The 57671-nt window shown below is 54.3% G+C and carries 58 protein-coding genes and 1 tRNA gene (2 of these 59 cut by a window edge); 19 read left to right on the top strand and 40 right to left on the bottom strand.

Annotation, left to right across the window (positions count from 1 at the left end):
- From G512_RS20145 to G512_RS0105465, 3 genes are all read right to left on the bottom strand, one after another.
- On the bottom strand, positions 1 to 110 hold the start of the coding sequence (locus tag G512_RS20145) for a glycosyltransferase family 2 protein (protein ID WP_178378254.1). 679 nt of this gene lie to the left of the window's left edge; only the first 110 of its 789 coding nucleotides appear in the window; it begins with the start codon at positions 108 to 110; its stop codon lies off the left edge, out of view.
- Between the two features lie 56 nt (positions 111 to 166).
- A complete protein-coding gene (locus tag G512_RS20140; RefSeq protein ID WP_178378255.1) occupies positions 167 to 949 on the bottom strand; it encodes a phosphatase PAP2 family protein in 783 nt (260 codons plus the stop codon).
- A gap of 187 nt (positions 950 to 1136) precedes the next feature.
- Complete coding sequence (locus G512_RS0105465; RefSeq protein WP_028480836.1) at positions 1137 to 2861, bottom strand: ArnT family glycosyltransferase; 1725 nt, start codon at positions 2859 to 2861, stop codon at positions 1137 to 1139.
- Positions 2862 to 3142: 281 nt separating this feature from the next.
- Here G512_RS0105465 and G512_RS20135 point away from each other — a divergent pair, with 281 nt between their 5' ends.
- Both G512_RS20135 and G512_RS0105455 read left to right on the top strand, forming a co-directional pair.
- A complete protein-coding gene (locus tag G512_RS20135; protein ID WP_208974952.1) occupies positions 3143 to 3712 on the top strand; it encodes a CAP domain-containing protein in 570 nt (189 codons plus the stop codon).
- Positions 3713 to 3821: 109 nt separating this feature from the next.
- Positions 3822 to 5885: a M3 family metallopeptidase gene (locus tag G512_RS0105455; protein ID WP_028480835.1), complete on the top strand. Its 2064-nt coding sequence runs from the start codon at positions 3822 to 3824 to the stop codon at positions 5883 to 5885.
- Between the two features lie 110 nt (positions 5886 to 5995).
- Here the strand turns inward: G512_RS0105455 and G512_RS0105450 are convergent, their stop codons facing one another.
- The 6 genes from G512_RS0105450 to G512_RS0105425 form a co-directional block, all read right to left on the bottom strand.
- Positions 5996 to 6406 carry a DUF423 domain-containing protein gene (locus G512_RS0105450; RefSeq protein WP_102867809.1) on the bottom strand — a complete coding sequence of 137 codons (411 nt, stop codon included), beginning with the start codon at positions 6404 to 6406 and terminating at the stop codon, positions 5996 to 5998.
- Between the two features lie 177 nt (positions 6407 to 6583).
- Positions 6584 to 8422, bottom strand: coding sequence for a single-stranded-DNA-specific exonuclease RecJ (recJ, locus tag G512_RS0105445; RefSeq protein WP_028480833.1), 1839 nt, complete (start codon positions 8420 to 8422; stop codon positions 6584 to 6586).
- A gap of 92 nt (positions 8423 to 8514) precedes the next feature.
- Entirely contained in the window at positions 8515 to 9510 is a 996-nt protein-coding gene (gene glpX, locus G512_RS0105440; protein ID WP_028480832.1) for a class II fructose-bisphosphatase, read from the bottom strand.
- 44 nt (positions 9511 to 9554) lie between these two features.
- Entirely contained in the window at positions 9555 to 10880 is a 1326-nt protein-coding gene (locus G512_RS0105435) for a homoserine dehydrogenase (protein ID WP_028480831.1), read from the bottom strand.
- 29 nt (positions 10881 to 10909) lie between these two features.
- Entirely contained in the window at positions 10910 to 12127 is a 1218-nt protein-coding gene (locus G512_RS0105430) for an LL-diaminopimelate aminotransferase (RefSeq protein WP_028480830.1), read from the bottom strand.
- A gap of 222 nt (positions 12128 to 12349) precedes the next feature.
- Positions 12350 to 12577: a hypothetical protein gene (locus tag G512_RS0105425; protein ID WP_143181413.1), complete on the bottom strand. Its 228-nt coding sequence runs from the start codon at positions 12575 to 12577 to the stop codon at positions 12350 to 12352.
- Between the two features lie 539 nt (positions 12578 to 13116).
- Here G512_RS0105425 and G512_RS0105420 point away from each other — a divergent pair.
- The gene (locus tag G512_RS0105420) at positions 13117 to 14925 is read left to right on the top strand and encodes a PHA/PHB synthase family protein (RefSeq protein ID WP_028480828.1); all 1809 of its coding nucleotides are present in this window, start codon (positions 13117 to 13119) and stop codon (positions 14923 to 14925) included.
- A 73-nt stretch (positions 14926 to 14998) separates the two neighbouring features.
- Complete coding sequence (locus tag G512_RS20130; protein WP_208974951.1) at positions 14999 to 15604, top strand: DUF6653 family protein; 606 nt, start codon at positions 14999 to 15001, stop codon at positions 15602 to 15604.
- Positions 15605 to 15631: 27 nt separating this feature from the next.
- On the opposite strand, the gene G512_RS20125 is transcribed toward G512_RS20130, so the two are convergent.
- Positions 15632 to 16474 carry an FkbM family methyltransferase gene (locus tag G512_RS20125; RefSeq protein ID WP_143181414.1) on the bottom strand — a complete coding sequence of 281 codons (843 nt, stop codon included), beginning with the start codon at positions 16472 to 16474 and terminating at the stop codon, positions 15632 to 15634.
- A 230-nt stretch (positions 16475 to 16704) separates the two neighbouring features.
- Between G512_RS20125 and G512_RS20120 the strand changes: the two genes are divergently transcribed.
- Positions 16705 to 17640 carry an alpha/beta hydrolase family protein gene (locus tag G512_RS20120; RefSeq protein ID WP_051268977.1) on the top strand — a complete coding sequence of 312 codons (936 nt, stop codon included), beginning with the start codon at positions 16705 to 16707 and terminating at the stop codon, positions 17638 to 17640.
- A gap of 60 nt (positions 17641 to 17700) precedes the next feature.
- On the opposite strand, the gene rpsI is transcribed toward G512_RS20120, so the two are convergent.
- Both rpsI and rplM read right to left on the bottom strand, forming a co-directional pair.
- Entirely contained in the window at positions 17701 to 18177 is a 477-nt protein-coding gene (gene rpsI / locus G512_RS0105400) for a 30S ribosomal protein S9 (RefSeq protein ID WP_036488666.1), read from the bottom strand.
- Between the two features lie 3 nt (positions 18178 to 18180).
- Positions 18181 to 18645: a 50S ribosomal protein L13 gene (gene rplM, locus G512_RS0105395; protein WP_028480826.1), complete on the bottom strand. Its 465-nt coding sequence runs from the start codon at positions 18643 to 18645 to the stop codon at positions 18181 to 18183.
- 300 nt (positions 18646 to 18945) lie between these two features.
- On the opposite strand from rplM, the gene G512_RS20115 reads away from it, so the two are divergent.
- A complete protein-coding gene (locus G512_RS20115; RefSeq protein WP_073833250.1) occupies positions 18946 to 19251 on the top strand; it encodes a hypothetical protein in 306 nt (101 codons plus the stop codon).
- Here the strand turns inward: G512_RS20115 and G512_RS20110 are convergent.
- Both G512_RS20110 and G512_RS0105380 read right to left on the bottom strand, forming a co-directional pair.
- Positions 19244 to 19720, bottom strand: a complete 477-nt coding sequence (locus tag G512_RS20110; RefSeq protein WP_051268973.1) for a hypothetical protein — start codon at positions 19718 to 19720, stop codon at positions 19244 to 19246. The genes G512_RS20115 and G512_RS20110 overlap by 8 nt on opposite strands.
- 168 nt (positions 19721 to 19888) lie before the next feature.
- Positions 19889 to 20317 (bottom strand): PaaI family thioesterase, encoded by a 429-nt coding sequence (locus G512_RS0105380; protein WP_028480825.1) that lies wholly within the window; start codon positions 20315 to 20317, stop codon positions 19889 to 19891.
- Positions 20318 to 20496: 179 nt separating this feature from the next.
- On the opposite strand from G512_RS0105380, the gene G512_RS0105375 reads away from it, so the two are divergent.
- From G512_RS0105375 to G512_RS0105365, 3 genes are all read left to right on the top strand, one after another.
- Positions 20497 to 21324 (top strand): enoyl-CoA hydratase, encoded by an 828-nt coding sequence (locus G512_RS0105375; RefSeq protein ID WP_028480824.1) that lies wholly within the window; start codon positions 20497 to 20499, stop codon positions 21322 to 21324.
- A gap of 36 nt (positions 21325 to 21360) precedes the next feature.
- Positions 21361 to 21792 carry a CoA-binding protein gene (locus G512_RS0105370; RefSeq protein WP_028480823.1) on the top strand — a complete coding sequence of 144 codons (432 nt, stop codon included), beginning with the start codon at positions 21361 to 21363 and terminating at the stop codon, positions 21790 to 21792.
- Positions 21793 to 22052: 260 nt separating this feature from the next.
- The gene (locus tag G512_RS0105365) at positions 22053 to 23333 is read left to right on the top strand and encodes an O-acetylhomoserine aminocarboxypropyltransferase (RefSeq protein WP_028480822.1); all 1281 of its coding nucleotides are present in this window, start codon (positions 22053 to 22055) and stop codon (positions 23331 to 23333) included.
- Between the two features lie 106 nt (positions 23334 to 23439).
- On the opposite strand, the gene G512_RS20105 is transcribed toward G512_RS0105365, so the two are convergent.
- The gene (locus G512_RS20105; protein ID WP_051268971.1) at positions 23440 to 24555 is read right to left on the bottom strand and encodes a COX15/CtaA family protein; all 1116 of its coding nucleotides are present in this window, start codon (positions 24553 to 24555) and stop codon (positions 23440 to 23442) included.
- A 156-nt stretch (positions 24556 to 24711) separates the two neighbouring features.
- Here G512_RS20105 and G512_RS0105355 point away from each other — a divergent pair, with 156 nt between their 5' ends.
- On the top strand, positions 24712 to 24936 hold the full coding sequence (locus G512_RS0105355; protein WP_322782951.1) for a DUF2842 domain-containing protein: 225 nt from the start codon (positions 24712 to 24714) through the stop codon (positions 24934 to 24936).
- Positions 24937 to 24968: 32 nt separating this feature from the next.
- Here the strand turns inward: G512_RS0105355 and bktB are convergent, their stop codons facing one another.
- Both bktB and G512_RS20100 read right to left on the bottom strand, forming a co-directional pair.
- A complete protein-coding gene (gene bktB / locus G512_RS0105350) occupies positions 24969 to 26159 on the bottom strand; it encodes a beta-ketothiolase BktB (RefSeq protein ID WP_028480820.1) in 1191 nt (396 codons plus the stop codon).
- Between the two features lie 90 nt (positions 26160 to 26249).
- Positions 26250 to 27320 (bottom strand): polysaccharide deacetylase family protein, encoded by a 1071-nt coding sequence (locus G512_RS20100; protein ID WP_073833253.1) that lies wholly within the window; start codon positions 27318 to 27320, stop codon positions 26250 to 26252.
- Positions 27321 to 27430: 110 nt separating this feature from the next.
- On the opposite strand from G512_RS20100, the gene G512_RS0105340 reads away from it, so the two are divergent.
- On the top strand, positions 27431 to 28642 hold the full coding sequence (locus G512_RS0105340; protein WP_028480819.1) for a GNAT family N-acetyltransferase: 1212 nt from the start codon (positions 27431 to 27433) through the stop codon (positions 28640 to 28642).
- Positions 28643 to 28712: 70 nt separating this feature from the next.
- Here the strand turns inward: G512_RS0105340 and G512_RS0105335 are convergent, their stop codons facing one another.
- Positions 28713 to 30929 (bottom strand): GumC family protein, encoded by a 2217-nt coding sequence (locus tag G512_RS0105335; RefSeq protein WP_028480818.1) that lies wholly within the window; start codon positions 30927 to 30929, stop codon positions 28713 to 28715.
- Positions 30930 to 31142: 213 nt separating this feature from the next.
- Here G512_RS0105335 and G512_RS0105325 point away from each other — a divergent pair, with 213 nt between their 5' ends.
- From G512_RS0105325 to G512_RS22020, 7 genes are all read left to right on the top strand, one after another.
- Positions 31143 to 31700: a polysaccharide biosynthesis/export family protein gene (locus G512_RS0105325; protein WP_028480817.1), complete on the top strand. Its 558-nt coding sequence runs from the start codon at positions 31143 to 31145 to the stop codon at positions 31698 to 31700.
- Between the two features lie 162 nt (positions 31701 to 31862).
- Positions 31863 to 33059, top strand: a complete 1197-nt coding sequence (locus tag G512_RS20095; protein ID WP_051268967.1) for a glycosyltransferase — start codon at positions 31863 to 31865, stop codon at positions 33057 to 33059.
- A gap of 11 nt (positions 33060 to 33070) precedes the next feature.
- The gene (locus G512_RS0105315; protein WP_051268964.1) at positions 33071 to 34597 is read left to right on the top strand and encodes an undecaprenyl-phosphate glucose phosphotransferase; all 1527 of its coding nucleotides are present in this window, start codon (positions 33071 to 33073) and stop codon (positions 34595 to 34597) included.
- A 17-nt stretch (positions 34598 to 34614) separates the two neighbouring features.
- A complete protein-coding gene (locus tag G512_RS20090; RefSeq protein WP_051268962.1) occupies positions 34615 to 35901 on the top strand; it encodes an O-antigen ligase family protein in 1287 nt (428 codons plus the stop codon).
- A 67-nt stretch (positions 35902 to 35968) separates the two neighbouring features.
- A tRNA-Pro gene (locus G512_RS0105305) sits at positions 35969 to 36045 on the top strand.
- 170 nt (positions 36046 to 36215) lie between these two features.
- Positions 36216 to 36362 carry a DUF2256 domain-containing protein gene (locus G512_RS22350; protein ID WP_073833256.1) on the top strand — a complete coding sequence of 49 codons (147 nt, stop codon included), beginning with the start codon at positions 36216 to 36218 and terminating at the stop codon, positions 36360 to 36362.
- Positions 36293 to 36802: a DUF3429 domain-containing protein gene (locus G512_RS22020; protein WP_073833259.1), complete on the top strand. Its 510-nt coding sequence runs from the start codon at positions 36293 to 36295 to the stop codon at positions 36800 to 36802. The genes G512_RS22350 and G512_RS22020 overlap by 70 nt, the downstream gene beginning before the upstream one ends.
- 6 nt (positions 36803 to 36808) lie before the next feature.
- Here G512_RS22020 and G512_RS0105295 read toward each other — a convergent pair whose 3' ends face one another.
- The 6 genes from G512_RS0105295 to G512_RS0105265 form a co-directional block, all read right to left on the bottom strand.
- Positions 36809 to 37525, bottom strand: coding sequence for a MerR family transcriptional regulator (locus G512_RS0105295; RefSeq protein WP_028480815.1), 717 nt, complete (start codon positions 37523 to 37525; stop codon positions 36809 to 36811).
- A gap of 44 nt (positions 37526 to 37569) precedes the next feature.
- Positions 37570 to 37878: an integration host factor subunit alpha gene (locus G512_RS0105290; protein WP_028480814.1), complete on the bottom strand. Its 309-nt coding sequence runs from the start codon at positions 37876 to 37878 to the stop codon at positions 37570 to 37572.
- 133 nt (positions 37879 to 38011) lie between these two features.
- Entirely contained in the window at positions 38012 to 38989 is a 978-nt protein-coding gene (locus tag G512_RS0105285) for a beta-ketoacyl-ACP synthase III (RefSeq protein WP_028480813.1), read from the bottom strand.
- Between the two features lie 2 nt (positions 38990 to 38991).
- Positions 38992 to 40050, bottom strand: a complete 1059-nt coding sequence (gene plsX / locus G512_RS0105280; RefSeq protein WP_028480812.1) for a phosphate acyltransferase PlsX — start codon at positions 40048 to 40050, stop codon at positions 38992 to 38994.
- Between the two features lie 153 nt (positions 40051 to 40203).
- Positions 40204 to 40779 carry a YceD family protein gene (locus G512_RS0105270; protein WP_028480811.1) on the bottom strand — a complete coding sequence of 192 codons (576 nt, stop codon included), beginning with the start codon at positions 40777 to 40779 and terminating at the stop codon, positions 40204 to 40206.
- Between the two features lie 3 nt (positions 40780 to 40782).
- The gene (locus tag G512_RS0105265; RefSeq protein ID WP_028480810.1) at positions 40783 to 41331 is read right to left on the bottom strand and encodes a ubiquinol-cytochrome C chaperone family protein; all 549 of its coding nucleotides are present in this window, start codon (positions 41329 to 41331) and stop codon (positions 40783 to 40785) included.
- A 126-nt stretch (positions 41332 to 41457) separates the two neighbouring features.
- On the opposite strand from G512_RS0105265, the gene G512_RS0105260 reads away from it, so the two are divergent.
- The gene (locus G512_RS0105260) at positions 41458 to 41895 is read left to right on the top strand and encodes an outer membrane protein assembly factor BamE (protein ID WP_028480809.1); all 438 of its coding nucleotides are present in this window, start codon (positions 41458 to 41460) and stop codon (positions 41893 to 41895) included.
- Positions 41896 to 42218: 323 nt separating this feature from the next.
- Here G512_RS0105260 and G512_RS0105255 read toward each other — a convergent pair whose 3' ends face one another.
- The 16 genes from G512_RS0105255 to G512_RS0105180 all read right to left on the bottom strand — a co-directional run.
- Positions 42219 to 44351, bottom strand: a complete 2133-nt coding sequence (locus G512_RS0105255) for a sodium-translocating pyrophosphatase (protein WP_028480808.1) — start codon at positions 44349 to 44351, stop codon at positions 42219 to 42221.
- A gap of 184 nt (positions 44352 to 44535) precedes the next feature.
- Complete coding sequence (locus tag G512_RS0105250; protein WP_028480807.1) at positions 44536 to 45762, bottom strand: MFS transporter; 1227 nt, start codon at positions 45760 to 45762, stop codon at positions 44536 to 44538.
- Positions 45763 to 45850: 88 nt separating this feature from the next.
- Complete coding sequence (gene thiL / locus G512_RS0105245) at positions 45851 to 46858, bottom strand: thiamine-phosphate kinase (protein WP_036488662.1); 1008 nt, start codon at positions 46856 to 46858, stop codon at positions 45851 to 45853.
- A gap of 3 nt (positions 46859 to 46861) precedes the next feature.
- A complete protein-coding gene (nusB, locus tag G512_RS0105240) occupies positions 46862 to 47371 on the bottom strand; it encodes a transcription antitermination factor NusB (protein WP_028480805.1) in 510 nt (169 codons plus the stop codon).
- An 11-nt stretch (positions 47372 to 47382) separates the two neighbouring features.
- A complete protein-coding gene (ribH, locus tag G512_RS0105235; protein ID WP_028480804.1) occupies positions 47383 to 47832 on the bottom strand; it encodes a 6,7-dimethyl-8-ribityllumazine synthase in 450 nt (149 codons plus the stop codon).
- A 96-nt stretch (positions 47833 to 47928) separates the two neighbouring features.
- Positions 47929 to 48534 carry a riboflavin synthase gene (locus tag G512_RS0105230; protein WP_028480803.1) on the bottom strand — a complete coding sequence of 202 codons (606 nt, stop codon included), beginning with the start codon at positions 48532 to 48534 and terminating at the stop codon, positions 47929 to 47931.
- Complete coding sequence (gene ribD / locus G512_RS20080; RefSeq protein ID WP_208974950.1) at positions 48535 to 49704, bottom strand: bifunctional diaminohydroxyphosphoribosylaminopyrimidine deaminase/5-amino-6-(5-phosphoribosylamino)uracil reductase RibD; 1170 nt, start codon at positions 49702 to 49704, stop codon at positions 48535 to 48537.
- 41 nt (positions 49705 to 49745) lie between these two features.
- Entirely contained in the window at positions 49746 to 50231 is a 486-nt protein-coding gene (nrdR, locus tag G512_RS0105220; protein WP_028480802.1) for a transcriptional regulator NrdR, read from the bottom strand.
- Positions 50232 to 50270: 39 nt separating this feature from the next.
- Positions 50271 to 51584, bottom strand: a complete 1314-nt coding sequence (gene glyA / locus G512_RS0105215) for a serine hydroxymethyltransferase (RefSeq protein WP_028480801.1) — start codon at positions 51582 to 51584, stop codon at positions 50271 to 50273.
- 180 nt (positions 51585 to 51764) lie between these two features.
- Positions 51765 to 51953 carry a DUF6898 family protein gene (locus G512_RS0105210; protein ID WP_208974949.1) on the bottom strand — a complete coding sequence of 63 codons (189 nt, stop codon included), beginning with the start codon at positions 51951 to 51953 and terminating at the stop codon, positions 51765 to 51767.
- A 48-nt stretch (positions 51954 to 52001) separates the two neighbouring features.
- Positions 52002 to 53333 (bottom strand): L,D-transpeptidase family protein, encoded by a 1332-nt coding sequence (locus tag G512_RS0105205; RefSeq protein ID WP_028480799.1) that lies wholly within the window; start codon positions 53331 to 53333, stop codon positions 52002 to 52004.
- A 340-nt stretch (positions 53334 to 53673) separates the two neighbouring features.
- A complete protein-coding gene (gene ldtR / locus G512_RS0105200) occupies positions 53674 to 54186 on the bottom strand; it encodes a transcriptional regulator LdtR (RefSeq protein WP_028480798.1) in 513 nt (170 codons plus the stop codon).
- A 156-nt stretch (positions 54187 to 54342) separates the two neighbouring features.
- Positions 54343 to 55245: a 3-hydroxyisobutyrate dehydrogenase gene (mmsB, locus tag G512_RS0105195; protein WP_028480797.1), complete on the bottom strand. Its 903-nt coding sequence runs from the start codon at positions 55243 to 55245 to the stop codon at positions 54343 to 54345.
- Positions 55246 to 55360: 115 nt separating this feature from the next.
- The gene (locus tag G512_RS0105190; protein ID WP_028480796.1) at positions 55361 to 55786 is read right to left on the bottom strand and encodes a DUF6163 family protein; all 426 of its coding nucleotides are present in this window, start codon (positions 55784 to 55786) and stop codon (positions 55361 to 55363) included.
- Between the two features lie 42 nt (positions 55787 to 55828).
- Positions 55829 to 56881 (bottom strand): enoyl-CoA hydratase/isomerase family protein, encoded by a 1053-nt coding sequence (locus tag G512_RS0105185; RefSeq protein WP_036488657.1) that lies wholly within the window; start codon positions 56879 to 56881, stop codon positions 55829 to 55831.
- A gap of 37 nt (positions 56882 to 56918) precedes the next feature.
- Positions 56919 to 57671, bottom strand: partial view of an acyl-CoA dehydrogenase family protein gene (locus G512_RS0105180; RefSeq protein WP_028480794.1) — the 3' portion only. It continues 396 nt past the right edge of the window; 753 of the gene's 1149 nt are visible here — the last part of the coding sequence; its start codon lies off the right edge, out of view; the stop codon is at positions 56919 to 56921.

Below are 57671 nucleotides of genomic sequence, written 5' to 3'. Positions count from 1 at the left end.
GAGAGCGCCGCAGCGATTTCATCGAGTAGAAATGGCAGATTGTCTCTCTCATCCTTCGCGGGGACCACTACAGTAATTTCAGGCGTGCTCACAGCATAACCGCCACTCATGACATGTATTCCTATTTCGCACTCAGGAAGACCAACCCGAAGAAGTGCATGAATGACTATGCAACTTTGGTCTTCACAGGTATTGAAGTGGCGCTCCTGACGAATCCCCACAGGGATCTACACGCTTTAACAGAGGAGTTACCATAAAACGCAGGAATAATATTCCCGTTTTGAGTATATTTAAAGCCAATCCCCCGCCGGGCCATCCAGCGCGCGACCATATAAGAGACCGTACCGCCGAATAGCACGCCAGCAATCACATCGCTTGGATAGTGTGCTCCGACCATGATGCGACTGACCGCGATCCAAAACCCAACTACGAGAATAAACCGGCGATAGCTGGGCATCAACAACGCCAACGCCACGGCACAAGCGGCAACGGATGTGGAATGCCCGCTTGGAAAGCTGGTGAACTTACCATGGAAAATAAAGGGGTCGAAATGAACAGGCCCCATGGTTTCAACAAGCTTCGGTCGGGCACGCCCGATGCACCATTTTAGTATCACCACAAGAATCCCACTGGTCGCCACGCTGACGAACACAAAAGCGGCACCCGTCATGACAATATGCAGACCTAGCCGCGCGCGATACGAAACGGTCTCATGGTTCAACGCCAGCAAGCTCAAAAACACAAGACCCGACACTGCCAGCATCCAGTCTGACTTGCCGAAATCCGTGACCCAGCCGAAAAAGGAGCTGTAGCCACCCGGCACAACATCAAGCCACTCATGAAGGTGCGCATCCAGCAACACCATTGACAGCCCACAAAACAACAAGAGGATAGCCGCAAGATCTTGCGGGCGATGACCTTCAGGTAACGGATGGCGAAGTCGCTCCACTCGGCTATCCCGCCCTCGAAAAAGAGCAATGCCGCTTTTGAACTGGTGCTGCATGCGGCGCGCCAACACATTCAAGGTCGTGCGTATCCGAGCGCGCAAACCACGGGATTGCCCCGAGCTTTCAAGGCGCCCTGCCCCATGGCGCCGATAGGAAAGATGCTGGCTTTCTGTTTCTACAGTAATGGCCTTACCCCCCGTTGAGATATACCCCTATGACCTGCTCATCTCCGCCGTTGATGTTGATGCCTGAAACCGACCCAATTTGTTTCAAGGTTACACCGGCTTCCCTTGCCGCATTCTCGAATGCTTCAGCATGGGCCGTCTCAACCGTCGCTACCTTGCAGGGATCGGCCGGCGTCGTACTCAAAAACGATGCAGCACTCTCAGCATTCCCCAAGGTAACCCTCGAGGTCAAAAGGAAAACATAGCTGGGTTCATTAAACCCAACTGTTATCACTGAGGGGTTTTCACAGGAGGTCCCTGCCTCAATGACGTCAACCAGCCGTGGGGACAACCAGATCGGCGTAAGGGATGGTGCCACGAAGGCCCAGAACGCCAATAGCAGCGTAATGGATGTGCCAGCTACCGGCCACAGTGCATTCAGGATCGCCCGCTGCTTGACACGAACTGCAGCCATAATGCCTAACACAGCCCCCACAAATGCAATCAGCACACCAGGGGGAGACGGCCAGCTCTGCAAGTAGATCGGCAAAGCCAAACTTGAAGCGAAAATCAGCAGGGGAATTGCAACAAGCAACCCCGCAGCAAGCCAATACAGTACGGCACGCTTTGGCCAGGACCCACGCTCCACCAGAACATAGCCCATCATCAGTGCCAGCGCCGGCAGCAACGGCATGGTGTAATGCGGCAGCTTTGTCGATACGAACTCGAACACGATCCATGACGGCACCAGCCAACACAAGGCAAACACCACACAGTCCGCACTTCGCTGCCGCCATACGCCGGGGATGGCAAGCACCACAAAGGCCGAAAGCGGCCAGAAGACAACAATGCCGGCCAGCAGGTGTGTCAACGGTGGCGCGCCATGACTTTCCTGCCCTTCACCGACCTTGGCCAAAAGATCCCGCCCGATTGAATCCAGAAAGAAACCGCCATTGGTTTCCCGATAGATCGCCACATACCAAGGCAGCACCAGCACCAGAAAGAGAATGAAACCGCTCAAGGGACGCAGCCGAGCCAACCAACGGACCTCATGCTTCCAAAGGCACAAAGACACAATGGTCAAACCTGAAATCATGAGCCCAATCGGCCCCTTGAGCAAAGTACCAACGGCCAGCCCAACCCAAAACAGGGCGGCCAACAGCCAGCTGCTTCCCTCGCTGTTGCGCGCCAACCACAGCCGGGCCAAGGCCCCTTGCGCCAACACCACTGACGCCAACAAGAACGCGTCGGTTTTGGCAAGATGCGCCTCTGTAGTCACGATAAACGTCAGGCCCATCAATGCAGCAGATACAAATGAAGCGGACGACGACATCACTGCAAGTCCAACCCAATAGGTCAGCAAAACCGCAAGTGTGGCACCCACAACAGAGACAGATCGATAAACCCAGATAGGCGCTTCAGCGCCATAACCGCTGGCCTTCACGGCGAGCGACTGCAACCAGTAAATACCTACGGGCTTGTTGTTCCGACGGTCTCCAAGAAAGTGGATGTTGATGTAATCGCCGCTTTCGGCCATCTGTTTGCTGGCCTGTGCAAACCGGGGTTCATCTCGATCCAACGGCGGCACCGACATCTGACCGGGAAGGAAAACGGCCAAACACAAAATGACGAGGGCCAAGGGTGCAAACAGGCGCGTACCAATCAAACGCAATCCGGGCGACAAGGACGGTCGTTGTCCTGAAGCGCCGGCACTCTGCGCGTCCTGAGTTTGGGTATGTGCCCCGGCCATATTGCTCTACCTTCCCGATACTCAACTCAATGCACTTCTGCAGCCAGTTCCATCAATCAAAAGATGCCATAGAGTCGCCATACTTCATATCACTTGCGCACTGTGGCATTTTGTTAAAATTCGACTTATTTTTCACAGTGCTTGTATATTTTGGACAACCTATCCCCAATCAATCGACGATTTATACATTGTATCTCCCGCCCCTTGATACTGCCATTTTTCTCCAACAAAGGCTGAGGGACAGGGACTCTTCTTCTACATTCAATTCGGGATTGTTATCTTTGACGCTTACTAATGGACATGTAACCCGTCGCCGAACTGTTGGCGCGCTGGGACTCGGTGCCCTAATGGCTCTTGCCATTCTAGGCGGCTGTAGTTCCCTATCTGACCTCTCACAAGAGCCCGAGATCTATCAGGTTGCCGTCGACAGGCAGGAAGCGCTGCGACAAACAAATGCATGGCGTGCCAAACACGACCTGCCCCCGTTGCAACTGGACGCGCATTTGAATGAGGTTTCTCAGGAAATGGCTGACCACGTGGCACGTCTCGATTCGCTCAAGACACGGCGCCACTCTGGCCCGAGTCTGATGAAACGCACTCAAACCGGCGGCTATCTCTCCGCAGCCGGTGCTGAAAACTTGGGCGCAGGCTATGCTTCGATATCCGCTGCCATGACCGGTTGGAAAACCTCGAAAGATCACAACAAAAATCTTCTCAACCCCTATGTAACGCACATGGGCATTGCCAGAACCAACCGAAAGGATGGAACCTACCGGAATTTCTGGGTGATGACACTGGCCAAGCCAGTGGATGAACTTCCGCAAAACAAGGCAGAGTTGTCCACTCGATAGTCCGGCCAAGCATGTTCCGAACATACCCGTGGACTTGCCAGTCTTTACGCGAGCTGTGCTGCTGCCCATATTGCCGGGTAACAGAATTGCATCATACCCGGAGAACCATATGAGCACGCACAGCTCCGTCCTGCTTCAGGATTGGGAGACCCCGTTTGGCCTTCCCCCTTTTTCACAAATCCAGCCGGAAGACTTTGGACCTGCATTTGACGCTGCTCTGTCAGTTGCAGAAGCCGACGTGGAAGCCATAGCCAACAACCCTGACGCCCCAAGTTTCGACAATACAATTCTGGCGTTGGAAACCGCGGGGGAGAAGTTGACACAGGTCGCATCTGTTTTCTTCAACCTCTCCGGGGCGCACACAAATCCGACCCTTCAAGCCACTGAGCGTGAGATTGCTCCCAAGCTGGCCGCACACAGCTCCAGGATCTTGCTGAACCCGGCACTTTACCAACGCATCGAGAGCCTCAATGCGACCAAGCAAACACTGAACCTCGACGCTGAACAGGAGCGCGTTCTTGAACGCTACACAACCAGCTTCCTACGCGCCGGTGCAGCTCTTTCTGACGAGGCCAAGCAGCGGATCTCTGAGATTACCCAGCGCCTTGCAACCCTCGGCACACAATTTGCCCAAAATGTTCTTGCAGATGAAGCAAACTACAAGCTGGTCTTGAAGGACGAGCAAGACCTGGCTGGGCTCCCGTCGTTTTTGATTGAAGCGGCACGAGAGGCGGCTCAAGATCGCGGCGAGGATGGCGCCTATGTCATCACGCTATCCCGGTCATCCATTGAGCCATTCCTGCAGTTTTCCAAGCGCCGAGACCTGCGCGAAAAAGCCTTCAAAGCTTGGGCAAGCCGCGGCGAAAATCCCGGTGAGACCAACAATCTTGAAATTATCACGGAGACTGTTGCCCTTCGGCATGAGCGCGCGCGGTTGCTGGGCTACGACAACTTTGCGGCGTTCAAGCTGGACGATACCATGGCCAAGACACCGGACGCTGTAGCATCTCTGCTGGACAGCATCTGGCTGCCAGCCAGGGCCAAAGCCCTTGAAGAAGTGGCGGACCTCCAAGACATGGCAAGTTCTCTGGGAGACAATGTGGAAATTGCCCCTTGGGACTGGCGATACTACGCCGAAAAAGTGCGACAGCAACGCCATGAACTCGATGAAGAACAAGTAAAACCTTATTTCCAGCTCGACAAAATGATCGAGGCTGCATTTGACAGTGCCAACCGATTGTTCGGCATTTCTTTCCGCGAATTGCACGAAGTCGACAGATATCACCCCGACCTGAAGGTTTTTGAGGTTCTTGATGCGGATGGTAGCCACCGAGGCATCTTCATTGGTGATTACTTTGCACGTACATCAAAGCGCTCAGGCGCCTGGATGAGCGCCTTTCGCAAACAGCACCGTACGCGGGGCACGGTGGCACCCGTGATTGTCAATGTCATGAACTTCTCTAAGGCACCGGCCGGAGAACCAACGCTGTTGACGTTTGACGACGCACGCACCTTGTTCCATGAATTCGGTCATGCGCTCCATGGCCTGCTCTCCGACGTCACCTACCCTGTGATTTCAGGAACCAGCGTCTCTCGGGATTTTGTCGAACTGCCCTCCCAACTTTATGAGCACTGGCTATCCGAACCCGAAGTACTGCAGCGCTTTGCCGTGCACTACAAGACCGGAGCACCAATACCTCAAGAACTGCTGGATCGGCTTCTGGCCGCAGCAAACTTCAATCAAGGCTTTGCAACGGTCGAGTATCTTGCGACCGCAATCGTGGACATGGCCATTCACAGCGAGGCAGATCCGGAGACCTTCGAGCCACAATCATTCGAGCAGCAGGTACTGGAGAAAATCGGAATGCCGTCCCAGATCGTCATGCGGCACCGGACACCGCATCTGGCTCACGCCTTTGCCGGCGACGGCTACTCAGCGGGATACTATAGCTATATCTGGTCGGAAGTCATGGATGCGGATGCCTTCGAGGCCTTTAAGGAAGCGGGCGATCCGTTCCACCCGGAGACGGCAGCACGGCTCAAGCAAGCCATTTATTCTGCAGGAGGACGTCAGGACCCGGAAGACGCCTACATTGCATTCCGGGGTAAAATGCCAAGTATTGCCCCCCTGCTTAAGGGCCGAGGGTTGATGACCGAAAACGAAGCTGCTTAAGCCTCACACAAGCATAGCCTTGCAGCATACAGTTGGGCGCTGATTAGTCCGCGCCTCTACTGATGCACCAAACTTTAAAGCGAGCTGGGCCCCACCCCACTCGCTTTTTTTTAGGCCCGTGGTCGACGCGAAAATCCCAAAACCCGCACAAGGCCGGCGAGAAACACAAACAACCACCCCACTATCATCATGAAACCGCCCGTGGGCGCTGCCATGGGAAACAGTCGTGTGCCGGAAAACCACCGAAACGCCAAGTCTCCACAAAACAGGCCCAGTCCTGCGAAAATGATCAGGATGGCAAAGCCCAGCAGCCTGGAATGAGAGATCGCCAAAGCAAGGCCCAGAGCAACAAATGCCCCCGCATGCAACATGGTCATCTGAGAAATCGTGATCAGCAGCTGTGAGCCGTAAGCATGCGACGACGCTGCAGCCGTCAGAATGGAGATGACGCCACTGGCACCTCCAAGTGCCAATCCCAAGCCGAGGCCACCTGTCGTCTCAATGGGTCGAGGACTGTCCATACTACCCCCTAGGTCAGGCAGGGCCCTGTTCCGCCTGCCATTATGAATCACCGCCTTGCTTTCCCATCTAACATCCTGAGCCAGAGGGAAATCAACGCCTTACATTTCAGTTTGCCAATAACCTGATGGGCAAACGTTAAAACTGTCCAATTGATACAGATACGCTGCGACTGACGCTCAGACGCGGCTCATGCGAGCCAGCGTGGTCGTGGCGGGATCTGCTGCGTCCAGAATGCGCAGCTGCGGTTTGGCTTGTCCCTGCCAAGTGTCCACGGACAGTACGCCAGCAAGGTGGAGGGATTTCCCACGGGCCCCAAGCAGGGCCTGCCCGAGGGGCTGATCCTCCGCCTTGAAGGCGATTGCCTTCAGAGCCGGACCATCATTGGTAGCAATCGTCACACGAACATGACCTTTTCCAATAACATCCGCATACTTTATCCGCACCGATGGAAAAGCAAAGACTGGTTCCGGGTGCGATGCCCCATAAGGCCCTGCCTTTTCAAGCGTTTCCAGCAAATCCAGTGTCGCGCCTCCAGGTGCCAGAACCCCATCAAGGGTGAGTTCGTGATCACGAGCCGCATGAGCGACACTCTCAGCCAAAGCCTGATCAAAAAACGCTGTCAACTCATCGAGTCGCTCGCGGCGAACCGTCAGCCCGGCAGCCATGGCGTGGCCGCCGCCTTTTTCGAGAATGCCAGCATCCACCGCCGCCCGCACGGCAGCACCCAAATCGACACCTGAAATGGACCGGCCGGAGCCAGTACCCACGCCACTTTCATTAAAAGCAATAGCAAATGAGGGACGGCGGTATCTTTCCTTCAGTCGTGAGGCAATCAAACCGACGACGCCCGGATGCCAGTTATCTGCGCCAGTCAATAAAACCGGAGGTGCTTCTCCGTGAGAGTCAAGCTTTTGATAGGCTTGGCTGTCGCCCTCTTCCAGCATAACCGCTTCGATCGCCTGGCGCTCCTGATTCAATCGCTCAAGGGTGGCGGCAACATGTTCGGCCTCATCCCTGCTGTCACTGATCAGCAATCGCGTTCCGAGACCAGAATCACCAATACGTCCGCCGGCATTGATACGCGGACCCAGCATAAAACCAAGATGATATGGCGACGGCTTGCCATTGACCCGGGAAATATCGCAGAGGGCCGCCAGTCCCACATTACGGCGCTGATGCATGACCTGAAGTCCCTTGACCACATAGGCCCGGTTCAAGCCCTTGAGTGGCACGACATCGCACACCGTACCCAAAGCAACCAAATCCAGAAGCCCCATCAGATCCGGTAATTGTGCGACACCGCGTTGACGCAACTCGCGGTTCAACGCGACAAGGAACAAGAAGGTAACACCAACGGCCGCCAGATGCCCCTGCCCCGACAGATCGTCCTGACGGTTTGGATTGACCAGCGCGCACACCTCCGGATAACTCTCTCCGACTTGGTGATGATCCAGTACGACCACATCCAGCCCCACACGTTTTGCTTCTGCGAACGCTTCAAACGACGTGCTTCCACAATCAACAGTGATCAAAAGCTGCGCACCGCCGTTTCTCAGCTGGCCTATTGCATTCGGATTGGGTCCATATCCATCTATGATGCGGTCCGGTATATAGAACTGCGGATCAACACCAAGGGTGCGGAAGTAGCGCAGCAACAACGCGGTCGACGTCGCACCATCAACATCGTAGTCACCAAAAACCGCCATGGGCGTACGAGCGCTCAAGGCATCAGCGACGCGCTTTGCTGCCGCATCCATATCCTGCAAGCTGGACGGATCCGGCATCAAGTCCCGAAGGGATGGTTCAAGAAACCGGCTCGCCTGTTCCAAACCGACACCACGCCCCACCAATACGCGCCCCACAACATCCGGCAGGCCAGTCCGCTGGGACAAGGCAAGCGCCTGAGAACCAAGCATTGAATCTATCCGCTCGCGCCACACGCGCCCCGAACTTGAGCGCGTTACACCAAGGACCGTTCGCCGCTCAGCGGCCGCAGTTGTCAGAATGTCAGTCATGCTTCAAAGGGTGTTGTGATTCCGCCGGAAAACGCAAACGGGCGCGCCCTGAAAGGACCGCCCGCCTGTGAACTTCAATGAGTGTCCGCCACTCAATCCAGATGGAATTTTTCCAAATGAGAGTGCTGCGCCGTGATGTAACGCACGGTGCCAGACGTCGACCGCATTACCACGGTCTGGGTCGTGATGTGAGTTCGCCCGAACTTGACGCCCTTCAAGAAGTTGCCATCGGTCACACCGGTTGCGGCAAACAGCACGTCGCCACCCGCCATTTCTTCCATGGTGTATTTACGATTGATATCGTCAATGCCCATGCGCTTGGCGCGTTCCACTTGTTCTTCGCGGGTAATGACCAGTCGGCCTTCCATCTGGCCGCCAATGCAGCGCAGCGCCGCAGCTGCCAGAACGCCTTCTGGCGCCCCACCGATACCCACATAAAGATCAATGCCGGTTTCTTCGGGAGCCGTGGTGTGAATGATACCTGCTACGTCGCCATCTCCGATCAGATAGATCGACGCGCCAACAGCACGAATGTCGTCAATCAACTTGGCATGACGCGGACGGTCAAGAACACATACGGTCACGTCGGAAACATCGACACCCTTTGCCTTGGCAACGCGTTCCAGATTGAGCTCAATCGGATCATCCAGATTGATGGTGCCCGATGGATAGCCTGGTCCAATGGCGATCTTGGACATGTAACTGTCCGGCGCATTGAGAAGATCCCCCTCCGGTGCCATTGCAATAACGGCGATGGAATTGGGCATGTTCTTGGCGCAGATCGTGGTCCCTTCCAGAGGGTCCAAAGCGATATCCACCTTGGCTCCGTTCTTGGTGCCAACCTTTTCGCCAATATACAGCATGGGCGCTTCATCGCGCTCTCCCTCGCCGATGACGACGGTACCATCAATCGGCAATTGGTTGAGTTCGCGGCGCATCGCATCCACAGCTGCTTGGTCAGCGGCTTTTTCGTCACCCCGTCCCCGCAATCTGGCCGCTGAAACGGCAGCGCGTTCAGTCACGCGTGCCAGCTCCAGCGTCAGAATTCGATCCATAACGAAATCTTCGTCCGCTTGACTATCGGCCATCTATATCCTCGAAGTTCACATAGTCCCGTCGTATTGGTACGGGATTAATCCAGTTTTTCAATTCTCAGCATTTGCGGAGCGCCAAACGTGACCTTTTCGGCCGCGATCAACTCCAGCGCTTCGCGTACCGCCAGTTCCGTTGTCTCATGGGTAATGAGTATGACCGGTTGGGGCTCATCCGGATCCACGGCCCCGTCTGAGGCGAGAGCCGGGTCTCGGCGATTTTGCACAATGGATTGGAGCGAGATGTTCTTCTCCGCCATGTGCTTTGCAATTGTTGCAAAAGCACCGGGACGATCATCCACAGCAAGGCGAATATAATAGCCCCCCTCATGGAGGCGCATCCGCGCTTTGGTGTAGGGCTCCAAAGATGTCGCAGCTTGTCCAAAGACAGGCATGCCGTCTTCCCGGGCGATATCTGCAATATCCGAAATGACAGAGGACGCAGTGGCATCTCCACCAGCACCCGGCCCCACCAGAACCACTTCTCCCACAGCGTCCGCATCCACGGCAACCGCGTTCAAAACGCCGTCAATACGCGCGATGGCAGAATGCTTAGGCACCATTGTCGGGTGAACGCGCTGTTCCACGCCGGTATCCGTGCGCTGGGCCACACCCAGCAACTTGATCCGGTAGCCCAGTTCGTCAGCCGCACGGATATCGTCGGTCGTGATCGAGGTAATGCCCTCAACGTAAATGGCATCGCTATCCACTTCACAGCCAAACGCCAAACTCGTCAGCAACGACAGTTTGTGGGCCGTATCATGACCTTCAATATCGAAGGTGGGATCCGCTTCTGCATACCCCAGTCGCTGGGCATCAGCCAGACACTCGGCAAAAGAGAGCCCTTCGCGTTCCATGCGCGTCAGGATGTAATTGCAGGTACCATTCATGATCCCGTAAACGCGGGAAACAGAGTTTCCGGCCAGGCTCTCGCGCATGGTTTTGACGATGGGAATACCACCAGCCACAGCAGCTTCATAATTCAGGCTTACGCCTTTTTCTTCAGCCAGGCGAGAAAGAGACACGGCATGCTTGGCCAACAAAGCCTTATTGGCCGTAACGACATGTTTACCGGCATTCAAAGCAGCCCGCACACTATCCTCTGCCGAGCCGCTGTCTCCGCCGACAAGCTCGACGAAAACATCAATGCCGGGTGCTTGGGCAAGGGCCACAGGATCATCAAACCACTCCATGGATGACAAATCCACGCCGCGGTCCTTTGAGCGGCTGCGTGCACTAACCGCTACGACCTCGATGGGACGACCGCACCGGCTCTCGAGCTGCTTTGCCTTGTTCTTGACGATACGCACCACGGAGGCCCCAACGGTACCCAACCCTGCTACGCCAACTTTTAAACTCTCAGTCATATCCTGTCCGAATTTTCAGCAAACCGTGATCAGCGCTGCGCGCCCGCTTCTTCTTTATCTTCCCGACCGGTGTCCGGACCATTCAGGAAACGGCGTATACCACGCGCGGCCTGCCGGATACGTTGCTCGTTCTCAACCAGTCCGATCCGTACATACCCCTCGCCATACTCACCAAAGCCAATGCCCGGAGCAACGGCAACATCTGCTTTCTCAATCAGAAGCTTCGAAAACTCAAGTGAGCCAATACTCTTGAACTTTTCTGGTATTGGCGCCCAGGCAAACATGCTGGCCTCAGGCGCCGGAATATCCCACCCTGCACGGGAAAAGGAGTCCACCAGAACGTCGCGGCGCTTGCGGTACGTCTCGCGCATCTGCTCAATACAATCTTCCGGACCATTCAGAGCAGCCGTGGCCGCCACCTGAATGGGTGTAAAAGCGCCATAATCAAGGTAGGACTTGACCCGTGCCAACGCCGCGATCAAGCGCTCATTGCCAACTGCAAAACCCATTCGCCATCCCGGCATGGAAAAGGTCTTGGACAGGGAGGTGAACTCCACGGCCACATCCAATGCACCCGGCACCTGCAGGATGGATGGCGGCGGTGTCCGGTCAAAATAGATCTCCGAATACGCAAGATCCGACAAGACAAAAATGTCGTGCTTGCGTGCGAACGCCACAACATCCTTGTAGAACTCAAGGTCCGCACAAGTGGCTGTCGGGTTGGCCGGATAGCACAGAACCACTGCAATAGGCTTTGGAATCGAGTGAATCACGGCGCGCTCAAGCGCTTCGAACAGCTCCGGTCCCGGCTCTGCTGGGATGGATCGCAGCGTGCCACCTGCCATCAAGAAACCGAAGGCATGAATGGGGTAGCTGGGATTGGGTACCAAAACCACATCGCCCGGCGCCGTAATCGCCTGAGCCATGTTGGCAAACCCCTCTTTGGAACCAAGCGTAGCCACAACCTGCGTTTCAGGGTCCAGCTTTACGCCAAAACGACGTCCGTAGTACGCCGCCTGCGCTCTGCGTAGACCAGGGATACCTTTGGAAGCGGAATATCGATGGGTGCGCGGGTTCTGAATCGTCTCTGTCAGCTTTTCGACAATGTGCTGCGGCGTAGGCAGATCCGGGTTGCCCATACCCATATCAATGATGTCGGCGCCACCCGCTCGCGCCTTGGCTTTCAGACGATTAACTTGTTCAAAGACATAGGGCGGCAGCCTGCGAGTCTTGTGAAAGTCGTCCATGCCAAGAGCCTCACTTTCTGAGTAGCGTATATAGCGACTGGCAATTCATCGCGTGAATCGTTGAGTTATCGGGCTGGGTTTTAGCAGGTGTCTGCGGCTTTTGCATGAGTTTTTACAGGCAACCAGCAGCAAATTTCAATATATCAAACCAAAGGGCAACGCCAGCATGGGGCGCTGCGGCTGGACAACATCTGTTGCAAGAGGAATATTAGCTGACAGAGTTTATTGAGCGCCTTGCTCGGCTTGCGCCGCCAGCGCCTTCAGCTCCTCGATATCCGAGGCAGAGCGTGCGGTTTCTTGCGCCTTGCGCTCATTTTCCTCGGAGATTGCCAAAAGCTGGCTTTCTGCATCGCTTCGCTGATCTGGAGTCAGCAAACTTTCCTGTTCACTCTCTTTAAGAACCATCGCGCGTTGAGCAGCTGTTGGCTCCATCGCTTCGTAAACTGTCATGGACTCGCCAAAGGCACAGGCACCTAATAGGCTGGAGAGCCCGATTACAGGAAGGAGTTTGCACATGCGTTTCATTCGGTTTCATACCCGGTTTTACGACTTGCGACCTATGCCGCCAATCAAACACTTTTTATTTTTTACACTGTATGGTGATGCGGGAGAGTTCCTGCAACCTTCAAATAGCCGTCATGCTCTTAACCCATACTGGAGGGAAGTGCAAACGCCGACGACGTCCTGAATACATAAAATACGCATTAAATATTTATAATCGATAAATTTACGGATGAAGTAGGTATCGATGGATTATCGATTACTTGGGCCATGTCCCGGCAAAGCACCCAACAATAATAAGCCCCGTCAATTACAACTAAAATCAAATCGCGCCTTGGCCCCAAACCTCCTATAATTTTTAATATTAAAGGAGAAACGCCACTCAATCCGGATTTACCGATGGCATTTGCATGAAAACTGCAGGTGTCAGGGCAGGAACGGTATCCGCATTTACGTCAAGCAGTTGGCAATAGGGAAACTTGAAGCGAATGTCCAACGAGCAAGAAAACCCGTTACTTCAATACATTTTCAATAATCCGGAGGAGTTTGCCCGCAATCTCACAAAGATTGCAGAGAACAGCGGCAAAGCACTGGCAGCCTATCTGGAGCCGCGGGAGAGCGGACGCGTTCAGGATGAAACACCGGAAGAGCTGAGTCTCGCGGTAAAGACACTGGCGCAGGTGGGCGAATACTGGATGAAGGATCCAGCTCGCGCCATCGAAGCTCAAACCCGTCTTTGGACCGGGTACATGCATGTCTGGAACAACACTCTGAAGCGCATGGCAGGCGAAGACAGCGCACCCACCATTACACCTGCTCCCGGAGATAAACGTTTCAGGGATGCGGAATGGGAGGAAAACCAGTTTTTCGATTTCGTCAAACAGATGTACCTGCAAACCACGCAATGGGCAGAGCATCTTGTTGAAGGCGCAACGGATGTAGATGAGCATACTCGTCACAAGGCTGCGTTCTACGTGCGTCAGATTACCAACGCCATGGCGCCCTCCAACTTCATCCTGACCAATCCCGAGTTGCTCAGGGAAACCATGACCAGCAACGGGGAGAATCTTGTCAAAGGCATGGAAATGCTGGCCGAGGACATCAAGGCCGGGAATGGCGAGGTCAAGTTACGCCAGTCTGACCCCTCCTCTTTCGAGATCGGAAAAAATGTTGCCAATACGCCCGGCAAAGTAATCGCACAGAACGATGTTTGCCAGCTGATCCAGTATGAACCGCAGACAGAACAGGTATACAAACGCCCCATTCTCGTGGTTCCGCCGTGGATCAACAAGTACTACATCCTCGACCTGAACGAGGAAAAGTCCTTCATCAGATGGATGGTGGAACAAGGGCACACTGTCTTCGTCATTTCGTGGGTCAACCCCGACGAACGCCAGTCACAGAAGAGCTTCGAGCATTACATGCAAGAAGGTATCTTCATGGCTCTGGATACGATCCAAAAGACCACCCAGCAATCCACTGTTAATGCCATTGGCTATTGTGTGGGCGGAACGTTGTTGGCCATCGCGCTGGCCTATATGGCCAAGACCGGCCAAAAAGACCGTGTTGCAACTGTTACCTTCCTGACTACACAGGTTGATTTCGTTCACTCCGGTGACCTGAGAGTATTCGTCGATGAGGAACAGATCAAACTGCTCGAAGACCGCATGAACAAACAGGGCTATCTGGACGGCAGCAAGATGGCGACGGCCTTCAACATGCTGCGCTCCAACGACCTGATCTGGCCCTATGTGATCAACAACTACATTCGCGGCAAGGAGCCGTTCCCGTTCGACTTGCTGTTCTGGAACTCTGACGCAACCCGATTGCCTGCAGCCAACCATTCTTTCTATCTGCGCAATTGCTATCTGACCAACAATCTCGCCAAAGGCGAATTGGAAATTGACGGCATCAAGATAGATCTCAAGGACGTTGAAATCCCCGTTTACAATCTTGCCACACGTGAGGACCACATTGCGCCTGCCATTTCGGTTCTGGAGGGGTCGCATTGCTTTGGCGGACCGGTAGAGTATGTTTTGGCTGGATCCGGGCACATTGCCGGTGTCGTCAATCCCCCACACAAGAACAAGTATCAGTATTGGACCAACGACGGCCTGCATCGAGACATCAACGACTGGTTGAATACAGCTGAAGAGCACCCCGGCTCATGGTGGCCCCATTGGCAGGAGTGGATCACCGACAAAGACAATACCTTGGTGAAAGCTCGAAAACCGGGTGCGCGCCGTGTCAAAATTTTGGAGGACGCGCCTGGAAGCTATGTTAAAGTGCGCCTCTGAACTCTGGCATCAAGTCGGCTAGCCAGAGTGCTCGATACTCACAGCGTTTCGACACATGGCAAAGAGGTAGGCAGTGCGCGCACCAAAGCAGCCTCACTACAAGAACAAGCATCGAATGCCGGTTGGTCAGATCAAGCTACCCGGCATGACGGAACGCAGTTGGGAGCGCCAGACCAGTAGCTGGAGCCTTTGGTCTCGCGCTCTAACCCTGCCCCTGATCATCATTGCAATTTGGCTGCACACAACCATTGGATGGGCATGGGCTGGGCTGCTCTGTCTTGCCGGCTTCATTTGGCTTTGGACCAATCCACGCCTGTTCAACCCGCCCAAACGCCCGAATAGCTGGTACGCTCGGGCCGCTTTTGGCGAGCGCATTTGGCTCAACCAACGTGCAGTTCCCATCCCCCGCCAGATCAACATGCGCGCAATCGCCCTATCCTTCGTCTCCGGTCTCGGGCTCCTTTGCGCCGTTGTCGGTGCGCTAGGCAACAACCTGCCCATGACAGTCATCGGGGTAGTCGCTTTTTACGCAGCTAAGTTTACTTTTTTGCAGCTGATGATCCGCCTCCACGCCGAAATGCGAAACGCACATCCAGTGTACAAGTCATGGGACCGGACACCAGATAACGACAACTTAGTCAAGAGCACGCGGCACAAGAAAGTGCTCTCCCAGAACTAACTTTTACATGGTGCCAATCACGCAAGCTCACTGAAGACGCTTCCCAGCATACCAAGCATCAAATCTGGAGAATTCACGATAGATGGGACAATACCCTTTCTCTGTCAGGAACGCCTCGACCGCATCGCGCTTGGCTTCAACAAAGTTGTGTTCAACGCATATGAAATCAAAGCTTCGCCGGTTGAAGTCGATACCCTGCAATACTTCCAGCTCGCTGCCTTCCGTATCTACGCTGAGAAACTCAATGTGGTCGGGCGCATTCTTATCCTGAAGCACCGTTTCCAGCCGTGCAGTCTTGACCGGCACCACATTGCCAATTCGGGTGTGATGATCATCTTCGGCAAACTGAACCAATGTAGATAGCTGTATTCCTTCGGCAGCGAGAAACTCCAGCTCTTCTCCATCCCTATGCCAAGCGGCACGGGTATCAAGTGGCGCGGTCCGTCGGGCTTGAATCCTGTCTGCAACTGATGGATTGGGCTCGACCAATACACCGCGCCATCCAAGCGAGTGCTCCATGAAAAAGGTATTTGAAGAATTCACGCCATCGCCGAGGCCTACTTCTACGAAGTAGCCTGCCCCTTCCAGCCCCTGTGGTCTAAGGGAAAAGAAGACCAGATCCTGAAACAACTCGGCCCGGCTTTCTCCTCCATTTCTTTCAACCAACGCCGCGAACCGGCCGCTCTCCAGCCCGAGCGCAAGAGCGTTCTCCAGCTTTGACAGAAGAGAAGACTGAGGATGCGCCAACGAATATAGCTGTCGTCGTGCAGCGATATTTTCGGCATCCAGTTTCAGACAAAGCCTCAAGAGCGCGCGGGAATTGCCTCCAGAGACAATTGCCCAGAGCAGTCGTGATATCAATCGGCGCAATTTGACCTCACCAGAGCGGGAACCAATATGCAGTTAGTTGTGACAGTATTGGCCTCTCAAAAACACTCCGGAATGTCGGGAGTGTTGCGCCGGATTTCAGAACTAGAAAACGCATGGCTTTGACACACACGGCTTGGCTGCTCATCAGGGTCGCATTGTGAGCACAACCAGCGTCTACATTGCGATTCTTTGCATCCTCCGATTGCTATTACCCGAGACAAGGAAATTGGATGAAACAATACAAGAGTGCCTTGGCAGGTTTTTTCATTGCTGTTCTGTGCCCCTTAACGGTATCTGCGGCGCAGCTGGACCTCAAACGGCCTGACAATTCGGAAATCACCTTCCACCTCAATCACCATGACCAGAACGTATCGGACAAGCTGCTCGTGTTGATACAAGGCTCGGATTGCAACAGCGTCGTGCACAATGCGTTGATCAACGAACAGTTTTCGCAGGTTCTTCCTGGCGCAGATGTCTTGACCATAGAAAAATATGGCATCACCTCACAACTGCCTTGGGACACAACGGGCGAGCGCACAGATTGCCCGGCCGCCTATATGGAAAACGATAGCTTACTGCAACGCACCTCTGACTATTTACAGGTCATCAATCAGTTAAAAGAGAGCAACCAGTACGAAACCATCGTCCTTCTAGGAGGCAGTGAAGGCGCCGTTGTCGCCAATATGATCGCAGCCTGCTCTGTTAACATCTCAGCCAGTATCTCACTCAACGGAGGAGGACGCTTTTTCAAGGATGATGTGCTTGCCAACATGAAAAGCGCTGGGATGCCCGAAGCAAGCTATCAGCAGGCAAAACAAGGTTTTACTGCCTTCGCCCAAAAAGTTCTTGAAGCTGGACCATTCCCCGTCTCCCAAAGTCTTCACGGATACAATTGGTGGTATGCCATGCTCAGCACAGATCAACTGAGCCTGATGAAATCCATAGAGGGGCCAGCTTTGGTCATATGGGGGACCGCAGATACCAATGTGGATGTGGCGGGCGCGACCAGCCTGGCCAAGGCTCTGAAGGAAGGCGGCAAAACAAACATTACTTTCCGTAGCTACGAAGGAATGAACCACCGCGTTCAACAAAACGACGGAACAACAATGGTTCCGCAAATCATCTCAGACATTCAAGCTTGGCTGGAAGACGAGGTAACCCGGTAGCAGGAAACAAAAAAGGCGCTCCGAGAAGCGCCTTTTTGCAAACTTGTAATTTTCCGAAGCTTAACGCTTGGAGAACTGGAACGAACGACGTGCCTTTGCACGACCGTACTTCTTACGTTCAACAACACGGCTGTCGCGCGTAAGGAAGCCTTCCTTCTTCAGAATTGGGCGCAGTTCCGGCTCGTAGTAGGTCAACGCTTTGGAAATGCCGTGACGCACAGCACCAGCCTGACCGGACAGACCACCACCGGTTACGGTGACGTTGATGTCGTACTGGCCATCGCGATCAGCAAGCATGATCGGCTGACGCAGGATCAACTGGAGCACTGGACGAGCAAAATATTCGTTGAACTCTTTCTTGTTCACGATGATCTTGCCGGTACCTGGCTTCAGCCAAACACGCGCGATTGCATCCTTACGCTTACCGGTTGCATATGCACGGCCATGCGCATCCAGCTTCTGTACATGTACAGGAGCTTCGTTTTCGGTTGGGGCGATTGCTTCGCCCAGATCCTCAAGGGACTGCAGCTCAGACATCTATTAAGCCCTCTTTGCGTTCTTGGCATTCATGCTCTTGATGTCAACCTGTTCGGGCTGCTGAGCGTCATGCGGATGTTCACTGCCAGCGTATACACGCAGGTTCTTCAGCTGCTGACGGCTGAGAGGACCGCCCGGCATCATGCGCTGGATGGCTTTTTCCAGAACGCGTTCTGGGAAGCGGCCTTCCATGATGGCGCGCGCGGTGCGCTCCTTGATGCCACCAGGATAGCCTGTGTGCCAGTAGTACTTCTTGTTCTCGTACTTCTTGCCGGTCAGGATAACCTTGTCAGCGTTTACGATGATGACGTTATCGCCGTCGTCGATATGTGGTGTGTAGGTCGGCTTGTGCTTGCCGCGCAGACGGTTTGCAACGAAGGCCGCCAGGCGACCTACGACAAGACCTTCAGCGTCGATCAAGATCCACTTCTTCTCGACCTCTGCCACCTTGGTAGAGTGAGTCTTCATTATTCTGTACCGTGTTGGACAGTTGAAATTCGGGCAAGTCACTCCCCAAACGGGGAATGTCTTTTCGGGTTGGGGTAATACGCGCAAAGTAGCGAACCGTCAAGCACGTTTTCGCGGCAATCGATCAGAAAAAGCCAATTAAATCATACAGCTAGAAAATAGGTAATATAATACCACACTTTTTCAACCTGAAAATGGCGTCTCGCCTACCGCTTTATGGGCAGGTTCGGTTCAAAACCATCGCATTAACCGGGAAAAGTAGTGGCAGCGGGGCCGTCGAATTGACGTTATACTGATCACATGAAAACGCGTGTTCTGTTGGTAAGTGTAATGTGCCTGACGGTCATTCCGGTGTCAGCCATGGCAACGGAACCGTTTCGGCCGCCGCCCGCGAAAGAAGGGTACTCCTATCCGGAATGCTACTGCACCAATCGCGGCAAACGGGTTGAGGTTGGCAGCTACACGTGTTTGCGGATCGGCGACCGGCAAATCTGGGCTTTCTGCGACATGTCTTTGAACAACCCGGTCTTGCGCCACGTACAGGAAGGTTGCCCAACCGCTTGGTTGCCAGGTCTCACCGCCCCTTCCAAAAGCCTGATCAGGTGAAGATGGTCGACGCCGCTTGCGCCAGACGTTGCACGGTGCCTGTCCACGCAGAGGTACCGACAGTCATGTCCAATCCAGCCACGGCGGCATAATAAAGCAGTGCCCGTAGTAGAATGCGAAACTCCGCCAAGGCTATCGGAGCATATGAGACGGGTTGAAAAAGCCCCCACCTTCCGCGGCCAATGGCGGTGGTCGTTATGCTGTTGGCAAAAAGCAAGTTGAAAAAGACCAGTGCGGCGAAAACAACCGGCATGCTGATGAATTGAGTTTCCTCATAAAACCACGTAGCGCGCAGAGCAGCCGTATATCTTGCCTCCTGTGCCATGTAGAGATCCCAGATCAACGGCATGGCCAGTACAAACAACCCATTGATAACCAGAAAACCTACATAGGCGGCACTGATGAGCCAGCTCAGCCCCTTCAGTGGCAAGGAACAAAGCGCCCCGATCACCCGAAATGCCTGACGCATACCCGCAAAGCCTCCCCTGACACAATTCTCGCAATGTTTCAAACACGCGGCATTGTTCCTAAAAGCCTGATTCTGGTGACCAAAACGCAAACGTCATCATCTCACCCACAACAAGATGTGATCCTGCTCGGTTTACATGCTTCAGGCTTTGTTGAAGAACCTCTGACGTTACCTTGGCGGAACTGAGTATGTCGCTGTTGCATGAGCGACAAGGTCCTCACTGCCCTCACCTGCGATTTCGCAATCTGTAACAATCAACCGTTTTCCCAGTTTCAGAATACGGCATTTTGCAATCAGCACGCCAGCCTCGGGTTTGCGTAAGAAATTTATATTGAGGTTAGTTGTAACCGCTAACGCCCTTGGGCCAATACTACCCAGAATAACTGCGTAGCTAGCGAAGTCCGCCAGTGTCATGAGCGTTGGTCCAGATACCGTGCCACCTGGACGCAACTGCTGCTCGCCCGCAACACAACGAACCTGCGCCTGACGCCAGACAATCTGATCCACAAAGTATATGCGACCTTGCGCGTGCATTTGAGGAAACACTTCGTCAAGAAACCGTGTCACCTCTGCGGCAGTCATTGCGGGTTGGTCCATGAGCCCCTCCTCCCATGTCCGGCGTATCTATGCCACTTCCTACGTAAATTTACGAGATCAACAAAGGTCCAATAATGAGACTACGGGATCGTGCGTCAGATCCGACTAAAACCCGTTGGTCTCCCCCTTGGATCTGAGCTAGGCTGCCGCAAACAATAGACTGATTTGGGGGACGCCAGATGACCGAAGCCTTAACCAGCCCGCAAAATACCAGCACTCAGGGTCCGATTTCGACCTTGCTGCACGAAAACGTCTACCGCATTGTCATGCGCCGTCCAGAGCGGATGAACTCTTTGTCGCGAGAAATGATGCAGGCGCTATCCACCGCATTGGATGAAGCTGCCGCCGATCCCGAAGTACGCGTGATTCTTCTAGGCGCTGAAGGAAAAGTGTTTTGCGCAGGTCACGACCTCAAGGAACTCACGGCTGCACGCGCCTCTGAAGACAATGGCGCGGCGTTTTTCAAGGAAACATTCGACCAGTGCGCTGCCTTGATGCAAAAAATTGTCACCTTGCCGAAGCCCGTGATTGCCGTTGTTACCGGCGTCGCGACGGCGGCGGGATGCCAGTTGGTCGCCTCATGCGATCTGGCATTAGCTACGGACACAGCGACCTTCTGTACGCCGGGGGTCAATATTGGCCTGTTCTGCTCTACGCCGATGGTTGCCTTGTCACGCAACGTGTCGCGCAAACAGGCAATGGAAATGCTTTTGACGGGCGAAAGCATCGATGCCTCAACGGCCAAAGAGTTCGGATTGATCAATCGGATCATCCCTAAAGACTACCTGGAGGTCGTCGTTCAAAAATACGCAAGCACTATTGCAGCCAAGTCCGCACATACCGTCAAAATTGGCAAGGAAGCCTTTTATCATCAATTGGACATGCCACTGGACGAGGCTTATCGCTATGCGTCACAGGTCATGACCGAAAACATGTTGGCGCAAGATGCTGAAGAGGGAATCAACGCCTTCTTTCAAAAGCGCGCCCCTGAATGGCAGAATCGCTGAGCCGCCCTCCCCCACCACACACACAAGGACATATGCATGAGCACACTCACCTATAGCGATGCGTTCGTTCAACAGGTTCTGACCGAGACAAAAGTCATCGCTTTAGTCGGAGCAAGCGCGAAGGAAGATCGCCCGAGTCACGAAGTCATGAAGTACCTTCAAGACAAGGGATACAAAGTGCACCCAATCAACCCGGGTATGGCTGGGCAGACCCTGTTGGGCATGACTGTCTATGGTTCGCTCGCTGATGTGCCTGAGCCAATTGATATGGTGGATATCTTCCGCAACTCCGAAGCCGCTGGGGAGGTCACCAACGAGGCGCTTGCTCTGGATCCCAAACCCAAGACGATCTGGATGCAGCTTCAGATCGTGAATGAACATGCCGCGCAGGCCGCGCAAAATGCAGGCGTAAAGGTGATCATGGATCGCTGCCCGAAAATCGAAATCAGGCGTCTTGCAATCGCCTGACCCTGCTGTCTCACAAGACCGCTCAAAGCCCCTCGCCGTGTTAGCGGGGGGTTGTGAATGATCGCGCGAACGCACCTGCCCCATCCTCTCCGGTTTCCGCGGACTTATCGCCTAGTGCTTGCAAATGCAGCCCATTTATAGTCATAGTCGCGGCGGCGAGATTTGAACATAAGAGTGTAAAACACTCACGCATCACGGATTTTTTCGGGATCGCACGCCATAGGGCCATTCTTTCAACCGGTCATTACGGAGGACTCCCAATGAGCGAGACACCAAAAGGCTTTGACACCCTTGCAGTACACGCAGGGGCACAACCGGACCCCACCACCGGTGCGCGGGCAACCCCGATCTACCAAACAACATCATTCGTGTTTGATGATGTCGACCATGCAGCCTCTCTGTTTGGTTTGCAGGCATTTGGCAACATTTACACACGCATCACCAACCCGACCACAGATGTGCTCGAAAAGCGCGTCGCCGCGCTCGAAGGCGGCACCGCAGCTCTGGCTGTTGCCTCAGGACACTCAGCTCAGCTGTTGGCTTTCCACACGCTGATGAGCCCTGGTTGCAACATTGTAGCCTCCAAGCGCCTCTACGGTGGTTCCATCAACCAGCTCAGCCATTCCTTCAAAAACTTCGGCTGGGAAGTCAAATGGGCCGAAAACCTTGATTCCGGCAGCTTCAAGAAAGCCATCGACGAAAATACCCGCGCGGTGTTCATCGAGAGCCTTGCCAACCCCGGTGGCATTGTCATGGACATTGAAGCGATTGCTCAAGTGGCTCACGAAGCGGGCGTACCGCTTATCGTCGACAACACAATGGCCACACCTTATCTTTGCAAGCCGATCAACCACGGCGCAGATATCGTCCTGCACTCTCTTACCAAGTTCATGGGCGGCCACGGCAACTCCATGGGCGGTGCAATTGTGGATGCAGGCAGCTTTGACTGGGCAGCCTCTGGCAATTATCCGATGTTGACCGAGCCGCGTCCTGAGTACAACGGTATCGTTCTCAATGACACATTTGGCGGTATGGCATTTGCCATTTGCTGTCGCGTTCTCGGTTTGCGTGATCTTGGGCCTGCAATCTCGCCGAATAACGCCTTCATGCTGCTGACCGGAATTGAAACGCTTGCACTGCGCATGCAACGCCACAGCGACAACGCCTTGAAAGTCGCGGAGTTCTTACAAGGCCATTCAGCCGTTGAATGGGTCTCCTACGCAGGTCTGCCAAATGATCCGTTCAATAATCTGAAACAGAAATACTGCCCGAAAGGTGCTGGAGCTGTATTCACGTTTGGTTTGAAGGGCGGTTACGATGCAGGCATAAATTTGGTCAAAAATCTGGAGTTGTTCTCCCATTTGGCCAATATTGGTGACACCCGCAGTCTCATCATTCACCCAGCCTCGACAACCCATCGTCAATTGACAGATGAGCACAAGATTGCTGCGGGCGCAGGGCCCGATGTTGTGCGCATTTCTATCGGCATTGAAGACCCCAACGACATTATCGCGGATCTCAATCAAGCTCTAAGCCGCTAGAAAAGGGCTCAATCCTTTGCCAATGTACAAAAGGGCGCCCGAACGGCGCCCTTTTTCATGAGAAAATGCGATTATTCTTCGATATGTTTTCCGCAAGCTTTCGTCTTCACGCAGCGGCTGGAACGTGCACGCGCCTCAGCGATACACGAGCCTGCTCTTTGTGTATCAGACAAGCCTGTTCAATGGCGAAAGCCAGAACAAATATCGCAACTGCCTGGTGCGCGAGAGCCCGATATAGTTCCACGTTACTCAATATGGTAATAATGCCCAGCCCCACCTGAACCAACACGGCCACCACCAGCCACACGGCGTTGCGCCGCAGATGCGCACTGGTTGGTGCACGCAACACGGAATACCCCTGATAGAAGATCAGCGCCGTCAGGAAATAAGCCACCAATCGATGCTGAAATTGGACAGTCAGCACGTTCTCGAAAAAGTTCAAATACCACGGTGTCATCACCATCAAACCGTCAGGAACGAAGGCACCATCCATCAAAGGCCAGGTGTTGTAGGCCAGTCCAGCATTCAGTCCCGCGACAAGGCCCCCGAGAAAGATCTGCAGAAATACGAAGGTTAGCACCAACCACGCCAACCCTCGAAACCCAATACTGCCTCGAGATGTATCCATATCACGAGCCAAGGCAGTCGGAGTCAAAAGCCGTGCGATGTAAAACAAATAGGCAAAGATCACGCAGGCTAATGTCAAATGGACTGCCAGCCTGTATTGGCTCACATCAACGCGTTCCGAAAGGCCGGACGCCACCATCCACCAACCAATTGCCCCTTGCAGTGCACCAAGACCGAACCCAATCACCAACCGTGGTTTGAGCCAAGGTTCCAGGTAGCCACGCATCCAGAAAAACAGCATGGGAACAAAGAAGACAACGCCAATGGCACGGCCCAGCAGTCTATGCCCCCATTCCCACCAATAAATGAATTGGAAGTCTTCCAGCGACATCCCTTTGTTGATCAACTGATACTCAGGGATCTGGCGATACTTTTCCAATTCCTCTTGCCATTGCGCCTCGGACAGGGGCGGAATAACGCCGTGAATCGGTTTCCATTCGGTTATGGACAAGCCCGATTCCGTCAACCGTGTCGCCCCACCGACAACCACCATGCACAAGACCATGAAACAGACAAAATAAAGCCAAAGACGCACAGGGCGCCGTGTGCGCTCCAAAGGTCCGGCAGGATCATGTGAATATGCAGCGTGTACCATGAGACTCTGTGTGTTTACTTGATCTTTTTCGCTATATAGGCCACCTAGGATGGAGGCACAGGCTATACGGGCAAACTCGTAGGAGCCAGAGGCAAATGGTCTTATAGCCGGAAAATCCTGCGAGGCGACCAAACCCGCTTCGATACATATTACGGCATGGAGGGGCGCAAGATGCCAGGCAGCCTTAGGCGCTTAATCGGAATGATCACATTGGTGACCTTCGTGGTGGTCTATTGCTTTGTGGCAATGGTCATAGGCGATATGACAATGTCTGGACGGCATTGGGGCATCCAGTTGATCTTCTTTGCCATTGTAGGTTTGATCTGGACCATTCCAGCCGGTTTCATCATCAAGTGGATGTACAAGAACCCGCAGCGCTAATCCTGCGGGTTCAAGAAGCTTCCTGGCCGAAATCAGGAGAGCCGCTCGATGATCAACGCGATGCCCTGCCCCCCGCCAATACACATTGTAGCCAAGCCATAACGGCCCTGTGTGCGCTCCAGTTCATTCATCAGCTTGATTGTGATGATGGAACCAGTTGCACCAACCGGATGCCCCAAAGCAACAGCACCTCCATTTGGATTGACCTTTGCCGGGTCGAATTCCAGATCCTTGGCAACAGCCATTGCCTGAGCAGCAAAGGCCTCATTGGATTCGATCACATCCATATCCGAAACACCCAAACCAGCTTTGGCCATTGCATCAGGCACAGCACACACCGGGCCAAGCCCCATGACTTCCGGATCAACGCCGCCAAAGCCATAGGAAACGATGCGTGCCCGTGGCTTGAGACCTCTTTTTTCTGCTTCTTGCTGGCTGGTAAGTACCATGGCCGCTGCGCCGTCATTGACCCCTGAAGAGTTCCCGGCTGTGATCACACCGTCTTTCTGGAACGCCGGACGCAACTTGGCCATTCCCTCTGTGGACGCATCTGCACGCACGTGTTCATCCTGCTCAAACACAAACTGTTTACGGCCCTGCTTCACGGATACCGGCAGGATTTGTTCCTTGAAGTAGCCTGCCTCGATCGCCTTGATTGCTCGGCGATGACTCTCGACGGCAAACGCGTCAATCTCTTCTCTGGTAAAACCATATCGCTCGGCAATTCGCTCGGCAGTGATACCCATATGCTCTTTCTTGAACGGGTCATGAAGCGCAGCCAACATCAAGTCGCGCAATTCACCATGTCCCATTCGATAGCCGAACCGAGCCTTGTCGAGGAAATACACCCCGTTGCTCATGGATTCTGCGCCGCCAGCCAGTGCAACAGTGCTGTCTCCCAAGGCAATCATTTGTGCCGCAGACACAATGGATTGAATGGCAGAACCACACAAGCGATTGACGTTCATCGCTTTCGACGACTGCGGCAGCCCAGCGTTGAGGCCGATCGCACGGGAAAGATATACATCTTCATCCCCCGTCGCCACGATATGTCCAAAGACAGAATGGTCGACCTCTTCCGCTTCAAGTCCGGACCTCCGGATCGCCTCCTGCGCTACCAACGTGCCTGTCTCTATCGGGCGCATGGACGCCAGACTTCCGCCATAAGTACCGACTGCCGTGCGTACACCGTCGACAATGACTACATCACCAATCTGAGGCATCTGTGTATCTCCCTGAAGCTCCCAATGCAGCAAGTCATGTAGGAAGATACGTAAGCGTGTTTACGTGCCCGAGAAAGCGGGCCTTTGGTCTTAGCTCCGCAGCCGCTTCTTCAGCCATGCCAAGCCGTCGTAGAGAACAAACGGTACCCCTGTCAGAAAAAGACTGACCATCTGTGCATTCTGATGGTGACCGTTAAGGGAGACGCGAGGCAAACGGAAACATTTATCACTATAGCTTTTTGTCAGCGTACCGGCCCGCGTAGTTACGCAGGCATCAAATTCAAAAGAACGCAGGACTTCGAAGGCCCGATGGTCCGCTGCTTGTTCGAAACCGTAAGGATAGGCAAAGGCTGTTGGTTTGCTTCCCAGCTCGTCGGTCATTCGCTGCACACCCTGCGCAACTTCAGCATGGATGGCAGCCGGATCCAACCTTTCCAATGCCGGATGGCTGACAGTGTGCGCACCAAAACTAACCAGCGACTCCCGGTTCCATGCCCGAAGCTCCTCCCAAGACAAAACCAACTCCGCCGCCAGTGCCTTCAGATCAAGCCCATAGTGATGCGCTGTTTCTCGGATGATCCGCCGTTGGCGCGCCTCGTCCACCTCATGCATCAGGAATGCGCGAGCACGATGAAATGCCGCGTTCTTGGCACAGATATCCGCGCAGTCCAGTGACAAAACGGGCTGCCCGTCTAGCAAGACCAATTTGCTTTGCCTTTCAATCAACCGTTCCAACGCCACCCACCACAGCTCGCTGGTGCGATCACAAAAGCCGCTGGTGATGAACACCGTAAACGGCACCTCGTGGCGTTTCAAAATCGGATAGGCCACATCCAGATTATCTCGGTAGCCATCGTCAAAAGTGAGCGCAACAAATCGTGGTCCCTTATAATCGGCTCCCGCCTTCAGTCTTTTGGTCGCCTCACTCAGCGAGACAAACTCAAGTCCTGCGCGCCGCACCTGAAGAATTGTTTCCTCCAGAAACTGCGGCGTGATCTCAAGCAAGGAATTGGGTTGAAATGCCCGCTCTGACGGAGGCAACACGCGATGGAGGGTGAAGACAATCCCCTTACCTTGTGTGAAGCGGCCAAGAACAGAGGCCAAACCAGATGACCACAACATGCGGCCAGCCAAAGCAATTCGTCTGTCGCGCCTACTCATTCTCTTAACCATCAGAAGTTGAAACCCCAATACCTATTAGCAATTATTTACAATTATCGGATACATAGATTTTGCTGAAATCATTTAATAAATTGCTAGTTGACCGGCTCATGCATAATTCTCTCGTGAAAGAAGCGTCGCACACCATTCCAATTTCTCCTGTCCCTGAACCCAAACCGGCGCCGGGTCTGGAGATCGAGTTGTACGGTTCCCTCGACGCCATTCGCGATGACTGGCTGGAACTGGAACGAACCTGTCTTCAAAGTGGCTACAACAGCTTTCATTGGCTGAACGCATGGCTTGAGCATATGGCCCCGCTGGAAAGTGCGGCGCGCCCTTTGTTTGTTGTTGGACGGCTCAATGGTGCCACTAGCTTCCTGCTCCCACTGATCCTGTATAGGCGGTTTGGACTAACCATCGCGCGTTGGATGGGAGAATGCCTGAACAATCAGAACACGGGTCTTTGGACCGCGAACATTCTGCAAAACGGGAATGCGGAACGTCTGATTGAAAGACTCGAGACAACTCTAAGAACCGCTGGTGTTGATATGATTTGTCTCAAGAACATGCCGGAGGATCTAGGCGGTCTTCCCTATCCATTGGCAACTTCAGACGGGCCAACGAGCGCCAACCCGCTTTACGCCTTCAAGTTGGAGAACGATTTCCAGGCGCTGTACGCTCGTACTCGAGGCAGTAAGGCGCGGAAGAAAATAAGGCAGAAGCAGCGTAAGCTTTCCGAGTTAGGCACTGTTCTCATCCGCGCGGAAACCAATCTGGACGCCCGCAAACGAGCCGTTGAAGCCACTATCGAGAACCGTCGGATTCGCGAACTCAAGACCGGTGTACCAAACGCATTCCACACGACGAACCATAGAGATTTTCTGATCAAGGCCTTTGCCGCCCCTGAAAGACTGGGGGATGTCGAACCGGTTGTTCACGTGATGTGGCTTAATGACGACATTCAAGCCACGGTCTTGGGCCTGATTCAGCAGGACAGGTACTACTGCTATTGCACCTCAATCAAGACCAACGAGGCTTTGGCCCACAGTCCGGGTGATGTCCTTTTACATGCAGCTATTGAAGACATGTGCCATCGAGGTCTCACCTGGTTCGATCTGGGAATGGGCGAGGAAGCTTTCAAAAAACACTGGTCCGAGCCAGCCGTTTTGAAGGATTGGGTGCACCCAATATCATCCGGCGGACGCGTGCTCGCCGTCTACTGGGACCGCAAACTGAGAGCCAAGCGTATTCTGCGCAATTCGCCCTCGTTCTGGGAAAACTACAAGAAAGCTCGCGCCATCCTGCGCAAAATTGGCCTTTGATTGCTCAAGTGAGAAGGGGCTTGGATTGGTTCCAAAGCCCCAGTGAATGCCAAGACCCAACCCACGTCTGTCAGGCGGCCATATCGGCGGTTAACCGACCATGCGGCTTTCCGTGGGTTACACGTTCCACTTCAACCGGCGCATCCGTGTGCTTCTCCAACACTGCCAAGGCCTTTTCCAGCTCCGGACCGGCGGGAGAACCATCCGTCGCCACGATAACCCGGTCAGCTTCTGCCAACATCTGGGCACTAATCAGGCTCGGCTCAATAAGCCCGATATCGGCAACAATCACATCATATGTCAGATCCAAAGCTTCCATAATGAGGTTGTATCGCCCACCCAGGATCACATCATCCCCGATGGGCGTATCACCCGCAGGTATGACATGCGCCCGCGAAATCGGATCCCTATGAATAACTTGAGTGAATGCGGCGGAACCTGCCAATAGTTCGGCAAAACCAGGCCCTTCAATTGGCTTGGCGGTCGCTGTAGCCGATTCGGTTTCATCCTCGGTCTGCAACTCGGGCGTCTCTGAGCGCACCTCAAGGAACAGCGGCATAATACCGGTTTTGGCGATGCGACGCGTACAATCGAAGGCTATTTGATTGGAAAGCCGTTCACTATCTACGCTCAATACCACAATACGCCCTACTGATCCCCCTGCGCTGGCCACAGCGTTCTCCATGGCTTTACCCGGTTGCCGCTCTGCCGCCGCAGCCTCCTGGCTTTTGGGCGCCTGGTGGTCCTTCAAGGATTCAACGGTATCCATCTGCCCATCAGTCGCGGTCTCCTGCTCGCGCTGGCGCATCAATGCTTCGACAACAGTTTCAGAAGGCCGCGTCTTTTCGAGACCCTTGGCCACAACTGGCTCAGCACTGGAAACTGGTGGGACCGTGTAGAGCTCGCGGCGCAGAACTTCGCCATTGACGAGCGCACGTACAATCACGAACACACATCCAAGAAACAACGTAGCGAACCCCAGGATAGCTCCCAAAGCCCAAGGTTTGAGGCCAGACCGTTCGATTGGAGGTGTCGCCCGAGAAATGACACGGGCATCCGCATTCAAAATACCAGCACTTTGCAACACCTCAGCTTCTCTGAGGCTGGCGAGCATGGTGTTCAGTTGCTCCGCCTTTGCCTGCGCATCCCGTTCCAACTCCTGCAACCGAACCTGATCAGAACCCGAACGTGCTGCTTCCGCTTTTAGCTCATCCAATGCTGCATTGAGATCTTCAACCCGCTGATTTGCAACCTTTGCTTCGTTCTCCAGACCACGCATGATCTTTTCGGCCTCAGCGCGAATTTGGCGATCGTACCCGCCCAGTTGAGAACGCAAGGATCGGACCTGCGGATGGTTTGGCAACAACGTGGTTGAGAGTTCCGCGATACGCGTTTGCAACTCCACCTGACGCTCACGCAATCTTTGAATCAGCTGTGAGTTCAAGACCTCAGAAGCTGTCTCTAGATCACCGCCATTCTCGAGAAGGCCTCGGATCAGATCGGCGCGCGCTTCTGCCTCGGACCGGCGCGCCATTGCTTCCGAAACCTGAGAGCTCAGCTCAGTCATGCGCTGCTGTGTCAACGTGCGGTTTTCCGAGCCCATCAACAAATCAGCACTCGCCCGAAACTCTTCCACCCGCTGCTGAGCTTCTTCAACATCCTTTCGCAACCGCTCAACCTGAGGAGCCAGCGCCTCAGCCGCATTTGCATTGGCTTCCTTTTTGGCTGCATCCTGAAGAGAGCGGTATTCTGCAACAATTGCATTGGCGATCCGAGCTGCAAGCTCGGGGTCTTTTCCGGTAAACGAGACGGAAATCACACGCGACTGATCCACACGATAGACATCCAGCCCATCAATCATTTTCTCCAGCGCCCTCTCCTCGGCGCTGACTGTCTCTTCTCCGGCTGCAAGGCCCAGCATGGAACGAAGGCGATCAACCAAGCTTGGTTGCTGCTGCGTCAGGAACGCATCGGATTGCGTCAGGTTGAGCTCGTTGACCACGCGCCGCGCCAGATCGCGAGAGCTGATCAGTTGCACCTGACTAATGATACCCTGATTGTCGAGCAGCGCTCGTTCGCTCTCTCCAGCGCCATTACGAACCGGATACACAAGATTTGCCGTATCAATCAGCACCCGCGCTTCACTCGTGTATTTGACCGGCAGGAACTGCGCTGCAACAAGGGCCCCAAGACCGACAATCGCTGATAAAGGCACGAGCCATAACATGGCACCGAAAACCTTCTTCAGCAGGATACTCATATCCAGAAAAACGTCTTCCTGCGGCACTGGTGAACCCTCTTCACATACGCGAAAACTAACAAGTGAAACAATGCATAAACAGGGTAACCAATCAGTTAAGCAAAAGACGCAATTCCTTCAAATCCGTTTAGAATTCAGCAAGAAAATTACTGATAAATCGGGGGCGTTCTCCTTCGAAGTTCAACAATTATTAACCATAACAGAGCCAAAGTGCATCGGAAAACCCGTGGGGAAGTCGTAATGAAAACAAGCCTGCTCGCGCTGGTTTTGGGCGCAGTTGTATTAAGTGGCTGCACCGGCTATCGGCAGCCCCCCGAAGCTATTCATGAAAGCTTGCTGCAACCTTATACATTCGAAACCAGCGATCAGGTTCGCGTGACGGTTTTCGGCCAACCGGAACTGTCAAACATATACACCATCGACCAGACCGGCAAGATGTCCTTTCCCCTTATCGGGCGTATTGTTGCGAAAGGAAAAACAGCTGAACAGGTTGCGCAAATCATCGAGCAACGGCTCAGGAATGGCTTTATCCGAGAGCCGGACGTATCCGTCGAGGTGGCACAATACCGACCTGTGTTCATCATGGGCGAAGTCAGAAGCGCAGGCCAATACAACTACATCGCAGGCATGACAGCGCAAAATGCGATCGCGACAGCAGGCGGGTTCACACCACGTGCAAATCAACTGGACGTGGACATTACACGGCAAGTCAACGGCGAGATCCTGCAGGGCCGGGTCCCCTTAACCGATCCGCTCAAACCCGGCGATACGCTCTACATTCGCGAGCGACTTTTTTAACGCAAATCCGGACGAGCCCCTGTCCTTGCGTAAACACCAGCGTTAACCCTTTGTTTTCCGTAAAAATTAACGCGAATCCCATGCCTTTAGACTAGATATTTTTATCTAGCTATAAGAACTGGGCATTGCTGCACCGCCCAGTTCCAAACAAACGGGGTGGGAATGACAGGGCTCAAGCTCAAGATAGTGCATTGTTTGCGCGCGCCAGTCGGCGGCGCTTTGCGGCATGTTCTCGACCTGGCCCGCGAACAGTCCAAGCAAGGGCATTTGGTGGGCCTTGTGTGCGACAGCTCCACGGGAGGAGACGTTGCCGAAGCGACGCTCTCCGCAGCCCTAGCAGATTTTGCTCTCGGTATTCATCGATTTCCAATGCCAAGAGGCCTATCACCACGTGATATGACGGCCCTGTGGGCAACACTGCGCATCGTGCGCAAGCTCAACCCTCATGTGGTGCATGGCCACGGCGCCAAGGGCGGGGTGTATGCCCGGCTTGCTCCAGCCCTCACTCCGACCCCCATCAAAAGAGTTTACTCACCACACGGGGGAAGCCTGCATTATTCAAGATCCACCTTGATAGGAAAGGTTTATCTCACGCTGGAGCAAATGCTGCGCCCCATGACCGACGCTGTATGTTTTGTCTCCCAGTCTGAAAAGACTTCCTACCAAAAAAAGGTCGGAGTGCCGCCCCGCATTTCTCAGGTTGTCTATAACGGGCTGCAAGAGGATGAGTTCGCTCCGATCCTCTGTGCGCAAGATGCCTGTGATTTTCTGTTCATCGGCGAACTTCGGGATTTGAAAGGTGTGGACGTTCTTCTTCGCGCACTCAAGCGTCTCAATGAACGCTCCTCCATACCCAGAACTCTTGTGCTCGTAGGCGATGGTCCGGATGCAGAAAGCTACCAGCATCAGGTCAAGGAATTGGGACTGGAAAAGCATGTCTTCTTTGCGGGCCGTCTGCCGGCGCGTGACGCCCTGAAGCTGGGCCGGATTGGCGTCTTGCCGTCGCGGGCCGAAGCTTTCCCCTATGTCCTTCTTGAAATTCTCGCCTCAGGAAAACCGCTTGTGGCAACCGCTACAGGTGGAATACCCGAAGTTTACAGGGGGCATGAACAGCTTCTCGTTGAAGCTGGAAATGAGGAAGCTCTGGCAATGGCCATGAGCCACGCCATCGAACGCCGCCCTGAATATCTTCATGAGATCAACCAATTAAAGGAGTCAGTACGCCGCAGGTTTACCTGCCACAATATGGCGGATTCCATAACTGCCGTTTACAAGGCCCTACTCTCCCCCTCATCGGCACTTGAGACACGCAAACAGACGTCTGCCGATCGCCATTCGTCTTCCGCCAGCTCTCAGTAAGGTCGCCCGCAATGACACTTCATTCAGAACTAAAAGCAACGGTGCCTGCAGGCAGGCCAAATGACAACAGAACCGACACATCGCACGCGAACCTGTCCGATGACGCCCGGCGTGTCGCGGAGGAATTGCGTACGAATACAATTTCTCGCAAGGTGCTTGATGGATCGGTTCGCCTCATGGACGCCACATGCGCCATGGGCAGCGGATATCTTGCCTACATCCTGACCAGCGGCAACAGCCTGCCGGATCCAATGACAGCCGGGGCACTCGTTGCCGCGCCCATAATGGCCATTGTCCTGTTCCAGATCGCTGATCTTTATCAGACAACACTTATGCGCCGCTCAGGGGAGCAACTCTCGCGATTGGGCGTGGCCTGGGCACTTGTGTTCGCCGGATTGATTGCTCTGAGCTTGCTTTTGGTGCCTGCGGAGGCAATACCCAGCTCCTTCCTGTCAAACTGGTTCCTGTATGGCGTTGGCGCCTTGTTGGTAGCCCGGTTGATACTGAACAGGCTGGTACGCAAATGGATGACGGAAGGTCGCCTGAACCGCCGTGCCGTATTGATCGGAGGCGGTAACGCGGCTGCAGAACTGATCGCGGAACTGGAGCGCCAGGCTTTCAATGACATTGATATCTGCGGGATATTTGATGACCGTGGCAATGATCGCTCTCCGCCTTCCGTTGCTGGATATCCAAAGTTGGGCACAGTTGCGGACTTGGTGGAATTTGCCCGCATTGCTCACATTGACATGTTGTTGGTCACCATCCCCTTGCGGGCAGAAAAGCGCATCTTGCAACTCATGAGCACTCTGTGGGTGTTACCGGTGGACATTCGTCTATCTGCACATACGGATAAGCTTCAGTTTCGCAAACGCGCTTCCTCTTTCGTCGGAACTGTCCCCTTCGTTGACGTTGCACAAAAGCCGATCACGGATTGGGATACGATCATCAAGCGTGTTTTTGATCTGCTTTTCGCTGCGTTGGCGTTGGCCTTGCTCTCGCCCGTCATGCTGATCACGGCGCTGGCGATCAGACTGGATAGCCCCGGCCCTGTCCTGTTCAGGCAGAAGCGATACGGGTTCAATAACGAACTGATCGAAGTGTTGAAGTTCCGCAGCATGTATCACGAGAAGACCGACGCGAACGCCGCCAAGCTTGTGACCAGAAACGACAGCCGCGTGACCCGAGTTGGCCGTTTCATTCGCAAGACATCCATTGATGAACTCCCGCAGCTTTTCAACGTACTGGGTGGGTCGTTGTCGCTGGTCGGTCCCCGTCCACATGCGCTGGCTGCCCGTGCAGACAACGAACTTTACGAGCAGGTGGTTGATGGCTACTTCGCCCGGCACAAGGTGAAACCCGGCGTCACCGGGTGGGCCCAGATCAAGGGGTGGCGCGGCGAAACCGACACGCAGGAGAAAATCCAGAAACGCGTAGAACACGACATCTACTACATCGAAAACTGGTCGGTCTGGCTCGATCTCTACATTCTGCTGCGTACGCCCTTCAGCCTCTTCAATACCGAGAACGCCTATTGACCTCGACGAGCAACCATATGCGGCCAGCGACACTGGCGCCACATTGGGTGCTGCGCTTCAATCACGAAGCGCCAGCACGGTGGGCGTTGTTCGCGCTGATTGCCATCAGTGGCCTCGTCATGATCGAACCATCACCCTATGACCTTTTGGTGCTGGGCCTCATCTGTTTGTGGACCTTTGCCGGAATGGAGCTCCGGCGTGCGCAGAGCCCCTTGTTCATCTTCCTCAGCCTGTGGTGTGCGGGCGGAATGCTGGCCATTACGGTCTCTTCGGATGTCATGGTGGCAGCCCGCTATATCGCCATCTCTACCTTCCTCGTTCTCTCATCCTTTCTGTTTGTTGCGGTTTTGACCCAGGATCTGCGACGCCTCCACACCATTGAGAAGGCCTATATATTCGCTGGCTTGTTAACGGCTATCGCGGGAATTGTAGGCTACCTAGACCTTATGCCGGGTGCGTTTGAAGCTTTCACGCGGTATGGACGTGCCAAAGGGGCATTCAAGGACCCAAACGTTTACGGTCCGTTCTTGCTACTGCCCACTCTTTTGCTCACCTACGATATCCTTACCAAACCACTTTCCAAAACGAAGGTCCGCCTTGTGCTGCTGGCTGTACTGGTGCTTGGTATTTTCCTGAGCTTTTCGCGGGCGGCATGGGGCATGCTGCTGCTTTCCGGCGGCCTGGTCTTTCTCCTGACTTTCGTCAACGAACCGCTGAAAAGCCGGCGCTCGAAAATGCTCGGGTTGCTCGGACTGGTCTTTCTGACCATGGTGGCTCTGTTGGCCATTGCATTGAGTATTGACGAGATCGCCAACATGTTTTTCCAGCGCGCAAAACTGGTACAGGACTATGATGCTGCCCGCGTTGGCCGCTTCGCGCGTCATCTCATTGGGTTTCAGATGGTGACTGAGCGCCCGTTGGGGCTGGGTATTGGTGGGTTCACACAGATCTTCCCTGAGGAAGAACATAATGTCTATCTGAAGAGCTTTACCACCTACGGTTGGCTGGGCGGCTTTTCATACGCCACACTCATCGTGCTTACATTGGTCAAGGCCACACCACTGTTGGTCAAACCTCGCCCCTATCAAAAATACGTCATTTGCTTCTTCAGCGCCTTTCTCGTTCACACCATCGCTGGTCTAGTGATCGATACCAACCACTGGCGTCACTTTTATCTGATCCTTGCCGGGCTTTGGGCCTTTATTGCAACGGAGTCGGCCCTCCAATCCGCCCGCCGTTTTCCACTAGCTTCGCACTCCAGCACATCTTCTGTCTTGATCAAATCAGATGAAGCAGGTAACTAGACGCTCATGCAATCGCACAGAGCGTTGCAGAAGGGCATCCGATCATACAGGATGCACCTCACATGGACGGGCAGTAGCGCAGCTTGGTAGCGCACTTCACTGGGGGTGAAGGGGTCGTCGGTTCAAATCCGGCCTGCCCGACCATTAAAATCAATGACTTAGCATGAAATTAGTGAAGTGCGCTTGGGTACATATGTACCGTCAAGAGGCAATACCACATTTTCATTTCACCTTAAAAGTGTCTCAAGCACACCTTGCTATCTTTGGCAACTGCTCCACTCTTTCAAACAGGAGTATGAAGAGTAGACGCCAGCATGACATCTCACAGCAAATCTAACTTGCCACAGAAAATCTGCATGACATGCGGCAGGCCATTTTCCTGGCGGCGAAAATGGAAGAGTTGCTGGGAAGAAGTGAAGTATTGCTCTCAGCGGTGCCGAAGAACGAAGATAGCTCGATGATGACCGACCGCACATTGCTCGTGAACGCGCTTACTTACGCCGGTGCCCTGCCTTTCGCAGCCATGCTACTTGCTGTTTTGCTCGGGGTGAACAACCTGCCCTTATTGGGCTCGCCAACCAAGGTCAGCCTGATCTACGGTGCGGTTATTGCTTCATTTCTGGCGGGCAGTCATTGGGGAATCTTCATCGCGTTCGGTGACAAGATCGGTTCTGCCGTGGCAATCATTTCAAATTGCGCTGCCATTCTGATCTGGATAAGCGTTTTGATCTTTCCAGACGTCCTGTCACTTTCTGTATTGGCGTTGGTATTTGCAGGGCTGTTGCTGGTGGACTTCAAACTCGCCAAAGCTGCCGCAATCACACAAAGCTACCTGACCCTTCGAATAAGAATAACCAGCCTTGTAGTGCTCTTGCTTATTGGGCACGTCTGGGCGCTGTAGCGTGATTTATCGCGCCTGATCGAGCATACGTTTGCATTCCAGCAGCTCGAACAATGTCGATTGCAAGAGGCGAACCTCCTCCTTCGTCATTCGTCCCGCTTCATCCTGACCCGCGCGATCTGCACCGCGCAACCGATCCATGAAACGCAAGGCTGACGGCGCTGATCCGCTGTCCTCTTCATCATCCGTATCAGACAACAACCCGGCTGGCAGAGGCTCTTCCGGTTCCGTCTGATAGGAAGGCGCAGCGGGCTGATCATGAACCGGTCCCTGTTCAAGTTCCGTGTCATCTGCAGCAAACAAATCGCCATCTTGTTGGCTGTACGACAGCTCTTGATGGGCAGAATAAGATGGTGAAACCGGAGTCGGATTAGCGTCCTGGCGCGGTGCAGGTGCCGACGACTGCGCCTGTTGCGGTTGGGTAGCGATCCCAACAGCCGTGTGGGCCGCAGGATTTTGTCCGATCTCCATGACGAAACGAGCGCCCTGCTCCCGTAAGATGCGCTGCACGCCCTTGATCGTGTAGCCTTCGCCATAAAGCAGATGACGAATGCCCGCTAGCAACTCCACATCTTCTGGGCGATAGTAGCGGCGACCGCCTCCCCGCTTCAGCGGCTTGATCTGTGTAAACCGGGTTTCCCAGAAACGCAGCACATGCTGAGGCAGGTCAAGATGCTCTGCCACTTCACTGATGGTTCGGAAGGCGTCAGCGCTTTTATGCACGATTAACTTCGCTCAATCTCGGGATTTCAGAGTGGGAGATAGGATCAATCACTCTCTACGAGCGCGTCATTGATCCGTTGTTTCAGAACGTTGCTCGGCTTGAAAACCATCACGCGGCGGGGAGAAATCGGCACTTCTTCTCCGGTCTTGGGATTACGCCCGATCCGCTCACCTTTCGAGCGCACCACAAAGGAGCCAAACGAAGACAGTTTAACGGATTCGCCACGTTCAAGACTGGTCGAAATCTCAGAGAGAACTTTCTCGACAAGCTCGGCAGACTCGGTCCGTGACAGACCCACTTTCTGATAGACAGCTTCACACAGATCAGCACGGGTTACCGTATGACCAGCCATAGTACCCTCCTTCACCGCACAGGTTCTTGGGAATATAGATAGTTCTCAAGGGGATACGGTATTGTCTTCCCTCGCGTTGGTCAACAGCTTATACGCAACCTCAGCGCTCATTAGGGCCCATGAAGCCGCCAATTTACCAGCGCAGCAGAACTGCACCCCATGTAAAGCCACCACCCATAGCCTCCAGCATGATCAAATCACCCTTTTTCACCTTGCCGGCCTGGACGATAGAATCAAGCGCGAGCGGAATTGTAGCCGCAGACGTATTGGCATGTTCACCAACCGTAACAACCACCTTTTCCGGAGCAATACCCAGTTTCTTGGCGGAGGCGTCGATGATCCGCTTGTTGGCCTGATGGGGCACGAACCAGTTCAAATCATCCGCGGAAAGTCCGGTTGCTTCAAAAGCAGCTTCGACAACGTCAGTGACCATGCCCACAGCATGCTTGAAAACCTCACGCCCTTCCATGCGAAGGTGACCTGTGGTCTGCGTGGAAGAAGGTCCTCCGTCCACGTAAAGCTTTTCCTTGTGGCGACCATCCGAACGCAGATGGCAGGTCAGAACACCGCTTTCATTGATGTCCGGTGCACCTTCAACTGCATCCAGCACGATCGCCCCGGCCCCATCTCCGAATAGAACGCATGTGGTTCGGTCGTTCCAGTCCAAAAGGCGGGAAAACGTCTCCGAGCCGATTACCAATGCGCGCTTGGCAAGACCGCCGCGCAAGTAAGCGTCCGCAGTAGTCACGGCATAAACAAAACCAGAGCACACCGCCTGAACGTCAAATGCCATGCCATGAGTAATGCCCAACCCGGCCTGAACAGTCACCGCCGAAGCAGGAAAGGTGTTGTCCGGGGTGGATGTCGCCAGAATGATCAGATCGATTGTCGAAGCATCAACACCTGCATTCTCCAACGCGGCCTGTGCGGCCTTGATTGCCATGTCGGAGGTTACTTCTCCTTCAGCGGCCACATGGCGCTGATGAATGCCTGTCCGCTGGACAATCCACTCATCCGAGGTATCAACCATCTCGGCGAGATCAGCATTGGTGAGAACTTTTTCCGGCAGATAGCTGCCACAGCCCAGAACTACAGAGCGAAATGCGTTCACGATCAACCTTCCAGTCCTTCATCAGCGGTCGTGATCTTGCCGCGATGATAGTCCCCGATGTCCTCGGAGATTTTCTTTATGAGTTCGTTTTTGGCCATGTCGTAGGCAAGTTCGACCGCTGAGGCAAAGCCCTCGCCGTCTGTTCCGCCGTGGCTCTTGATGACAATGCCGTTCAACCCGAGGAAAACGCCGCCATTCATCTTGCGCGGATCCATCTTTGCGCGCAGGCGATCGAAGGCGCCTTTGGCAAACAGATACCCGATCTTGGCAAAGATCGTGCGCGACATGGCTGCGCGCAGATATCCTGCAAGTTGTTTGGCAGTACCCTCTGCGGTCTTGAGAGCGATGTTGCCAGCAAACCCTTCAGTCACGACAACATCCACGGTACCCTTGCCGATATCATCACCCTCGACGAAGCCGACATATTGTAGATTAGGAGGCGACAGATCGCGCAACATACGCCCGGCGTTGCGCACCTCTTCCACGCCTTTGACTTCTTCTACACCGATGTTGAGCAGGCCAACCGTCGGTTTCTCAATGCCCTGGATTGTGCGGGCCATGGCCCCGCCCAGAATGGCAAAGTCGATAAGCTGCTGTGAATCGGCACCAACGGTAGCCCCAACGTCCAGAACAATGGACTCACCACGCATGGTTGGCCAGATCGCAGCAATGGCCGGGCGCTCTATGTCCGACATGGTTCGCAAGCAGAACTTGGACATGGCCATCAAGGCACCGGTGTTGCCAGCGGAAACCGCAACATCGGCATCGCCCGCCTTTACCGCAGCGATGGCTTGCCACATGGACGACTTGCCCCGCCCCTTGCGCAGGGCTTGGCTGGGCTTTTCGTCCATTTCAATGGCCACATCACTGTGAAAAACGCGGGAGCATTCCTTCAAGCGCGGATGGTTTTCCAGCAAAGGCTCGATTACGGCCTTGTCACCAAACAGCAAAAACTCGATGTCGGGGCAGCGCTCCAGCACAATGGCGGCACCCGGAATAACCGTCTGGGCGCCGGCATCACCGCCCATGGCATCAACTGAAATCCTAATCTTTCCAGACATATGCTGTCGCTAATCCTGTTACGTCTTGCACACACCGCACAACAAAGGCTGTGAAGCGTTTGATCACCGGGTCCGTGTTGAGATGCAGCATGCGGGCGCAAGATACCCGTTTCATGACAACACGCAACATCTCTTTGGCTGCCCGACCCGATTTTAGTTTTTCAAGTCCTTCTTCAGCGCCTCCAGCGCCGCAAACGGAGAAGGTTCGCGCTCATCTTCGGCTTCCTCTTCCTCCGGGTTCGGCTGATAGGCTTCCTCCACCTCAACGCCCTCGGCCTTCGGATACAGATCTAAGCCCAACGCAAACTGCTCACAGATAACAGCCCCAAGGTCAATCTGCTGACCGGAAAAACTCTCTGGCGGATCTTCCGCTTCAAAATCAACCTCAATATCCAGATCATCCTGTGAGGACTTGCGCCGCTTTGAACCATCATCCTCCGGCAAAAAGGTTCGTTCAAAGCTCTCCTCGATCTGCGTGGTCACCGGTTGCAGGGACACAACACAGGACTGAACGGTTTCTGCGATGATATTCCCCTTTACGGCAACACCCGCCTTGCGCCACCGCCGTACTTCGACGTCGGCCTTGAACACCGGCAATTCCAGAAGCTCATAGGTTTTCTTGAACTGTTCGCGCGTGGCCTCATCAAGTTCAAGGGTCAATCTGATAGGTTTTTCCCCGAGTTTTGCGAGGGAAAAGGGATAGTGCCACGGATAAGGTGCAATGCTCATGATCTACTGCTTCTTCTGGGCTTGAGGGTCAAGCGGTGCAAAGGCAACGTGGCCGTTGCGGATCTCGGTTTCGGGCAGTTGCTGCAAAACCTTCAAGGAGTGCTGCATGTAGTCTACAAGGCGCTCAGCTGCAACAACCTCTTCATGCCCACCATAGATATTTTTGAGGAGGGCTTCACTCAAGGCCTTCCTGTTTCCGGTGACGAGACCTTCACTGTAGGAAGAAGACCGTCCGTAAAACGACTCTGTCATGGCACGAATACGGCGGCGAACCCCCTCATCCCCAATACCCAACTCACGCATGCTTTGATCCATATCCTGAAAGAACAGATCAAACACCTGCTGAGCAAAGGTCTGAGCCTCACGCCCCTCGTTCCGCAACCGATGAAAAACGAGGAACGCATGTAAAACGATCATCTCGAAGCGCCCTTCCGAGGTATCGGGAACGCGAAGATCTGTATAAAAATGGGGCTGGCGCGCTTGTGCCACGATCTGCCTGTAAACACTTCGAATTGACGAATCGTCGCGACGCCTAAAAATGCCAAAGATCATGAGACCTCATTTGCGATCCGGAGTTGCTTTGTTGCCTGCCACGCGCTAGGCACAAAAACAAGGAAAATTTAAATCGCTTGCAAACAGGGGGCACACCGAGGTTTGCAAGCCAACGGGATGTTTGGAATGTTTGCATTTGTTCGCCGTACGGCACTACTGGCTTGCTTGGCGCTGCCGCTTGGGGGGTGCTTCACCACAACACTCAATCACGGGCAGGTGATTTCTCCAGACGCCCTCTCGGAAATTCAGGTCGGCTCAAGCCGTGAGCAGGTGGAGTTGTTATTGGGATCTCCATCCACCACATCCAACCTGAACGGAGAAGCCTATTATTACATTTCTCAGAAGACCGAAACCACAGCTTTTTTGGCGCCGGACGTCGTGGATCAACGTGTCGTCGCGGTCTATTTCGATCAGGACGGTTTTGTGCGTGACATCGCCAACTTCGGTATGGAAGACGGTCGCGTGGTTGACTACCTGAACCGCAAGACCCGGACTGGTGGTGCAGATTACGGCTTCCTGACGCAGATCCTGCGCGGAGCACAGAACCCGACACTGGGCCTGTAATACGCCACCACATTAACAAGACCCGATCTGAACCCCGCTGCCGCTCCACGGTGGCGGGGTTTTCCTTTTGCTCAATGCGAACTGGAATAAAGCACCTCATTTGCGCGCTGTTTGTGCGCCAAGCTGTGAGGATAGGGTTTTGAAATAGACGCCCGCGAGAACCAATAGGAAGATGGGATGGGAGTGACCTCCCCCCACAAGCAGCGGCTTCTTCTATCTTGCATATACCGCCAATAACGGCGCCGGCGCATGGCTTCCCTCCACCCAAAAAAGAAGGCGACCCAAAGGCCGCCTTCTAGAAGTCTCACAGATACGATTGCTTCTTACTGGTGAGCAAGAACTGCCAACAGTAGCAGAGCCACAATGTTTGTGATCTTGATCATCGGGTTGACTGCAGGACCAGCGGTGTCCTTGTAAGGATCGCCAACCGTATCACCGGTTACAGCAGCCTTGTGGGCGTCAGAACCCTTGCCACCGTAGTTTCCATCCTCGATGTACTTCTTGGCGTTGTCCCAGGCACCACCACCAGCGGTCATGGACAAGGCCACGAACAAACCGGTAACGATCACACCCAGAAGCATGGCACCCAGCGCCGCAAAGCCGTTTGCCTTACCGGCAATGGCATTGATGGCGAAGAAGCACACGATTGGGGACAGAACAGGCAGCAGTGACGGCACGATCATTTCACGGATCGCAGCGCGCGTCAGCATGTCGACGGCGCGGCCATAATCAGGACGCTCCTCGCCCTTCATGATGCCCGGCTTTTCCTTGAACTGACGACGAACTTCCTCAACCACCGCGCTTGCAGCACGGCCAACGGCAGTCATTGCAATGCCGCCAAACAGGAATGGCAACAGACCACCGAAGAACAGCCCGACAACCACGTACGGGTTGGAGAGTGAGAAGTCGAGCGTTTCAGAGGTAACCCCCTGAAAGTAGCCGTACTGATCACTATTTGCCGCAAAGAACTTCAGGTCCTGCGTGTAGGCAGTAAACAGCACCAAAGCACCCAGACCAGCAGAACCAATCGCATAGCCTTTGGTTACTGCCTTTGTGGTGTTACCCACTGCATCCAGCGCATCCGTCGTGTCGCGCACCTCAGCAGGCAAATCCGCCATTTCCGCAATACCGCCGGCATTGTCAGTCACCGGACCAAAGGCATCCAGTGCCACAACCATGCCCGCCAATGCCAGCATCGTCGTTACCGCAATGGCGATACCGAACAGACCAGCCAGCTGGAAGGTCACAATGATACCGGCAATGATGACGATTGCAGGCAGCGCAGTCGCTTCCATTGAAATGGCCAACCCCTGAATCACGTTGGTACCGTGACCTGTCTGAGAGGCACTCGCGATAGACCTCACTGGACGGAAGCCTGTACCGGTGTAGTACTCGGTGATCCAGATGATCAATCCGGTAATGACCAAACCGGAGACACCACACAGGAACAGCGCCATGGGTGTGAAGCTAAAGCCGGTTGGCAGGGTCAAAACCACATCCATTCCGCCAAACACCCATGAGGTGATCGGATAGAGCGCAATCAGGGAAATGACCGCCGTCGCGATGAAGCCTTTGTAAAGCGCACCCATGATAGAGTTGGACTGACCCAGCTTCACAAAGAAGGTGCCCGCGATGGACGCCACGGCGCAAACGCCACAGATTACCAGCGGATAGACCATGGCGGCCTGCAGAACGTCAGAACCCGCGAAGTAGATGGCCGCCAACACCATGGTTGCAACCAACGTTACCGCGTAGGTCTCGAACAAGTCGGCAGCCATGCCGGCGCAGTCACCCACGTTGTCGCCAACGTTGTCGGCAATCGTGGCCGGGTTGCGCGGGTCATCTTCCGGAATACCGGCTTCCACCTTGCCTACAAGGTCACCGCCAACGTCCGCACCCTTGGTGAAGATACCACCACCAAGACGGGCAAAGATGGAGATCAGGGATGCACCAAAGCCAAGAGCAACGAGCGCGTCAATCACAGCGCGCGACGTCCCGGCATACCCCATGATTTCTGTCAGTATGTAGTAATAGACAGCAACACCCAGCAGTGCCAGGCCGGCAACGAACATGCCGGTGATGGCACCGGAACGAAAGGCGATGCTCAGGCCAGCGCCAAGGCTCTGGCTAGCAGCCTGCGCTGTACGCACGTTCGCGCGCACGGATACAAGCATGCCGATGAAACCGGCTGCTGCGGACAGGATCGCGCCGATAGCAAAGCCGATGGCAACCGGAATGGACAGAAGGAACGCAACAATGGCGAAGATAACCACGCCAACGATCGCAATTGTAGTGTACTGGCGTGTCAGGTAGGCCTGTGCGCCCTCCTGAATCGCGCCAGCGATTTCCTGCATGCGCTCATTGCCTGTATCAGCTGCCATGACGCTCTGGATGGCCCAGATGCCATAGACGACTGAGAGCAGGCCGCATACGATTGTAACTAGAAGTTCAGCCATTTACCCTCCCCTAGGGTTAGATTGCCACTTTAATAGCGTGCTTTTGAGCAAATCAAGTACCGTCTTTCCTAGTAAGTACTGCGTAGAAAGACGGTATATGGCTGGAACTATCCGTCAAGAATGTTTTATGGGGTAGTCCTAGGTAACACGTATGTTGACATCACGTAGGCATCCCCGACTTTTCTCATGCAATACTTTCGCTTTTCTCTCTAAGACCAAGCCAGAGTAACGCAATCAGGCACACCGCAACGAACGGGAACACCATAGTGTTCACGGTCTCCCAGCCAAATGAATGCAAAAGCTCCCCTGAGGAAAAAGAAGCAACCGCCACCAGACCGAAGACAAGAAAGTCATTCACCGCCTGAACCATGTTGCGTTCTTCATTGCGATACGATTGAGTCAGCAAAGACGTGGCCCCAATAAAGGAAAAATTCCAGCCAAGGCCAAGTAAAACAAGTGAACTCCAGAATATCCAAAGCTCCAGTCCGGTGAGCGCAACCAGCGAACAAACCACATAAAGCGCGAATCCCAAGCCCATTATTTTTAGAGCGCCAAATCTGGCAATAAGATTCCCGGTAAAGAAAGAAGGCCCGAACATTGCCACAACGTGCCATTGTATGCCCAGTGCAGCATCTGTCTCTGTAAGGCCACATGCAACCATGGCAAGCGGCGCCGACGTCATGACCAAACTCATCACGGCGTAACTGATCATCCCGCACAGGACCGCCACTGAAAATCGGGGATCCTGCATGATTTGTGCAAACGAACGCCCTTTTGGTACATCAAGGGCTTCCCTTGGCTTGACGAAGGGTACTTTCACGTTCAGCACAACCACAAAGGCAACCAGACTAAGACCGGCCTGCGCGAGATAAGTACCGGCAAAAATGAAAGGTTCGAATAGATCCTTGGTCCAGATAACCGTTTGCGGTCCAATGACTCCGGCCGCTATTCCGCCCGCCAGCACCCAGGATATCGCCTTTGGCTTGAATGCGTCGCTGGCCGTATCGGCAGCCGCAAACCGAAATTGCTGGACGAAGGCAGCAACAAGGCCCGTCCCCAAAGTAGCAACACACAGAAGATAAAAACTGCCCCAAAAAGCTGCGGCACTTGCAAGAAGCGCGAACACGCAGCCCAGCAACATGGAAATGGCAAAGCCAAACCGCCGCCCATAATGGCGCATGATCACACCCGCAGGCAGCGTACCAAGCGCCGTCCCCAAAACAAATGCGGTTACGGGTAGAGTTGCCAGCGATTTGTCCGCCCCCAAGAGACTGGCTCCAAGAATGGCAGAGGTAGCAAAAATGATTGTAGCGAATGATCCGCCCAAAGATTGCGCAACTGCCAGCAACAACGCGTTGCGTCGCGCCAGTTGATCGTCAATATGCCCTGCAGACTCAACGAGGGTCGTCATGATGTCCTCTCTCCTCTTCGGGCAAGAACACTAGACGATACAATCTAAGCAACAACCCTTATCTCAGGGTTTTCTCATAGACTTGTGGTTAAACGTGCCGATAGCCACCGGGGCCTTCAACAGCGACGACCGTGCCGCCTTTATTGAAACGCACCCCCGGATCCGCATCATCCTGCAAACCAAATCGGCCTATTTCGGTTACATGCGTTCCCGTTTCCCTCATGGCTGCAAGAAAAGCATCTCTGTCACGAGGTCGAACAGCGCACAACAGCTCATAATCATCACCGCCAGAGACGATCCAGGGCCAAATGTTCTGATCTGCTTCCAACCATCGCCTCGCAGCCCCAGACAATGGCAGGCTTTCAACAGTCACATCCGCGATCAAACCAGCGGCGCGGCACATGTGGCCCAAATCAGCGGCAAGCCCATCCGATACATCCATTGATGCAGCCGCAAACCGGGCAACTGCCGAATAACCTGCGGTGCGCGGCTCGGGTAACAAATACCGCTGCTTGAGATACGCAAGGTCTTCATGAGAAAGACCTGAGATCTCTGCCAGCTCCGGCTTCAGCCTCAATTGAAGGCCAAGCGAGGAGTCGCCCAAGGTGCCACTGAAAAAAATCAAATCGCCGGCCTGGGCAGTCGTCCGCCGCACAATGCCATCGGACGGCATTTCACCAAACAACGTGACCGAAAGAACAATCTTGCCCCCCGTGGATATGGTATCTCCACCGAGCAAGGATATATCATAGCGCTCCTGATCCGCAGCCAAGCCGGCACAAAACCGCTCGACCCAGTTCTCTGGCATGTCAGCGCCAAGACCAAGGCCAAGGACATACCCGGTTGGCCGAGCGCCCTTTGATACAATGTCGGAAAGATTGACCCGCAGTGCTTTCGCGGCGACTGCTTCCGGCGGATCGTCCGGAAAGAAATGCACACCGCTGGCAAGCATATCCTTGCTGATCACGAGGTCATGACCAGGCTGCGGGGTATAAGCGGCAGCATCATCTTTCAGACCTGCCGCTCCTTGGCCCGTCGCAAGCGGCGCAAAGAAGCGCTCTATCAGCTCAAATTCGCCCAACTTACGATCAGTCATCAATCAGCCCCCCTTTGGGGCATCATCAAATTCCGTAGTGCGCAGTTCATGCGCCAGACGGTTCAAAATTCCGTTCACCAGACGTGTTTCATCATGCTCGAAAAACGCCTTGCTCACATCAATGTACTCATTGATGATCACTCGGGCTGGCACATCTTTCTTGCGGAACAATTCCGCCGCCCCAACGCGCAAGATAGCCCGCAGGGTCACATCGATACGCTTCAGCGGCCAATCATCCGACAAGGCCTGATGAATGCGAGGATCGATCACACGTTGGTCTTCAACCACCGCCATCACCAGATCACGGAACCAGGCCGCATCAGCTTCCCGGTATTGATCGCCGTCAATTTCCTTGCCAAGACGGAAAGCTTCGAACTCGCCCAGCACATCGTTCATCTGCGTGCCAGCAACTTCCATCTGGTAGACCGCCTGCACAGCAGCAAGGCGCGCCGCGCCCCGCTTGTTCGCTGGACGGACTTCGACGTGCTTATTGTTATTGTCGTCGTGAGTCATTGATACTTGTCTTAAACTCCGAAGTGGTCGCGAATGCCGATCATGGCCAGACAGGCCTCGGCTGCGGCACCACCCTTGTTCTTCTTGTCAACGCTTGCGCGGGCCCAGGCCTGTTCCTGATTTTCAACGGTCTGAATACCATTGCCCACTGCCACGGCAGCATCGATCGTCAATTCCATGATAGCGCGTGCGGACTCGTTGCTGACGATATCATAATGAGTTGTTTCACCACGAATGACACAGCCTAGAAGAACGAACCCATCGTAATCGGCGTCTCCGTTCTCCATCGCAGCAAGTGCCATCGACAGTGCGGCAGGAATTTCAAGAACACCCGGCACTGCAATTCGAGAGACTTTGGCACCAGCACGATCAAGAGCCTCCTCGGCTCCCTCATAAAGTGCATCCGCAAGCTCTTCATAAAACCGGGCCTCAATCACGAGGATATGTGGAACGACACTCATGGCGGTGCTCTCTCTATACTGGTGAAACTGTTGGTCAGGAACCACGTCTGAGGTGGTTTGTCCAGACAATTTGATGACGCAGATGCGCCAATTCGACTACACTGTGAATTCTGCGAGTCGCGCGACATATCGCGACATCATATCAACCTCAAGATTCACCTTGTCGCCCTTGTGTCGACTCCCCCAAGTAGTAACGGCAAGTGTATGAGGTATAAGGAAAACCGAGAAAGTGTTTCCATCCGCTTCATTCACTGTCAGCGATGTACCGTCCAGACACACAGAGCCCTTCTTGGGAATGAACCGCGCAAATTCGGGGGCGCACTCGAACTTCAAGTAGACGCTGTCAGGATGCTCGGTCCGTTCGACAATCCGCGCGGTACCATCCACATGCCCCAGCACCAAATGCCCTCCCAGTTCGTCGCCCATGGCCAGAGACCGCTCAAGGTTCACTGAATCACCCACTTTCCAGTCAGCCACGGTTGTCAGCGCCAGAGTTTCAGCAGCCGATTCCACCTCAAACCACGCCTGCCCATCGTCTTCACCCCGGGCAATAACGGTGTGGCATACGCCACCACAAGCGATAGAGGCTCCGATGTCGATAGAGGCTGGATCGTAAGAGCATGCAATACGCGCCCGCCGACCTGCGGCAATATCTTCCAAGGCGACGATCTGCCCGAGATCGGTAACAATGCCAGTGAACACTTAAACGAACTCCTCAATTCGACCATAGTGCAGAACCGTATCCCCATCACTATGGCGCTCGACACGCCTAATAAATCGCCGGCTACGGTCCAATGCCTCAATACCCTCGCTCAGGAATGGCCGCAAGCCGCTTGCACTCACAGTCCCTTGTCCCTTGAAGATAAGGGCCTCGTCAATGACATTCTCATCCAACATGGCACGGGCAATGTGGGCTCCCCCCTCAACCATAACCTGCGACAGGCCGCGCATATACAAGGCAGACAGAACAGTATCAAGACAAACATGTCCATCGCGCAGGCAGTTGCTGCTGATCACCGTAACCCCGCACCGCTCAAGAGCGCTTACCCGATCTTCCTCTGCATCTTCCCCCGCAAGAAGCCACAGGGGCACGTCCTGACAGGATTTTACGAGCTTGGAGTTCAGAGGCAAACGGGCCCGACTGTCCATGACAATGCGAACTGGCGAGTGAGAAATCATGCCGGGCAAGCGACAGGTCAGTTCAGGATCATCCTCAAGAACAGTACCAATTCCCACAAGTATGCCATCCATCCGCGCCCTCAAGCCATGGACGAGGCGCTTGCTCAATGAACTGCTGATTGCAAGCTGCCCTTCTCCGGTCTGACCGATAAATCCATTATGAGAGATCGCCATTTTCAGAAGCAGATGCGGTCGTCCTTTTTCAATGCGTGTCAGGTGACCTTGCACTGCTTGCCGGCACTGCGGTTCCAGCACCCCTTGCACGACGTCGATACCGTGATCCTCGAGTATTTCTCGACCGCTTCCCGCAACAAGTGGATTGGGGTCGTTGAGGCCGTAAACCACGCGGGCGATACCGGCCTCCGCCAAGGCCACGGCACACGGTCCAGTACGTCCATGATGGGCGCAAGGCTCCAGGGTGACATAGGCTGTAGCACCACGCGCCCTTTCACCAGCTTGCCGCAGGGCCTGAACCTCAGCATGAGGGCCACCGGGAGGCATGGTTGCCCCCTGCCCCACAATGACGGATTGCCCTTCCTGCTGGCGTACGATCAATGCTCCGACAGGCGGGTTCGGCCAGGTGCGCCCCTGAGCGCGCTGCGCAAAAGACAGCGCGGCCGCCATAAACCGCTCGTCAACCTCACGTTGTTTGGGATCACCCGTGGTAGCGGGGCCGGAAGCAGCAACTGGCACGACTGTACCTCATCGATTTAAATTAGAACGATGAAACAGACTTAATCGCTTCTGGGCATAAGTAAAGGGTCTGCTTCCCCATCACTGAGTTCATCCAGCAGCGCTTCGAAGTCCTTGGCCTCGCGGAAATTCTTATAAACAGATGCAAACCGCACATAGGCGATATCATCGAGCGCCTTCAGCCCTTCCATGACCAGATGGCCGATATCCTCCGCCATCACATCACTCTCACCAGAGCTTTCCAATTGGCGTACAAGACCGCTCACCATGCGCTCAATGCGCTCTGGCTCAACCGGGCGCTTTCGCGTCGCAATCAAAACAGAGCGCATGAGTTTTTCACGATCAAAGGGCACACGCCGACCGTTGCGCTTGATAACGGTCAGTTCACGCAACTGCACACGTTCAAACGTTGTGAAACGCCCACCACAAGTCTGGCACACACGGCGTCGGCGAATGGCGGTGTTATCCTCGGTTGGCCGAGAATCCTTCACCTGAGTATCTTCGCCCCCACAATACGGACAACGCATCGGCGCTTGCTCCTATAATCCGTCAATTCCAGTCGTTGCTTAACCGCCGTAGATCGGGAAACGGCTGGTCAGCTTGATGACCTTTTCCTTGACCGCCTTTTCGACGGCCTCATTAGCCTCATCTGAGCCCGCCTCGCGCAGTCCATCTAGAACTTCGAGGATCAGCTTGCCCACCTCGCGGAACTCATCGGTCCCGAAACCGCGCGTGGTGCCTGCAGGTGTGCCAAGGCGAATCCCTGAGGTGATGGTCGGCTTTTGTGGATCAAGCGGTACACCATTCTTGTTACAGGTGATGTTTGCCCGGCCCAGAGCCTTTTCGACTGCCTTACCCGTCAGGTTCTTCGGACGCAGATCCACAAGCATCAAGTGGGTGTCCGTACCGCCGGAAACGATGTCCAAACCACCGTTTTTGAGCGTGTCGGCCAACACTTGAGCGTTCTCGACAACGTTCTTGGCGTAGGTTTTGAACTCTGGACGCAGCGCTTCGCCAAAAGCAACAGCCTTACCCGCGATCACATGCATCAATGGCCCACCCTGAAGACCCGGGAAGATCGCGGAGTTGATCTTCTTTGCAATGGCCTGATCATTGGTCAGCACCAAACCACCGCGTGGACCACGCAATGTTTTGTGAGTAGTGGACGTGGCAACATGTGCATGCGGGAACGGCGAAGGGTGTACACCACCGGCAACCAAACCGGCAAAGTGAGCCATATCCACCCAAAGATAAGCGCCTACTTCATCCGCGATGGCACGGAAGCCAGCAAAATCAATGTGACGGGAGTACGCCGAACCACCTGCGATGATGATCTGCGGCTTGTGCTCGCGAGCCATCTTGGCCACATCATCCATATCAATCAAACCGGTGTCGGTATCGATGCCATATTGGACAGCATTGAACCACTTGCCGGACATGTTGGGTGCTGCGCCATGCGTCAGGTGCCCACCAGCATCCAGACTCATGCCCAGCAGCGTGTCACCCGGCTTGGAAAGAGACATGAGAACGGCCTGGTTGGCCTGAGAACCGGAGTTGGGCTGGACATTGGCGAACTCACAGCCAAACAACTGCTTCACGCGGTTGATGGCGAGCTCTTCCGCAATATCCACGTACTGGCAACCGCCATAGTAGCGACGACCGGGATAGCCCTCAGCATATTTGTTAGTCATCACGGAGCCTTGGGCTTCCATGACTGCAGCCGAGACGATGTTCTCGGAAGCGATAAGCTCAATCTCGTTCTGCTGACGAGAGAGTTCCAGATTGATCGCCTCGAAGATTTCCTTGTCGCCCTCGGCCAATGAACCTGTAAAGAAGTCAGGGTACAAGGGTGTACTCACTTTGGTATCTGTCAGGGACATTGATAGGCCTCATCTTTAGTTTGTCGCAAAACGCGGCACCTCCACTGAAACCTCAGCAGCACGTGCGCAACGCTACGGGTCTGGGAGCACTCGTGCTATCACAGTCCCCCGTGCAAACCAAGGGTCACCCCTGCAGATATAGCCGGGCAACAATGGTCATCACCCGAATTTGCGCGGAATTTATGCGCTCTTTTCTCGCTCAAGACGCCGTTTCAACTTTTGCTTCGCAAGGGATTGCAAATGCGCCTGAGTGGCTTGAGCATCGCCTACCACCGAGACTTCAACGCCTGTACGCCCGCAAATGGCGCTAACCTTTACATACCGACCCATTGGCCGCATTTCGAAGTAGATTGTGTCACGGTCACTCACACCCACCCTCCCGGTACACCATCGACGCCTGAGGCTATGCCCACTCTATCAGTTCAGCGGATTCTCAAGCCCTCCGGCACTGGCGGCTGTCAAACCATCGCGATTGTAAATGTCGCCACGGAAATGCACCACGCCATCGGAATTTGCCCATGCTGTTATGTAGGCCATGTGTAGCGGAATTTTCGATTTCATGCGCACATCCAGGCGCTCGCCGCTGCGAATCGCTTGGTCTACGCGCGCCCGATCCCAGTCTGGCGTAGTTGAAGACAGCAACCACGTCGCCAATTCGCGCACGTTCTGAACCCGCACACAGCCGGAACTGTGGAATCTGTACCCACTGCCGAACAAGGACTGCTCCGGCGTATCATGAAGATACACTTGATGAGTATTGTGGAAGTTGATCCGCATAGTTCCCATGGAGTTTCCGTCGCCGGGATCCTGGGTAAAACGATACTGCGTGGCCTCATCCGTTTGCCAGTCGATGTCTTGCCACTGCAGTTCATTGCCATGCCAATCAAAGATGCGAATGCGGTTTTCAGCCAAGTAGTTCGGATTTTTCTGCATCCGCGGAATCAGGTCCTTGCGGATGATGCTGACGGGCACCGTCCAATAAGGATTGAAATTCAACTCGTGAATTGCCGAATCCAGAATAGGCGTCTGCCGATCGATTTTCCCAACGACAGCGGTATGACGAGAGCGCACGTGCCCCTGATCTACGGCCTCAATGGTCGCGCCCGGAATATTCACCAGAACATATTGACCTTCCAGCTTTGGCGCGAGTTCATCAACGCGTTCCAGATTCTTCTGCAACTGACGCAAGCGCACTGCTGCCGGAACATTCAGCGCCTTCACGGTGCTTTCACCCACCACGCCATCCGGCGTCAAACCATGACGCAACTGAAAAGCGCGAACCGCTGCATCTACATAGCTGTCAAAGGTATTGGACAAGCCGGCTGCCTGTGAAAGGTCTCCGGAAACCATCAGGCGCTGGCGCAAAACCGAAACATTGTCGTGGCGCATGCCCATGCGAAGAGGCTTTGCAGTAGCCTGCACCTGAGGCCATCCGCCCTGCACCACAATCTGCTGGTACTTGGCAATCGCGCCCTTTATGTAATCAGCCGTGCTTTCATTGATGGTCGGGATTTGCAGGTCCATCTTTGACAGCTTGCCCGGCGCACCGTCAAAGCTGTCCTGCCACTCGGTACCATCGACAAACTGCAGAGGCCCGGAGGGAACATTAGTGTAAGGCGGGCTGAAAGGTTCCTCTTGCGAACCGGATTGCACCTGAGCGGACGCAGCCCCTAAACTCATCAACACCGCAGCGCTGCACAGCAGTGACAAAAGTCGGCGACGACGGGTTTGAACGACTTGGCTCAACACGAATAGCTCTCCAAATTCTGCAAATTCTCTAGGTTTCTCGATGACACTACCGGAAGCCCTATAACAAAAAGGTAACCACGCCAACACTTCGTAGATCTGCTGCCAGATATTCCAGCGCTTTACCCTGATCTATCAATCGTGCATGCAAACAGCTGCTTCACGGTGCCCCCAAAAAGCAGCTCATGGCTTCATCGAAAGCCATTGCAATATGGCTGTTTCATGTCTGAACGGCACGTTACTCACGCCATCCACCACAGCCAACACCCGCAGATGCGTCCGCTCATGCAAAAACGCCGCTCCCGACGGGAACGGCGTTTTTGCATGGGGATCCGGAGTGTGCTTACAGCCGGTAAAGAATCTGATCTGTCCAGAAACGCTCCAAACGGCGCAGTGACCGATTCAATTCCACCAGATTGTCGGTGCCCAACTCCCCAACCTGTTCTATGGAGAGCACATGGCGACCATACAGATCATCAACAATCTGAGCCACTTCACGCCCTTTGTCTGTCAAGCTGACGCGAACCGAGCGCCGATCCATGCGCGAGCGTTCATGGTTGATGTATCCGGTCTCCACCAATTTCTTCAGGTTATAAGAAACGTTGGAGCCAAGATAATAGCCACGCGTACGCAACTCGCCTGCGGTCAATTCGGAATCGCCGATGTTGAACAGGAGCAACGCCTGCACACTGTTCACGTCCGATCGACCCATGCGATCGAACTCGTCCTTGATCACGTCGAGAAGTCGCCGGTGAAGTCTTTCAATCAAGGTCAGTGCCTCGAGATAAGCTGGCTTCAGTTCCGCCTTTTCTTCTTCCTGCGGCAGGACTTCGACTGCCCTATTTGTATTGACCATTTGGTTGCGCCTCATGTCCATATTGCCGTGCAAGTCGTATTTTTGTTCCGCACTTGAAGCAAATTTACTCCAGTGACTCTAAGAACCGCTTAAGAGATACACTGAACAAATTCTTAATTCGCACAGTACGCGTTGCACACTCCGGCAATAATCTGTTTACCCTGTTTGACGCAGAAAATGGATAATTGCGGAAAAATCTCTCTTTTCGGCATCTTGATTACAAAACTGCTCGTAAAGCTCAGCTGCTCTATGCCCCATCGGCGTCGCTGCGCCAAAGCTCTCTGCAGCCTGTCTCGCCAGTCCCAAATCCTTCAGCATCATTTCTGCGGCAAAGCCGGGCTTATAATCGTTGTTTGCAGGCGATGTCGGAACCGGTCCCGGCACCGGACAATAGCTGGTCAACGACCAGCACTGCCCCGAAGACGTGGAGGCGACCTCAAACAGCTTGGCCGCATCAAGACCCAGCTTCTCTGCAAGAACGAATGCTTCACACGTTCCGATCATGGAGATCGCTAGAAGCATGTTGTTACAGATCTTTGCCGCTTGGCCAGCTCCGGCATCTCCTGCATGGACAACGGACTTGCCCATCACATCCAGAAGAGGCCGCGCCCGCTCCACCGCTTCTGCGGGTCCGCCGACCATAAACGTCAAAGTGCCCGCCTGCGCCCCGACAGCACCACCTGATACGGGAGCATCCACTATATGCATGCCACTTGCAACAGCCTCACCCGCTACATCACGTGCCGTATCAACATCAATTGTTGAACTGTCGATCAGAAGCGTGCCACGCTCTGCATGAGTGAGCACGCCCTCGTCGCCCGTATAAACAGCACGCACATGCTTCCCTGCGGGTAACATTGTTATTACAACATCCGCATCTTTGACAGCCTCTGGTATGCTTTCTGCACACTTTCCCCCAGCCTCTTTATGGCGCTGCAAGGCCGTCTCCGAAAGGTCTACTCCATATACCTCGTGCCCCGCCTTCACGAGGTTAATGGCCATGGGACCACCCATATTGCCAAGACCGACAAACGCAATCCGCAGTGAGTTGTCAGACATACTTTCCTCCCCTTATGCCTGCACAGGAAAATAAACGCCGCGTAAGTGTCCGCACAAAACCGTAGTCTGTGCAGCCCTACATTAGCCGCATAGTGCCGATGAAGGAGGATGAGTATCAGCTTTGTGTCTGACCGTCGGAACTGAACCGTTCTGAGAGATACAGCAGGATCAAATAAACTGCGATCGCCCCCATATAGAAAGCGATTTCATACGGCCGGCGCCCGAAGATATCAGAGAAGATGGTGTGCATTACCACCTGACAAAGTGAGCGAAAAAGCCAGATCACGGTTCCCCAGCTGGCCAATAGCCACAAGCCAATGGCCGCTATGAGGTCGAGAACGGCAAAGAACACCACCGCACTTTGCCATTCGGTCGGCATGTCTTGGAACATCAATCCACGCCAGGTGTCAGCGCCCAGAATGCGGGCCCAGTGAATGAGCCCAGCGCCCAACATGACAAGGGCCATCAGTCGCAAATACACATGCAGCATGCCAATAAAGGATGGTCCCTTGTGAACCAGATGCTGGAACGTTGTTCGCATGTAGTTGTCCTGATGGCCCGGTATCAATCAAATCCGTGCGCCCTAAAGAACCAGGTCGCCCCCTTTGGGTTGCATGAAATGGGCTTCAACATCAACTGTTTTTAGCTCATCCATGCGCGCCGGTTGCCATTTTGGTGCATGATCCTTGTCAATCAACACCGCACGAACCCCCTCATAGAAGTCATGCCCCTGCAAAATCTGCGAGACAATGCGGTATTCCATGATCATGCAGTCATTCATGGATAGCTTGGCGCCTTTCTGCAACTGACGGAAGGCCACTTCGATGCTGGTTGGAGACCGCCCGCTCAATACCTCGAGCGTCTTGTGGGCAAACTCAGCCCCCTCACCCGCTTCAAGCATGCTGAGGTTTTCGAAAATCTGCTGAGTGCTTTCAACACCGAAACAGCTTTCGATCAGATCAGCCTTTGCAGCGATTGGCGCTTCGCCAACTTGGCTTACCCCGAAACTGTCGAGAATCGGCCCAGCCTCTTGCGCTTCACACAAAGCCGCCTCCAGCTCCGCAAACCGCTCGCCGGGAACAGCATGGGTCAGTATGCCGGTCCACAGACAGTCTGATTGGCCCAGCCGCTCTGCTGTCAGCGCGCAATAATACCCGATCGCCTTGGGTAGTCTGGGCAGGAAGTACCCCCCACCCACATCTGGGAAAAAGCCGATACCCGTCTCAGGCATGGCAAACATCGTTTTCTCCGACCCGACCCGATATTGGCCGTGAACAGAAATGCCTACTCCACCGCCCATGACAATGCCATCGATCAGCGCAACAAGAGGCTTGGTGCAAGATTTCATGCGGGCATTCAAGCGATACTCGTCAGCGAAGAACTGGACAGTCTCTCCAGCTTTTTCAGGCCCCGCCTGAGCCACTTGCCGAATGTCGCCCCCTGCACAAAACGCCTTTTCGCTATTGCTTTTGATCACAATGTGGCGAACCTCTGGATCAAGCTCCCACTCACACAGTTGAGTGTACATGGCCTTGACCATATCATGCGTCAGGGCATTGAGTGCTTTCGGCCTGTTCAAGACCATAAGACCCGCATGGCCCTTTCGCTCGAACAGGACCTCATCCGTCATCGTCATTCACGCTCCGTTATTTGTTTGGCTGGTTCGTTACCGTTTACTGGCCAGCTTCCTTGAAGATCTCGCGGGATACAATGAGACGCATGATCTCATTAGTACCCTCCAGAATTTGATGGACGCGCACGTCACGCAGATACCGCTCCAGCGGATAATCCTTCAAGTACCCGTAGCCGCCGTGCAATTGCAAAGCCTCATTCACAACCTTGAAGCCTGTGTCCGTAGCCAGCCTCTTGGCCATGGCAGCCATTTTTGTCGCACGAGCATCCTTGGCATCCAACAGGAAAGCGGCCTTGTGCAACAACAGCCGAGCCGCCTCCAGTTCCGTCGCCATGTCAGCCACCTTGAACTGCAAAGCCTGAAACTGATTCAGATGACGACCGAACTGCGTGCGCTCTCCCATGTATTGCACCGCCAGATCAAGACAGGCTTGCGCTGCGCCCAACGAGCAGGCACCAATATTCAGGCGCCCGCCATCCAGCCCGACCATGGCAATCTTGAAGCCATCTCCTTCTTCACCGATGCGATTGGTTACCGGAATTCGGCAGTTTTCGAAATTGACCTGCGCCGTTGGTTGACTGCGCCACCCCATCTTTTCTTCGTTGGCACCAAAACTCAGACCGGGCGTCCCCTTTTCAACGATGACACAGGAAATGCCGGCGGGCCCGTCTTCCCCGGTTCGAACCATCACCAGATACAAATCCGATACGCCGCCCCCTGAAATAAACGCCTTGGACCCGTTCAACACATATTCATCGCCCTCTCGCCGGGCCTTGGTACGCAGCGCAGCTGC

This window comes from Pseudovibrio exalbescens DSM 16456, assembly GCF_000422785.1.
Taxonomy (GTDB): domain Bacteria; phylum Pseudomonadota; class Alphaproteobacteria; order Rhizobiales; family Stappiaceae; genus Pseudovibrio; species Pseudovibrio exalbescens.
Note: the sequence above shows the minus strand (reverse complement) of the source record. Positions and strands in the feature narration are given on the sequence as shown.

Bases quoted from the DNA above. Each gene is read 5' to 3' on its own strand.
- glyA (WP_028480801.1), bottom strand. From the start codon at position 51,584: ATGTCCCTGACAGATACCAAAGTGAGTACACCCTTGTACCCTGACTTC.
- mmsB (WP_028480797.1), bottom strand. From the start codon at position 55,245: ATGTCTGACAACTCACTGCGGATTGCGTTTGTCGGTCTTGGCAATATG.
- ldtR (WP_028480798.1), bottom strand. From the start codon at position 54,186: ATGGTCAATACAAATAGGGCAGTCGAAGTCCTGCCGCAGGAAGAAGAA.
- G512_RS0105450 (WP_102867809.1), bottom strand. From the start codon at position 6,406: ATGGACAGTCCTCGACCCATTGAGACGACAGGTGGCCTCGGCTTGGGA.
- G512_RS22020 (WP_073833259.1), top strand. From the start codon at position 36,293: ATGGAAGAGTTGCTGGGAAGAAGTGAAGTATTGCTCTCAGCGGTGCCG.
- G512_RS0105185 (WP_036488657.1), bottom strand. From the start codon at position 56,881: ATGACGATGACGGATGAGGTCCTGTTCGAGCGAAAGGGCCATGCGGGT.
- G512_RS20105 (WP_051268971.1), bottom strand. From the start codon at position 24,555: ATGGTACACGCTGCATATTCACATGATCCTGCCGGACCTTTGGAGCGC.
- G512_RS0105420 (WP_028480828.1), top strand. From the start codon at position 13,117: ATGTCCAACGAGCAAGAAAACCCGTTACTTCAATACATTTTCAATAAT.
- G512_RS0105380 (WP_028480825.1), bottom strand. From the start codon at position 20,317: ATGGACCAACCCGCAATGACTGCCGCAGAGGTGACACGGTTTCTTGAC.
- G512_RS0105255 (WP_028480808.1), bottom strand. From the start codon at position 44,351: ATGGCTGAACTTCTAGTTACAATCGTATGCGGCCTGCTCTCAGTCGTC.
- G512_RS0105425 (WP_143181413.1), bottom strand. From the start codon at position 12,577: ATGACAGTTTACGAAGCGATGGAGCCAACAGCTGCTCAACGCGCGATG.
- G512_RS0105365 (WP_028480822.1), top strand. From the start codon at position 22,053: ATGAGCGAGACACCAAAAGGCTTTGACACCCTTGCAGTACACGCAGGG.
- nrdR (WP_028480802.1), bottom strand. From the start codon at position 50,231: ATGCGTTGTCCGTATTGTGGGGGCGAAGATACTCAGGTGAAGGATTCT.
- glpX (WP_028480832.1), bottom strand. From the start codon at position 9,510: ATGGCCGATAGTCAAGCGGACGAAGATTTCGTTATGGATCGAATTCTG.
- G512_RS0105375 (WP_028480824.1), top strand. From the start codon at position 20,497: ATGACCGAAGCCTTAACCAGCCCGCAAAATACCAGCACTCAGGGTCCG.
- nusB (WP_028480805.1), bottom strand. From the start codon at position 47,371: ATGACTCACGACGACAATAACAATAAGCACGTCGAAGTCCGTCCAGCG.
- G512_RS0105325 (WP_028480817.1), top strand. From the start codon at position 31,143: ATGAAAACAAGCCTGCTCGCGCTGGTTTTGGGCGCAGTTGTATTAAGT.
- G512_RS20100 (WP_073833253.1), bottom strand. From the start codon at position 27,320: ATGAGTAGGCGCGACAGACGAATTGCTTTGGCTGGCCGCATGTTGTGG.
- ribH (WP_028480804.1), bottom strand. From the start codon at position 47,832: ATGAGTGTCGTTCCACATATCCTCGTGATTGAGGCCCGGTTTTATGAA.
- G512_RS20115 (WP_073833250.1), top strand. From the start codon at position 18,946: ATGAAAACGCGTGTTCTGTTGGTAAGTGTAATGTGCCTGACGGTCATT.
- G512_RS20095 (WP_051268967.1), top strand. From the start codon at position 31,863: ATGACAGGGCTCAAGCTCAAGATAGTGCATTGTTTGCGCGCGCCAGTC.
- G512_RS20090 (WP_051268962.1), top strand. From the start codon at position 34,615: ATGCGGCCAGCGACACTGGCGCCACATTGGGTGCTGCGCTTCAATCAC.
- G512_RS0105430 (WP_028480830.1), bottom strand. From the start codon at position 12,127: ATGGACGACTTTCACAAGACTCGCAGGCTGCCGCCCTATGTCTTTGAA.
- rpsI (WP_036488666.1), bottom strand. From the start codon at position 18,177: ATGTCTGAGCTGCAGTCCCTTGAGGATCTGGGCGAAGCAATCGCCCCA.
- G512_RS0105250 (WP_028480807.1), bottom strand. From the start codon at position 45,762: ATGACGACCCTCGTTGAGTCTGCAGGGCATATTGACGATCAACTGGCG.
- G512_RS0105315 (WP_051268964.1), top strand. From the start codon at position 33,071: ATGACACTTCATTCAGAACTAAAAGCAACGGTGCCTGCAGGCAGGCCA.
- G512_RS0105370 (WP_028480823.1), top strand. From the start codon at position 21,361: ATGAGCACACTCACCTATAGCGATGCGTTCGTTCAACAGGTTCTGACC.
- G512_RS0105355 (WP_322782951.1), top strand. From the start codon at position 24,712: ATGGAGGGGCGCAAGATGCCAGGCAGCCTTAGGCGCTTAATCGGAATG.
- G512_RS0105435 (WP_028480831.1), bottom strand. From the start codon at position 10,880: ATGACTGAGAGTTTAAAAGTTGGCGTAGCAGGGTTGGGTACCGTTGGG.
- G512_RS20120 (WP_051268977.1), top strand. From the start codon at position 16,705: ATGAAACAATACAAGAGTGCCTTGGCAGGTTTTTTCATTGCTGTTCTG.
- rplM (WP_028480826.1), bottom strand. From the start codon at position 18,645: ATGAAGACTCACTCTACCAAGGTGGCAGAGGTCGAGAAGAAGTGGATC.
- G512_RS0105270 (WP_028480811.1), bottom strand. From the start codon at position 40,779: ATGAGCATTGCACCTTATCCGTGGCACTATCCCTTTTCCCTCGCAAAA.
- G512_RS0105465 (WP_028480836.1), bottom strand. From the start codon at position 2,861: ATGGCCGGGGCACATACCCAAACTCAGGACGCGCAGAGTGCCGGCGCT.
- G512_RS0105190 (WP_028480796.1), bottom strand. From the start codon at position 55,786: ATGCGAACAACGTTCCAGCATCTGGTTCACAAGGGACCATCCTTTATT.
- G512_RS0105340 (WP_028480819.1), top strand. From the start codon at position 27,431: ATGCATAATTCTCTCGTGAAAGAAGCGTCGCACACCATTCCAATTTCT.
- thiL (WP_036488662.1), bottom strand. From the start codon at position 46,858: ATGACTGATCGTAAGTTGGGCGAATTTGAGCTGATAGAGCGCTTCTTT.
- plsX (WP_028480812.1), bottom strand. From the start codon at position 40,050: ATGTCTGGAAAGATTAGGATTTCAGTTGATGCCATGGGCGGTGATGCC.
- G512_RS22350 (WP_073833256.1), top strand. From the start codon at position 36,216: ATGACATCTCACAGCAAATCTAACTTGCCACAGAAAATCTGCATGACA.
- G512_RS0105290 (WP_028480814.1), bottom strand. From the start codon at position 37,878: ATGGCTGGTCATACGGTAACCCGTGCTGATCTGTGTGAAGCTGTCTAT.
- G512_RS0105260 (WP_028480809.1), top strand. From the start codon at position 41,458: ATGTTTGCATTTGTTCGCCGTACGGCACTACTGGCTTGCTTGGCGCTG.
- G512_RS0105455 (WP_028480835.1), top strand. From the start codon at position 3,822: ATGAGCACGCACAGCTCCGTCCTGCTTCAGGATTGGGAGACCCCGTTT.
- bktB (WP_028480820.1), bottom strand. From the start codon at position 26,159: ATGCCTCAGATTGGTGATGTAGTCATTGTCGACGGTGTACGCACGGCA.
- G512_RS0105265 (WP_028480810.1), bottom strand. From the start codon at position 41,331: ATGATCTTTGGCATTTTTAGGCGTCGCGACGATTCGTCAATTCGAAGT.
- recJ (WP_028480833.1), bottom strand. From the start codon at position 8,422: ATGACTGACATTCTGACAACTGCGGCCGCTGAGCGGCGAACGGTCCTT.
- G512_RS20110 (WP_051268973.1), bottom strand. From the start codon at position 19,720: ATGCGTCAGGCATTTCGGGTGATCGGGGCGCTTTGTTCCTTGCCACTG.